The organism is Pseudarthrobacter sp. KH_020_B, from assembly GCF_057840185.1.
Window position 1 is genome coordinate 4,279,009 of sequence record NZ_CM174506.1, and the last position, 57,671, is coordinate 4,336,679.

Consider the following 57,671-nt stretch of genomic DNA (forward strand, 5'->3'; position numbering starts at 1 on the left):
CTGTTCGTTGTGCTTCTACGACTAAACATAGTGCTCTCCTTCTTGTCAGTCGTGGACGGATATGCGTAGCCGTCGGGATTTACGAGTTCGCTGTCGGGAAACAGGCTCCAGCCTTCGCCTTTCCACGTCCGACTGCTGAGTGTCGGGAGCTGGTTATTCGTCCGGGGTGGGCGGAACGTAAAGGCCATCGACGGCCGCCCTGGACCTTTTTTGCAGATTGTTGGTAATGAGGACCCTAGGCGGCCGGCGAAGATGTTGTGATGGTTGCCTGAAAGGCCGGTGGACTTGGCGTTGCCAGACCCCGGGTGTTCGCAGTTAGTCCTCGAGTGAGGGGTAATCGATGTAACCGTGATCGGTTCGGCCGTAGAAGGTTTCCGGATCGGCTTCGTTCAGCGGGGCATCCTCGGCGAGACGGCGAGGCAGATCCGGGTTGGAGATGAAGTCGCGGCCGAAGGCAATAGCGTCCGCATGGTCGGCCGCAATCGTGCTGGTTGCCGTTTCCTTGGTGTATCCACCTGCCGCGATCAAGGGGCCGCTATAGCGTTGGCGGACCCATTCGCTGGTGATGGCGTCTGCCGGACGGATGCTGCTTAGGTAGCCGGAGATCCCGGGTTCGATGAGGTGTACGTATGCGAGGCCCAAGGGTTCCAATGCGCGTAGTACGAAATCGAAAGTCTCTTCGGGGTTCGAGTCCGCCATGTCCTGGAATGGGCTGCTTGGCGAAAGCCTCACCCCGACGCGGTCAGCACCGATACGGCGGATCAGTTCCTCGGTAACTTCCAGGAGAAGCCGCGCACGGTTAGCAATGGACCCGCCGTAGCCGTCGGTTCGGTGGTTGGCGTTGTCCTGGAGGAACTGATCGATTAGGTAGCCGTTGGCGGCGTGAAGTTCAACTCCGTCAAAGCCCGCGCGTACTGCGTTCTCGGCGGCAACGCCGTAGTCGGTGATGATCCCGGGGATCTCGTCCAGTTCAAGCGCGCGGGGAGTTACGAAGGGGACCCAGCCATCTCGGGCGTAGCCCAGGCCATCGATGGCGATCGCCGAAGGGCCAACGGGGGTTTCACCGTCGGGCTGGACCGTGGGATGGGAAGCCCGGCCAGTGTGCCAAAGCTGCGCGACAAAGACAGCTCCTCCAGTGTGGACCGCATCCGTGATGGGCTTCCAAGCCTCGACCTGTTCGTCTGTCCACAGACCCGGCACGCCGGGGTTGCCGACGCCCTGACGGGATATGCAGGTTCCTTCGGAGATGATCAGGCCAGCGCTTGAGCGCTGGGAATAGTAGAGCTCCGCTTTCGGACCGGGTCGTCCGTCAGGGTGGGAGCGCGTCCGGGTGAGCGGGGCCATAACCAGGCGGTTGGGCAGCTTAAGGGCGCCGAGCGCGATGGGGTCGAACAGGGAAGCGTGGGAAGACATGGAACTCCTCGGAATCTGTGTGTCGTTAGTGAAGACGATGTTTACCGGTCTTGGTGTAGGACAAGGTCCTGGACCGTACCGGTATGGCACGACGGCGGTCATCGGCTACACGTCCGCAAGATGGTCTGGCCAAGGCTGGTGCGCGGTGGTGCCGGGCCGGAATCCTGCTGGGAAACAAGGTGGCAACCCACTGTGCCATCCTTACCAACCAAAGCCCGTGCGCCGTTGCACATGCTCATCAGTAGCCCTTGCCAGTCCTCCTTTTCGACTTTCTGTAGCGTCAGTAATCACCATCAACCAGTGCCTGTATTGAGTATGTGCCCCACATCACCCCCGCCGCGATGGGCTTCAAAATACATCTCCATCCACTTGAGTGTGTACAGGAACACTGCTGATTCACTGGGAATGCGCAAGTCGCTGTTCCACAAATCAACGCCCTGGGGCCAGGACCGCAGGATACCCATCACGATCAGGTCTTTGGACCCGTGGTGGCTGAACTGATCCGGCATGGCCGCATGATGACGGGGCAGGATGAACTTCAAAGCTGCAAGGCCCAGTTCGCTGCTGCGGAGGCAGACCTCAAGGCCAAGGCGTCCCCTTTGGGGCTCAAGATCGGTGTCGCGCTGGGCGTGTGGTTCGACGGACGCTTCGAGGAGTGGTTAGGCAACAATGCCAACCGATTCGTCAACGCCAGCGAGCAGCAATTCGCGGAGTTGAAGACGTTCGTAAACTCGCGAAAGGCTGTTTGGCCCGGTGAGACAAGTAATAAGGCCCTAGACTCCGGCAAGTTCTCTCTCGTCTTCACCGCGAACGGAGGTGATCCTCCGAATCCGGCGCTCGTGGTGACTCCGATTCGTTCATTCGGATCCACAACGTCTCAGAATTTGACCTACACGGAGGGTGGACTTGCCTCCGAACTCTTGTCGAGGCTCGATGCTGGCGAGGAATTCTCAAAACCTCGGCGTACGCTAGTGCTGCATCTGGGCGGATTGTTCGTTCCAGGGCTCTCGATTTGCCGATGCAGAATGCAGTGCGTTCTGGCCACCGACATTGAGTTGTATGGCAATCGGGACTAAGCATCACATGGGCGAGTACAGGGCATCTGTTACACAACATCCTCCGTGCTGTCAGGGTTTCGCAAGCCATTCCGATTTGTCTCATAAACCATCGTTACCGGACACCGCGAATCCTTAGCCGTCGGATCTGCGACTTTTTACAAACCAACTTTGCATATTTGCATGTTGGTCCGGCAGCGGAGTCAGCTTCCAGGCAGCCTGCCGTAGGAACAGGGCCAAATGTGTTAACGATAACCACCGGACGCGTATATACCGCACGTATACCCGCACGGCACAGGAGTGAGTCCGCGACTCCGAAGAAGCGTACTTGGTGCCGCCCTCGTTGAAATTGATTCCTTCGTTTGAAATTCATTCCCCGGACATTCGACGATTTGAAATCCGCTGACGACATGGTGCTGGAGAACGTCATCGTTCGGCTCTTGCCTGCCTTGAAGTCGACGACGGTTTGCCCGCGCGCCGTCAAAGGAACCCGTAAGATTCGGGATGTGGCTCCCTATGTCATCCACAGTGAGCACAGGCACGAGGACATCTTCACTCGCTAGGTTGATCGCAGAACCTGTGACGACAACCCTTATCTGGTCGCCGGCTGCGGTGGCTGTTAGTTCGATGAGGCCGATGACAAAGGTTCCGGTTGGACACAAGTAGACATCCGCGCCTCGAATCCGGCTGCAGCCCTTGACCTATGCGCCCTTGGTTCCCGGCCAGATTGAACTACACCCCAACCTGACGTCAGGCAGCTATTCAAAAACCGTCAGAATAGGGTCCAGAAGCTGTTTCCCGCACGACCCCTGTGGACACTCTTGAATCCCAATCTGACACAGGGCGGCGGAAACGCCTGCCTATCTGGCTGGAACTTGCCCGTTTTAAGTTCGATGATCACGTAGCGAGTCAACCGGATGTGAACGAACAGCAGACCGACGCAGAAGCGGTCGGGACGCTCAATTGCACGATACCTAAGCATCCGCCACCGGAGCCGCGAACTGCGCCTCGTACAAGCGCGCGTAGCCCCGCCCGCGGCCAGCAACGAGGCATGCGTCCCCTGCTCCACGATCTGCCCGGCCTCCATCACCAGGACGAGGTCGGCGTCGCGGATGGTGGACAGACGGTGCGCGATCACAAGCTCGTCCGGTCGCTCCTCAAAGCACGCATCGCCTTCTGCACCAGCACCTCGGTCCGGGTGTCCACCGAGCTCGTCGCCTCATCCAGGATAAAAACGGACGGCCGGGCCAGGAACGCCCGCGCAATCGTCAGCAGCTGCTTCTCACCGGCGGACACATTGGAGCCCTCGTCCTCCAAAACGGTGTCGTACCCCTCCGGCAGCGAGTGCACGAACCGGTCCACATACGTCGCCCGCGCTGCCTCCAGAATCTCGTCCTCCGTAGCACTCGGCCGGCCGTACGCGATCCTGCAGCACCATGCCCAGCCGCGAGCGCAGCTCGCGCCGGGAGACTGAGGTGACGTCCACGCCGTCGAGCGTTATCCGCCCCGGCATCCAGCTCGTAGAAGCGCATCATCAGGTTCACCAGCGTGGTCTTCCCGCCACCGGTGGGAGCAAGACAGAGGCGGACGACGAAGGGACCTCCAGCCGTCGTCCGCCTCCGTCTTCTCAGGCGACGGCGAGGTTGCCGGAAAGTCCGCGGTGGGCGTCGGGCAAGGCCGTGGCCTCCGTTCAGGCCTGGTCGGTGGGGAAGATCCAGAGCTCTCCGATGGAGGCGTGCCGGGGCCGAGTGACCATGTAGGCAACGCCGTCGGCGATGTCCTCCGGAGCGAGGACCTCTGTCTGCTCGCAGAAGGGGTCGATCATTTCGCCGCGGACCTCGGCGCTGTTGTGTGAGCCCAGTTCGGTGTCAACGCCGCCGGGTTCCAGGACGCCGACGCGGACGTGGCGCTGGGTGACTTCCTGGCGGAGGGATTCGGTGAAGCCGTTGACGCCGAACTTGGTGAGGTTGTAGACGCCGTACCCGTTCCAGGCAACGCGGCCGGCGATCGAGCTGATGTTGACGATGTCCGCGACCCGGCGGGGACTGTCCTCGGCGGCTTTGAGCAGGTGCGGCAGGGCGGCGTGGGTGGTGTGCAGCAGGCCCTGGACGTTGACGGCGATCATGCGGTCCCAGTCCTCGGGGTCGGCGCCGACCACTGGGCCGAGGAGCATCAGGCCGGCGTTGTTAACCAGGATGTCCAGTTGCCCGAAGCGCTCCACGGTCTGGTCGACGGCGGCCTGGGCGCGGTTGGTGATGTCTGCTTCGATGACCAGGGCTGTGCCGCCGGCTTGTTCGATTTCGGCGGCGAGGGCTTCCAGACGGTCACGGCGCCGGGCGGCGAGTGCCACGGAGGCGCCGAGTGCGGCGAGCTGCCGTGCGGTCGCGGCTCCGATGCCGCTGCTGGCGCCGGTCACGAGGGCGGTGGTTCCGGTCAGTTTCGATGTCATGGGGTGTTCTCCTCCGGGGTTGATGCCGGTTTTTGGGCAGCCGGAAGCTGCTGGCGTCCGGCTGGACTGTGGTGGTTCCGGCTGGACCTTGGACCCGCCGACCAAGCCGTCACGCGCCGATCTCTGGACCGGAACAGGTTGATTAAGTTGCGACGTCCATCAGCGTCAGCCTGATCATGCGCAGCTCGTCCTCCACGGCCCGCGACGGCCAGTGATTCTTCACCAGCTCATTCGCCCGGTTCTGGTCTACTTCCGGGAAGAGCCTGTGGAGCAGGCCTGCTGCCTGGAGCAGTGCGATCAGCGCCATGATCCTGGCATCCGGTGCGCCGCCGGCTGTTGCTTTGGCTTCAGGCGGCGCGGACGCTGGTGGCCTGGCGTCGGGTGACGCCGCCGTGGAGGGCGGTGCCTCCGCGGGCTTAAGACCGACGGCGGTCCGGATCTCCTGCAGGAGCGCCGCTTCCGGACCGTGGTCCTTCTCCGGGTAGCGCACGGTCCTGAACAGGCCAAGGTGCTTCTCGCCGACAGGCTCCACGATGCCCCGCGAGGCCATCCCTTCGTACACGGGGCGCGCTTCGCGGCGCCCCTCCAGCATGGAAACCCAGCGTTTGGGAGTGTGGGGCCGTGACTTTTCACGGATGTGTTCCAGTTCGGGCTGCAAGTCAGTTTCCGGCGTCGTTCCGGTTGCCCTGACGTGTTTGCCATGCAGTTCGATTGCGCCGAGCAGCTCCAGCTCGGCCAGTATCGCCCCTGCCAGCGTGGTCCTGAGGACGTACGCCGGCAGTTCGGGTTCGCCGTCCGTGTCGTTCGTCGCCAGCAGGAGGAATGCCTGGGGCAGGCTCAGCTCCCCGGTCTTGGATGTTTCTGCGTTCATACCTTTATGGTGGCCCCGTCCGGGTCCTACTACAACGGCACTTTCAGGGGCCGACGACGGCGGGACGTACCGCCGTCGTCCGCTTGCTTCCATACAGGGCACGGTGCGGGCCACCTGGATCAGTGGTATGACTCGGGGAGCCATGCGCCCAACACGGCCAGCGCACTAACCCAGGTTGTTCTCCGCCGTTTCCGGCCCGCACCGCAGCACTGTTAATACTAAATCGGGGCCGAAAAGCACGGGCAAATGTGGGTCCAGTGGATCATACTGGCGGCATGGGCGATGCAGCGAGAAAACCGGACAGGATCCTCATCGTTCTGCTGGGTGCCATCGGTGTGCTGGTGGTTGTTGCCCTGGCCGTCGTGTTCATGCGGGGTGAACCCGAGCCGCTGGATGAGGCCAGTGCGGCCGGGGTGGTTCAGCGGTACAGCGCGGCGGTGATCGACGGCGACACCGCTGCCGCCGGTTCCTACCTCACCGAAGGGGCCAAGACGCAGTGCGCCGGCAAATTCGACGGTATGCCCCAGCCCTCCCGGGTGGTCCTGGTTGCCACCACCGAGCGGGCGGAATCTGCCACGGTCACGGTTTCGATCGTCCAGTCGGCCGGCGGCGGCCCCTTTGGCCCGTCCGAGTTTGAGTCGGAGGACATCTTCTCGCTCCTGAAGGTCGACGGCACGTGGAAGGTGGACTCGGCGCCATACACGCTCCTCTCCTGCACCGGAACGCCGGCGAGACCATGAGTTCCCGGCTGCAGCCAGCGGCAACGGGGCTGTCCCGCGCCCAGGTGACACTGCGCCGCCTGATCCAGTACGCCCTCCTGTTTGCCTTGGTGGTGATCGCGGCCTCCGGCCTCAGCGGACTGCTGGAGCGCCTGTTCACATCCGGGGCAGTGCTCGCGGCCACGGATGTCTCCGGGCTCGCGAGCGGGCTTGCGTTCACCCTGATCGGCGGGCCGCTCGCCCTGCTCCTGTGGTGGTTTCTGTGGCGCAGGATCGACGAGACGGAGCGGACAGCAACCGGCTGGGCCCTCTACTTGGCGGCGATGTACGCCGTCTCGCTGATCATCGCCACCACGTCACTGCTGGGACTAATGTCGTCCCTCATCGGCGGACCGCGCGGCCCCTGGGCGTCTCCGCTGTCCAACGGACTGGTCTGGGCCGTCGTCTTTGTGTGGCACCGCTGGATGTGGAGGCACCCGGGCAAAGGCGCTGCCCATCTGGCGGACATCCGAAGCACCATCGGGACAATTTTTGGCCTGCTCGTCGGCACGATTGCAGGAATCATCGCCCTGAGCGGACTGCTCGACGTCGCCATCCGCGGCCACAGCCTCCTGGCCGCGGCCATGGATCCCTGGTGGCAATCCGTGCTCCGGTCACTGGTGTGGGCCGCCGGCGGAGCCGCGGTGTGGTGGTGGCACTGGATCCACGAAGACGGCCGCCGCCTGCGGACGGGCCTCGCCGACGTAAGCATGATCGTCGTCGGAATCTTCGCGGCCGGCATCACCGCGCTCGGCGGGAGCGGAGTGGTGCTGTTTGTGCTGCTGCGGCTGGCTTTTGACCGGACTGACCCGATGAACGCGCTCCTGCAGCCCCTGGCCCCGGCCCTGGCTGCCGCCCTGATCGGCGCGGCGGTGTGGCGCTACCACCGTGCGGTGTCGGTCCACCGCTCCAGGGAAACCCGGCGGGCAAGCCTCCTGGTGACGTCGGCGGTGGCCCTCGCCGCGGCAGCCTCCGGCATTGGTGTGATTGTCAGTTCGTTGCTGGCCGCGGCGGTATCGCCCCTCGCCGGAGGCGCGGAGCGGACCCTGCTCCTGGGTGGCATCAGTTCCCTGGTGGTGGGTGGCCCGGTCTGGTGGCTGGCCTGGAAACCGGCGAAGCAGCCGCACAGCGCCGATGCCATCCCGCACGGGAGAAGGATCTATCTCATTGCGTTCTTCGGGGTCAGTGCTGTGGTGGCGCTGATTGCCCTGCTGGTGATCGCGTACCGGAGCTTTGAATTCCTGCTGGGCGAGGTGTCCGGCGGCAGCGCGATTGACCGCGTCCGCGGACCGCTCGGACTCCTGGTGGCCGCCGGGCTGGTGGCAGGCTACCACTTCGCGCTGTGGCGGCATGACCGGGCCCTTCCTGCCGCCGCCGGGCCCGCCCGGAGGCGGACCATCGACCACGTCACCTTGGTGGCCGGGTCCGGCGCGGAGGCGCTCGCACGGGGTATTGCCGAGGTCACCGGCGGTGCGAAAGTCACCGTCTGGCTGCGGGCGGACGACGGCGCCGCGGCCCCGCCGGAACCGGTCGCCTCTCCGGCATCCGGGGAGAGCGCGGGGCAGGTAGCGAAGGCACTCGAGGGCATCACGGCCCGGCACGTCCTGGTGGTGATGGGCCCGGCTGCCCGCGTGGACGTGATTCCGGTGGAGGTGACAGGACACTGATGCGAGGGTGGCTGCGCCTATCGGGCTAAGGCAGCATCACAAGTTCGCGGCTTCCTACTCCGTCAGCCTGTCCTCCACTTGGCCACGCCAGGCGCCGGTTTCGGTACCGCGCGATTCGATGAAGTCCTTGAACTTCCGCATGTCGGCCTTGACCTGCATCTCGTCGATCTTCAGTGCTGCGCCTGCCTTTTCAGTGGCGGTTTCCGGCGCCCATTCGAAATGGACTCTGACCTTCGTGTGATTGGCATCCAGCGGTGTAAACCTGATGATGCCGGCATGGGACTTGCCGTCGGTGCTGCGCCAGGCGATCCGGTCGTCAGGCTCCTGGTCAACTATTTCGGTATCGAACTCCCGCTGAACGCCACCCACCTTGGTAACCCAGTGGTTGGTGGTGTCGGTCAGTTGGGTTACAGACTCCACACCGGACATGAACTGCGGAAAGGATTCGAACTGGGTCCACTGGTTGTACGCGGTCCGCACCGGAACTGCGACTTCAACGGTCTCTTCAACGTGTTCCATCTGCTTCCTCCTCATGACGGACGGCCGCAACAGCGGACCGGCAGAGCTTGCCATCCTGCCAGTCAGGCAGCCGCCACCCCTGCACGATAAGTCCGGCAGCTACCCGTGTCCAGACCTTCGGAATCCCCAGGACGTCGGCGTCGCCACTGGCCCCATTTGCAGGGGCAATCCGGGCCCTGGCGACGTCAGCATGTTGGTCAGAGATACGGCCGACGACGGCGGGCGGCACCCGCCGTCGTCCAACCCGATGACATTGATCACCACAGTCGTAGGCTATTGAGTAGGCCGGACGCTTAGTGACCGGCCTCGGGTCCCGAAGGGAACGTCGAGTGAGCAGTAGTCCTGATTACTGGTTCTTGAGTGGCGCGGAGCGGGGGAATGTCGCCACCGGCGTGCACGCCGGCGGTGCGGGATCGCCGTCCTGGTCGGAGGGCAACCTCGTGCGGCCGCTGATTCATGGGGTGACTTACTTCGCCCGACTGCATGAGGAGCTGTCGGCTCTTCATGCGGGAGACCGTGTGTGGTTCACCGATTGGCGTGGCGATGTCGACGAGCGGCTTACGCCGGGCGGGCCGACGATCGGCGAGTTGCTGGCAAGGTTAGCCCGAGCGGGAGTGGAAGTGCGCGGCCTGATCTGGAGGTCCCACGGAGAGCGCGTGTCGGCCCCCATGAGTAACCGGTCCAATGAGCTCCTCAGCCGGCAGATTAACGACGCCGGCGGCGAGGTGCTGTTGGATCAGCGGGTGCGCCTCTTCGGCTGCCACCACCAGAAACTGTTCGTCATCCGCAGTCGTGACGACCCCTCGCGGGACGTCGCGTTCGTTGGCGGGATCGACCTCGCCCACAGCCGCCGGGACGACGCCGATCACGCGGGAGACCCACAGGCGGTGGCGATGGATTCCCGGTACGGGAAACAACCGCCGTGGCACGATGCCGCCGTCGAACTTCGTGGCCCGGTTGTGGCAGATGTGCTGGAGTTGTTCGCGGAAAGATGGAATGACCCTCATCCCCTGGACCGGCGCACACCCTACCGGATGCTGCTGCAACGTTTGGCGGATATGCCCCGGCACCCAGAACCCCTGCCGGAGACTGCGCCGCCACCGCCGCCGGCCGGCCCTCACGCCGTGCAACTGCTACGCACCTACGGTGTCAAGCATCCGCCGTTCCCGTTCGCACCCGGCGGTGAGCGGAGCGTTGCCCGGGCCTACACGAAGGCTTTCGCCCTGGCCCGCTCGCTGATTTACATCGAGGACCAGTACCTGTGGTCGGCAGAGGTCGCAGCCGGAATCGCAGCTGCCCTCGAACAGAACCCCGGGTTGAACGTGATCACCGTGGTACCCCGCTACCCGGACTCCGACGGTCCGCTCGCAGGGCCACCCAAGCGGCTCGGGCAACTGCGCGCCATCGAAAGGATGCGCCGCGTTGCACCCGGCAGATTCGGCGTGTTCAATCTGGAGAACACGGCCGGGACTCCGATCTACGTCCATGCCAAGATCTGCATCATCGACGACACCTGGTTCACTTGCGGATCGGACAACTTCAACCGTCGATCCTGGACCACGGACAGCGAGCTTACCTGCGCGGTAATCGACACCACTGCTGGTCACCGGGAAGCACCCGGCGCAGACACTGGTCCCGGGGCGTCCCGTCCGTTGGCCCAGGGGCTCCGGCTCCAACTCTGGGCCGAACACTTGGGCCTGGACCAGAGTGACCCTCAGCTGCACGCCCCGGCGGACGGCCTCGGCCTTTGGAATGCCGCCGCCGACGCCCTGGACCATTGGCACAAAACCGGCCGCTCCTCGCCCCGCCCCAAGGGACATGTGCGACACCACAGTTCAGCACCGGTGCCGCCCCTTCAGCGTCTATGGGCGGATCCGGTAAACCGCCTTCTAGTGGACCCGGACGGCCGCCCTCGGAAGATGCGCGGCACTACCCAGTTCTAGGCAGGCAAGTCCGCTGCCTAGAACTGGGTAGTGCCGCCTCGGCACGCGTAACCGCCTGGAACGCTGACGTCACACAAGGAGACGGCATCCCGCGTCCCCTGGCCTGGATGGAGCTTCTCCCGCGCTAACTCCAGCAGCAGTTCCAACTCGGCGTCTGTGTGGGCCGAGCCCACATGGTCGATATCAACGACCTGACCATGGTCCTTCGCCACGACCTGGACCGCGACGGCGCCCGAAGCCGTCCTAATCTTGCGCACGAACTGTGAAACCATCCTCCGAGGCTACTTCCCAGAGGTTCTTAGTAACCAAAAAAACTCCGCCCCAGCGAGAAACAGCAGGTCAGACGCCTATCAACCTGAAATCGCGGCCCCAGTGGCACGAGTCAGGTCAGGAACTCACGGCCTCTTCTTTTCTGTCCACGAGCTCCACGGTACGCAGGCTGATTGGCTGGCGGCAGTGTCTGTCAGACACCCCACGCGGAATGCCTTGACGCACGACACAGCTCTACAAGTGTTTACGCAATTCCTAGAACTAACCTAGTTGCTCCATCACTCTCGCCCAGGCGGATAGATGCGAGTATGAGTCCGCTACGCGGTGCACCAGCTTAGCGGGCGCATTGAGAGACCCCACCGCGTTCCTGTAGGCATTATGATCCCCCTTGAGACGAGCAATAACTTCGTCGGTGGGCAGGTCAAGCCAATCGGATATTTCTGCGGATCTCACACGTACCGAGTGCCGCATCAGTGCATGATAGTCAAGGGTCGCTGGGGATTGCCCCGAGCACTCATCGCAGTCACACGACACGAGTTCAGGAAACTGTCGCCACACCGTCGTCGCAACATCAACGCCAACGTACCTGTGAAGCCTAGGAACGTAGTAGCGGGCGGGCGGAGCACCAGAACTCGGCAGTTCGATCCAGTCGCGGTGCTCGCCGAAACCAATCCCGTGTGAAGAACCAGTCAGTCCGTATCGGGCTAAGAGAACGGAGAAGAAACCTCCGTAGAGGGCGAATACGCGTTGGCCTCTACGCTGTGCCGCCTTCAGCGCTTCTCCGTACGCCAATAGTTCGTTTTCGGAGGATGCTTTGAATTCGTCCAGATCGCTTACCCAAGCGACGATCTCCTCGTCCGCGACGTTCGCCGCAAGCTGGGTCCAGACCGACGCGCTATCGGCTGCTAAGACGCGGCGTAGCTTTCCTGCGACATTCTTTGATTTGGCATAATCCACAGACCTGTCCCATATGAGACGCGAGACGTCCTCCCACCCATCCGCAAGGCTTCTGACCATTGTGTAAGGTGGCAAAACAAATGCCGGATCCTGGCGGTTCTCAGGAAGGACGCTTTCACCTAAGCGAGCCGCGTACTTGTCGAAAGTCTTCGTTTTGACGTTTTCGAATCCAACGTTGAAATCGATCCAATTGGCCGATATACGTTCTACCACGCCGAGATCGAAATCGCTGGGCACAGGCGCGGAATAGCGATTCACAAGGGAAGGCACACCAAGTATATCGGCGAGCATCTGATGAGACTTCTTGGGTTGCGCGAGGCGATTTTGGAACAGCGGAAACCTGGAATCGATGACGTAGGGATCTGCTGACCTTGCGGACAATGAGAGGACAAACCCCTTAGTGCCTTCGGCTTGGAATGCAGCAATGGTGCCAGGAACGAGTAGACCGTTGAAATACGGAGACAACTCACGGACTGTCTGCTGATCGGTAGAACCGTAACTCAGATAATGTTGAAACTTTTCAAACACGCGTTACCCCAATCTCCGCCAACTTCGACCCCACCCTATTTCTTGCTTCTATATCAAAATCAGAGCGACCAGGGCGAACAAGAACCCTGGGGCGGTCCTCCGATACGACAATAACCCCAATACCAAACCGCGATGCCTCTCGAACATTCTCATTACGTGGCAAACTGCCCACCACCACCCAAGAGCGGTCCACACTATGTCTGTTATACACGGCTTGTTCAAGAACACGTCCGAAGCCACCGAGCTTCAGTTCATACGAGGAGATGACACCTGAACGTGTCATAGTTATGAGGTCGGCTCTACGGCCATTTATTGGGAATTCTCGAACGGCCAGTGAGTCTTCCCTAAGCCAACGTGCCCGGCGCAACCAGTCCACAAGATGGGGCATCATCTTTGATTCCCCCTCCGTCTGGAAAGCGACGTCGTTATCTCTAAAAACCATCATGAGGAGAACTGGTCTTTCTCTACAACCGGATCGGCATGCTCTATGGAGCTTTGAATGCGAGTTTCGAACACGCCGTAAAGAATAACTAGCACTATAGCTACAATAGCCAAACCGGCGGTGATCCATGACCAGGTTTGCCATAACGCAATTACTGAGTTTGCAAAAAAATAGAGGAGGGTGGACGTCAATACCATCAACGTAAATGCAAAAGCAACGTATTTGAGGATACTGCAAATGGCTAATATCGTACGAAACTGGCGATATATTCGGTGCCGCTCCTTTAGCGAACGGATGCCCCGTTTCGCTGACTTTTCCACCGAGGAAGGGTCGACGACTACATCCGAAGGGTTGAAGGGCAAACTGGGATCTGGAAGCACCTCATTCAGATGACTCTGAAGCACCTGAAGCGTATCGACGGCGCGCTCGGTTAACCCCGCATATGCTATGTCTACGGGTTTCTTCAAGCGTCCATGTGTTTTTCCACGTAGATGCAAACTGGCCCAGGCCGCTGGCACGCTCAAAACAAAAGTAGTGCCTCCAAAGCCGAAACCCCAAGCGGGATCTGGAACGGTTGCGAGAGCGGATACAATTTCAAACACGGAAGTCACGTGGCCGGTCCCAGGATGTCATCACGAATTACGGACTTCGTGGTGAAATCTTCGTATCGAGAGTAGACGTACCTGATGAGTTGCCTCAGTGGTAGGAATCCAAACTGACGCTTAAATTGCTGCAGTTCGTTGATGGATCCACCGGGGAGCTCCTTAGTCAGCGCCTCAAAGTATCTCCATCCCCGCTCCGTCAGTTTGAAGTCTCGCGTTCGATACGGGTCGCTCGTCTGACCTGCCGACCCTGCATCCAGCCCAATGCCCTCTCGCTGTTCCCATGTATCAGTCACGTCCGCGGACGGCGAGGATGAGTCTTCAATGAGCTGGGCAGCCGCAAGCATGTCGACGGCTTGGTAAACCTTTTGTGAAAAAGGTCCAAAATTATACGGTTCAAAATTCGCGTCCTCCCCTAGCCAATTCTTACTGGAAGTCTCGCGTTCAAGTAAAAATACAAGCTTCTCGAGCCTGGTTATTCCTTGAATCTCACCGGGCTTTGTTCCTGGAACGCGTGCCCCGAGCAGAAGGACGATTGCATCGTCGATCTCAATTGGGTTCCCCACTGGTTGCCTCCGGATATTCCTGATTGGGTTTGTGGACAGCATCTCCCCGAGCACCGACATCTAGGCCCAGTCCTACAGTCATCCCCCAAGGGCTGTCCATTCCGAGCATATCCCGTGATTGCACTTGGATTTGCGCTGTCCAGTGGAACTGACTCTGTTTGGACCATCCATACTCAAAGCCTCGTTAAACCTCCGCCACAGGAGCCGCGAACTGCGCCTCGTACAGCCGCGCATACGCCCCGCCCGCCGCCAGCAATGAAGCGTGCGTCCCCTGCTCCACGATCTGGCCGGCCTCCATCACCAGGATGAGGTCGGCGTCGCGGATCGTGGACAGGCGATGCGCAATCACAAAAGAAGTCCGGTCGGACCGCAGCGCACGCATGGCCTTCTGCACCAGCACCTCGGTCCGCGTGTCCACTGAAGACGTCGCCTCATCCAGAATCAAAACAGACGGCCGAGCCAGAAACGCCCGCGCAATCGTCAGCAACTGCTTCTCACCGGCGGACACGTTGGACCCCTCGTCCTCCAGCACGGTGTCGTACCCTTCCGGCAGCGAGTGCACGAACCGGTCCACGTACGTCGCCCGGGCGGCTTCCAAAATCTCGTCCTCGGTAGCCGAAGGCCGGCCGTACGCGATGTTGTCCCGGATGGTCCCGCCGAACAGCCACGTATCCTGCAGCACCATGCCCAGCCGCGAGCGGAGCTCGCGCCGGGGCACCGAGGTGACGTCCACGCCGTCGAGCGTTATCCGCCCGGCGTCCAGCTCGTAGAACCGCATCATCAGGTTCACCAGAGTGGTCTTCCCCGCCCCGGTGGGCCCCACAATCGCCACCGTCTGCCCCGGCTCCGCCACAAGAGACAAAGAAGAGATCAGCGGCTTGTCCGGCGAATACGAGAAGGACACATCCTCAAAAACCAGCCGGCCACGCCCAAAAACAGGACCAGACGAAGAGGGAGGCTCAGCAGACTCCTCATCCTCATCCAACAACGAGAACACCCGCTCCGCCGACGCCACCCCGGACTGCAGCAGGTTGGCCATGGACCCCAGCTGCGCCAGCGGCATGGTGAACTGCCGCGAGTACTGGATGAACGCCTGCACGTCGCCCAGCTGCATGGCCCCGGACGCCACCTGCAGGCCGCCCACCACCGCGATCCCCACGTACACCAGGTTCCCGATGAACGTCATGGCCGGCATGATCAGCCCGGAAATGAACTGCGCGCCGAAACTCGCGTCGTACAGCTCCACGTTCTTCTGCCGGAACCGCTCCTCCACCTCGCGCTGCCGGCCGAACACCTTCACCAGCGCATGCCCGGTGTACGTCTCCTCGATCTGCCCGTTCAGCTCCCCCGTGTGCTTCCACTGCGCCACAAACAGCTTCTGCGAGCGCTTGGCGATCAGCGCCGTGATCCCCAGCGTCAGCGGCACGGTCACCAGCGCGATCAGCGCCAGCGTGGGCGAAAGGATCACCATCATCACCAGCACACCCACCACGGTCAGCACCGACGTGACCGCCTGGCTGATGGACTGCTGCAGGCTCTGCGAGATGTTGTCCACGTCGTTGGTCACCCTGCTCAGCAGCTCGCCGCGCTGGATCGAATCGAAATACCGCAGCGGCAGCCGGTGGATCTTCGCCTCGATCTCCTCGCGCAGCCCGAACACCGTCCGCTGCACCACCCCGTTCAGCACATACGCCTGCACCCACATAAACGCCGACGCCAGCACATACAGCACCAGCGCCCACAGCAGCACACCGGACAGCGCCGCGAAGTCGATCCCCTGCCCCGGCGTCAGCGCCATCGGCGTGAGCATGTCCGCCCGCTGGTTCTCCCCGGCGGCCCGCAGCTGCGCGATCAGCTCCGCCTTGCCCACCCCGGCGGGCAGCTCCCGCGACACCACCCCGGCGAAAATCAGGTTGGTGCCCTCCCCCAGCAGCCGCGGCCCGATCACCGAGAGCGCCACACTCGCGATCCCCATCACCAGCACCAGCAGCAGCCACGCCCGCTCCGGCCGCAGCGTGCCCAGCAGCCGCCTGGCCGACGGCCAGAAATTCATCGCCTTCTCCGCCGGGACGTTCATCCCCGCGAACGGCCCGCCGCGCCCCGGTCCGCCTGCCGGACGGGGAATGCGTACGACGTCGGCAGTCCCGGTTTTCGAGGCGGGTGCGGTTCCGCCGGGGGCGGCAGGGTTGGATCCAGCAGTGTGGGGAGCGCCCGACGTCGGCCGGTGCGGCGAGCTCATACCGTCTCCTCCGCTGCCAGCTGGGAGGAGACGATCTCCCGGTACGTCTCCGATGTCTCCAGCAGCTCATGGTGCGTTCCGCGCCCCACAATCCTGCCGTCGTCGAGCACCAATATCTGGTCCGCGTCCACGATGCTGGACACGCGTTGGGCGATGATCACCAGCGTGGCGCCGGCGGTGCTGCGCCTGAGGGCCTGGCGCAGCCGGGCGTCGGTGCCGGTGTCCAGCGAGGAGAACGAGTCGTCAAAGATGTACAGCTCGGGCCGTTTCACCAGCGCCCGGGCGATGGCCAGCCGCTGCCGCTGCCCGCCCGAGACGTTGGTGCCGCCCTGGGAGATGGGCGCGTCCAGCCCGCCCTCCATCTCCTCCACGAAGTCCCGGGCCTGGGCAATCTCCAGCGCGGACCAGAGCTCCTCCTCGGTGGCGTCCGGCTTGCCGTACTGCAGGTTGCTGCGGACGGTGCCGCTGAACAGGTAGGGCCGCTGCGGCACCAGGCCGATGTGCCCCCAGAGCAGGTCCGGGTGCAGCTCGCGGACGTCCACGCCATCGATCCGGACCGAGCCGGTGGTGGCGTCGAACAGCCGCGGCATGAGGTTCACCAGGGTGGTCTTGCCCGCGCCGGTGCTGCCGATGATCGCCGTCGTCTGCCCTGCCCTGGCGGTGAAGCTGATGCCCGAGAGGACGGGCTGGTCGGCACCCGGGTAGGCGAATCCGACGTCGCGCATTTCCAGCTGCCCGCGGCGGTGCCCGTCGGAGGAGACCGAGCTGCTCACGGGCTTTAACGGTGGCCGCACGCTGGATTCGGTCCCCAGCACCTCGCCGATCCGGTCCGCCGAGACCGCGGCGCGCGGGATCATCACCGCCATGAACGTGGCCATCATGACGGACATCAGAATCTGCAGCAGGTAACTGAGGAAGGCGATGAGAGTGCCCACCTGCATGGAGCCGTCCTCGATCCGGAACGAGCCGAACCAGATCACGGCCACGCTGGAGACGTTCAGCACCAGCATCACCACGGGGAACGCGAGCGCCATCAGCCGGCCGGCACGCAGCGCGGTGTCCGTGACGTCCTCGTTGGCCTGGGCGAAGCGGGCGGTCTCGATGTCCTCGCGGACGAACGCGCGCACCACGCGGATGCCGGTGAGCTGCTCGCGGAGCACCCGGTTCACCGTGTCGATCCGCTTCTGCATCTTCCGGAACAGCGGCACCATCCGGGTGATGATCAGCCCTACGCCGATCATGAGCACGGGCACGGCGACGGCGATCAGCCAGGACAGCTGCACGTCCTGCCGGACGGCCATGATCACCCCGCCGATGGCGAGCATGGGCGCGGCCACCATCATGGTGGCGGCCATCAGCACCAGCTGCTGGACCTGTTGGACGTCGTTCGTGGACCGGGTGATCAGGCTGGGCGCGCCGAACTTCGTGACCTCCTGCTCGGAGAACTCCCCCACTCTTTGGAAGATGGCCCCGCGGAGGTCCCTTCCGGTGCCCATCGCCGCTTTGGCCCCGAAGTACACGGCAATCACGGCGCACACGATCTGGAGCAGCGTGATTCCCAGCATCAGGCCGCCCAGGCTGAGGATGACGCCGGTGTCGCCTTTAGCCACACCCTCGTCGATGATGTCCGCGTTCAGCGTGGGCAGGTACAGCGACGCGATGGACTGCGCCAGCTGGAAAATCACGACGGCGATCAGCAGCTGCCGGTGCGGCCGCAGGTATTCAACAAGCAGTTTCCAGAGCATCCGCGGCTCCAAAGGTTTCTGTCCCGCGATTTATGGTGCGGAGGTCAGTTTACGTCCGGAGGCTGGGAAGCGGGGCTGTTTTGTGGAGGATAGTGCTGAGGAACCGAGGACAGTTACATGACGAGTCGTCCACTCATCAGAACAGGAGAGGCGACAGTCTAGACGTCAATTCACGGGCCTCTTCCGCGTGTTCGGAGATGGTGGCGAACCGTTCCGCGGGACCGGTGAGACACAGGGCCGCGCCGACTGACCCGTCGGGCAGCCGCACGGGAAGTGCCAGGCTGGCGGATCCTGATTCGAATTCGTTGATTTCCGAGGCCTGGCCATTGAGCCTTATTTCCGCCAACTGCTCCTCCAGCCGGCCACTGTCGGTAATGGTGTCCGCTGTCAGCTTCACCAGCTGACCGCCCGGAAGTGGGAAGACCGAATCGCCAAGTTCAGCGAGCATCAGCTTCCCCGCGGCGGAGGTGTGTGGATACCGCAGCAGCTCGAATACCGAGTGGAGCGGATAATCAGGATCTTCATCGGCGATCCGGAGGGAAGCGCTCCTGAACATGAAGAGGTGCACTGCAAACCGGTTTCCCTGCCGGAACTCTTCTATGACGGTGCGGGCCGCGGTGGGAACGGTTGGTGGGGTCGCAGCCGTCACCAGGCCTGAAATCGCGTGTCCGAGGGCGAATCCGCGGAGATCAGAAGTACGGGCCAGATATTCGTCCCCCACGAGGGCGTTCAATATCCGGTAGGCGGTTGCCGGAGGCATGCGCAGGGCATCGGTGATCTCTTTCGCCGTTGTCCCGGTGCCGAACCTTGCCACGATCTCCAGGATCCTGAGCGAGTTTGACGCTGGGCCGGAACCGGAGTGTGTAGGTCTGTAGTTCATTTGATCGGCCCGCCATGAAACAGGTCCGATTCGCGGGTCTCGTCGTAGATGCCCACTGACGCCAGACGCAGGGGTAACCGGCGGTGAAGGTACATGGCGTAAATGACGCTGGCGAGGAGGACGCCGCCGTAGATGAGGGTCTGCAGATTGCCTGATCCAATCGAAGTTGCTGCCGCCGTCCAGAGCACCGCACCGAGGACCAGCGAAGTTACTGCTCCCAGTACCCAGCTGGCGTACGTGTTCTCCCCGATCCTGCGCAAGAAGAAGGGCAAGGACGCACTGGCAAGGATGTAGGACCCCAGGTATCCGTAGGCGCCAAGCGTGAAGAGGTCGGCGAGGCCCTGCTCAGGACTGGCTCCGGAGATGATGATCGCGATGGGGACTATGGCCACAACCGGCATAACGGCCAGGATCGCCGTCGAAGGTGTCCGAAAGGCCGGATGTGTCCGGCCGGCGGCCCGGGGGGCGACGCCTTCCCTTCCCATGCAGAAAAATATCCGGGCCAGGGCGTTCACAGATGCGATGGCGCACGCAAACCAGGATGCGGCGATTCCGAGGTCAAGGACTGCGGCGAACACCGGGGAAGTCTGGGAAAACAGGTCAGACAACGGTGTGGAGCTGGCTGTGATGTCTGACGGTGCATCCCTGAGGGCTACGTCCTGGGCGGTCGCGGCGAGGAGATAGAGCACGCCCGCCAGGATGGGGGTCCACGTAATGGCCCGCGGCACGCTGACGAAGGGTTTCTGTGCCTCCCCTCCAAGCGTGGTTGGGCTTTCGAAGCCGACAAAGGCACTGACGGCCACCACGATTGCGATCGATAACGAATCAATCTGTCCGTTCCAGGCAAACACGCTCCCGAGGCTGACCGGCGGTTTATTTAGGGCGAAGTAGACCACCATGAGGACGGCGAGTATCGCAATTGAGATGGTTTCCATTAACAGCGTGGACCACGCAGATAACTGGATCCCCCTGACCATGAGGAAACTGGCGGCGCCCGCGGCGGCAAGAATGACCAGCACCGTGACAACCTCAGGATCGGCGACGCGGATGCCAAGGTTGACGAACAGCTCAACGATATATGTGCCAACAGCCAGCAGACTGGCCATGGCCACAAGGCCGTACCCGAAGATGGCCGACCAGCCGGCGGTAATTGCCGTCCGCTGGCCAAGACCCTTGGCCGTGTAGCTGTAGAGCCCGCTGACGGCAGCCATGCGCTTTGCCATCGGCCTCAGAGAGAAGGCAACCAGGACCATGACGGCCATGGCTGCGCCGAAGGTCAGCACAAGGTTCGGTCCGGCGGACCCAAAGACAAGGCCCGGAAAGATCAGGGCCGGGATGACTGTCATGGCACCCGCGGGCGCCACGTTGGCTACTGACTGCGCGAAGACCGGCAGGAAGGAAAGCTTCCGGCGCCTCAGGCCCTCCACCGGAGAGCGGGGAGTGATGAAGCGATCACCGCGGGCAGACACTGGGACCAACTTTCCCTCCGGCGTGCAGGCTCGTCTTTGATTTCGCGTGACACATGTCACCGGCCAGAGGTGCAAAACATTAGCATTCCCCGCCGTCGATGACGGCTGCGAACGCGTTTGTGAATGTTTCCAACATGTTAACTGCGGTGGGAAAATGCCGCGGTGAATTTCTCACGTAAATATCCAGAAAGGGCTCGCCTGGCCGAGTTGAATGACGTAGTTTTCTTACACAGACGGAATACAAGTGATCCGCATCACGCCAGCAGGGCCCGAAGTTGAGCCCGGCTGACACTCTCGAAATAGAGGATGCCGATTGCAAGCGATCCCTTTCTCCAGCCTCAACCGGGCCCGGGGAGGGTCTTTTAGCGCAGCATCGTATGCACGAAAGAATTAGCAGTTCTGGAAAATCAATTGATTAACCGTTCTGATATTCCGTGGATGTTTTGTCCTTTATCCCGCGATGGCAATAAAACCATGCTGGCTGCCAGCTATAAGAGCCGTCATTTTGAATAGAAACCAAGGAGAAAACCATGACTCTCAACACTGAAATCCACACCGGGGTAGGGGTTGCGCACCCTCTCGATCCGCTCTCCCGCGCCGAGATTTCCCGTGCGGCCGCGATCCTGAAGGATGGCCCGGCCGCGGCCGAGTCGTTCCGCTTCATCAGTATTGAGCTGCGCGAGCCGGAGAAGGAACTGCTCCGGACCGGCGCCGCAACCATCCGCGAGGCCGACGCGGTCCTCGTCAACCGTGCCGAGGGACGCTCCTACGAAGCGATCGTGGACCTGGAAACGGGCATCGTCTCGAAATGGACCCAGCTGGCCGCGCACATCCACCCCCCGTTCATGCTCGACGAATTCGCCGAAGGTGAAGAGAGCTGCCGGCAGAACCCCGAGGTCCAGGCCGCCCTGGCCAAGCGCGGCATCACCGACATGTCCCTGGTCTGCTTCGAACCCTGGTCCGTGGGCTACTTCGGCGAAGACGACCAGGGCCGGCGCCTGATGCGCGCCCTCGTCTTCGTCCGCGAGGAAGCCGACGACAGCCCCTACGCCCACCCGATCGAGAACTTCATCGTCATCGTGGACCTGAACTCCGGCGAAGTCGTCAAGGTCGAGGACGACCAGGCCATCCCCGTCCCGTCCGCCAGCGGCAACTACCTGCCCAAATACGTCGGCGAGGCCCGCACCGACCTCAAGCCCATCTCCATCACCCAACCCGAAGGCGCGTCCTTCACCGTCACCGGAAACCACGTCCAGTGGGCCGACTGGTCCTTCCGCGTCGGCTTCACCCCCCGCGAAGGCCTGGTCCTGCACCAGCTCCGCTTCCGCAACAAGGGTGTCGAACGCCCCGTCATCAACCGCGCCTCACTCTCCGAAATGGTGGTCCCCTACGGCGACACCGCCCCCGTCCAGGCCAAGAAAAACGCCTTCGACTCCGGCGAATACAACATCGGCAACATGGCCAACTCCCTCACCCTGGGCTGCGACTGCCTCGGCGAAATCAAATACTTCGACGGCATCACCGCCGACAGCCACGGCAACCCCCTGACCATCGAAAACGCCATCTGCATGCACGAGGAAGACGACTCCATCCTCTGGAAGCACTTCGACTTCCGCGAAGGCACCACCGAAACCCGCCGCAGCCGCAAACTCGTCATCTCCTTCATCGCCACCGTCGCCAACTACGAATACGCCTTCTACTGGCACCTCTTCCTCGACGGCAGCATCGAATTCCTCGTCAAGGCCACCGGCATCCTCTCCACCGCCGGCCAGAAACCCGGCGAGAAAAGCCCCTACGGCCAGACCCTGAACAACGACGGACTCTACGCCCCCATCCACCAGCACATGTTCAACGTCCGCATGGACTTCGAAATCGACGGACCCACCAACGCCGTCTACGAAGTCGACATGGAAATCCCCAAACACAACCCCACCCACACCGCGTTCATGGCAGTGGACCGGCTCCTGGAAACCGAACAGGCCGCCATCCGCAAAACCGACACCTCCAAACACCGCTTCTGGAAAATCGCCAACCGCGACAGCCGCAACATCGTCAACGAACCCGTCGCCTACCGCCTCATCCCCACCGACGGCATCCAGCTCGCCGCCGGCGACGAATCCTACGTCAGCAAACGCGCCCAGTTCGCCCGCAACAACCTCTGGGTCACCGCCTACGACCGCACCGAACGCTTCGCCGCCGGCGAATTCCCCAACCAGGCCACCGGCGCCGACGACGGCCTGCACATCTGGACCCAAAAAGACCGGAACATCGTCGACCAGGACCTCGTGGTCTGGTACACCTTCGGCATGCACCACGTCGTCCGCCTCGAAGACTGGCCCATCATGCCCCGCCAAAACATCGGCTTCATGCTCGAACCCCACGGCTTCTTCGACCAAAACCCCACCCTCAACCTCCCCAGCAACGAAAACCGAACCGAAACCACCACCAACACAGAAAAGTGCTGCAGCACGGACTAACAATCCCTAACTAAGGTCGCGGGAGCGCGGTGATTTGTCACGGCGCTCCCGCGTCCGCGCCACCAGGGCGAAACCTCTCGGACCTTCCTACGTGCATGGACGTTCGCGCATCGGGGTCCGTCCCACACTTGCCGGCCGCCAGAGGCGGCCAGGCAGTAAAGATCACACGACGTTCAATTCATCAAAGGAGATGTCATGAGTGAAAAGCGTTCCGATGGCGGCGATGACCTAAAAAGGTCGATCGACTGGAAACAGGGCATGGCCATTGCACTGGGTGTTCCCATGCTGATCCTGCCTTCGCTGGGTTACCTTCCGATGTACGTGGCTGCCGCAGCAATCCTTATCTGGGGAATATCGGTCCTGCAGGGTGCCATGCAGAGCACCGCCTACGCTGAAATGGCCACCACGTTTCCCAAGGCCTCCGGTCTACCAGGCTTCGCGCAGCACGTGTTCCGCACAGAGAACTACAAGGGCAAGTACGACAAGGGCAAGCTGATCGGCGGCTTCACCGCCTGGAGCTACTGGTTTGGCTGGAACCCGATCCTGGCGATCTTCGCCATCACGGCCGGCGGATACCTGCATGGGCTGTTTCCGGCGCTGGGCGAGACCTTTACCGAGTATCAGCTCGCATTGATCTCCGGTCTGGTGATCTTCGGCGGGTTGTTCATAGTGAACTGGTTCGGCCTCAAAGATGGCGCCCTCCTGGGCTACATCCTGGCAGCCATCTCCCTGATCCCGCTGGTCATCCTGGCGGTGGCGCCCTTTGCCACCGGACACGTTGACCTGGCCAACATCACCGGCAACTGGTGGCCCACTGACTGGGTCTGGGACATGCACCATATCCTGATGCTCTTCGGCATCTTTGCGATCGCACAGTGGAGTGCCTGCGCCTGGGAAACGGCAGCCATCTACGGCCCCGAATACAAAAACCCCTCAAAGGATGTCCCCAAGGCGCTACTCGCCTGCGGGATCATCTGCCTCGTCCTGTATGTACTACTGCAGGCGGCAGTCATCGGCGTGCTCGGTGTCGAGGGTGTTCAGGAACAGTCTGTATCGCCCCTGATTCCGGTAGCCCAGGCCGCCTTTGGCCAAGCCGGATCAATAGTCACCATCATCATGCTGATCGCCGCCATGGTGCTGATCATCCAAACGGCTTACCTGGGTTCCTCCCGCGCCATGCACTCCATGGCGGTGGAAGGCAACCTCCCCAGGGTTTTCGGCAAAACCAACCGCCACGGAACCCCCTTTGTTGCCCTGCTGGTGATCGGAGCCTTCAACCTGGTGCTAATTTCCATGGGAAACGCCGCGGCAATTCTTGCCGCCTCGGCGATTGGCTACACCTGCGCCAACGGCATCAGCCTCTTCGCCTACGTCAAAGCAAAGAGGCACCCCGCCTTCGCGAACCTGGAAAGGCCCTTCAACGCACCCAAGGGTTGGACAAACGTCTCCATGATCTTTGGCCTGTTCAATGTGCCGCTGTGCCTGATCGGCGTGGTCTACCTGAACAGCCTGGAAATCGGCTGGACCTCAACCTGGGTCGGCTTCCTCGTACTGGCGCTCTACCTGCCCATCTGGCTGTATTCCCAGCATGAATCGCGACGCACGAAGTCCGAAGCAGACACTGCTCCCCCTGCAGTTCACGACGCCGACGATCGGGAAAAGGTCCTCGACCTTACCTAAGGGAATCTGCACCTACCCCGGTCCCCGGCGCTGGCGGCAGTCGCGCCGGGGACCGTTCCACCTGACCCAGATCGTTCGAAGGGCGTGATCCGCGTGTTCAATATCCCAGCAATTACCTGGACTCTCACGGCCGTCCTGCTGCTTGGCGGAAGCTACTACCTACTTCAGGCGGCAAGGTCACGCCATCTCACGGACCGCGTGAACAACAGCCTGCATGCCCTCATGAACGTCATCATGGCCGCCATGCTGTGGAACCTCGTACCGTCCACCATGCTGGCTCAGATCGCAGTCCTTGCCGGTGCTGCCCTGTGGTTTGCCATCCAGGCGGTCGCCCGGCCGGAATTCAAAATACTCTGCGCCGGCAGCCAGGGCCGGCTGAAATGCGTTTATCACAGCCTCACCATGGCCGGTGCGGCACTCATGATCGCCATGATGGGTTACATGACCACCGCCGGCCATGACATCGCTCCGGCAACTGCGATGCCGGCGTCGAACGCCCATCACGGAACAGCTTCTGCAGCCCACAGCACGGCAGCACCAGCATTGGCTAACTCCTCTGACCTGGCGATCCCGGTGACGGTAGTCTTCGCAGCTGCGGCGGTGGTTTTCATTGTCCTTCTACTGCGTGCCCGGGCCGCCGAAACCGCTATCCGCGGCCAGGCGACTCCGCGACGCTCCGTCCGCACCGCACACGGACTCGAAGCCCTCGGCGCCGCCGTCATGGCCCTGATGTTTGCCACAATGTCGGCTTAAGCGGCCGCGATCCTGTCACAGGAAAGAGACCATGAACCCGCTAGCCTTGAGCCTCATTGAACTGGGGGCAGTGGTGTTCTCCCTCGGCCTGTTGGCCAGATTGGCCGGACGGATCGGAATGTCGCCCATCCCGCTCTATCTCCTGGGCGGCCTCGCCTTTGGCACAGGCGGGATTGTGGAGCTTGAAGGCATGAAGCAATCCGCGCACCTCTTCGGGGAGATCGGCGTCATTCTGCTGCTGCTTATGCTCGGTCTGGAATATACGGCGTCCGAGCTTTTCACCGGACTGCGAAGATCGTGGCAGGCCGGTCTCCTTGACCTCGTCCTGAACTTCCTGCCGGGTGCAGCACTTGCCCTGTTCCTGAACTGGGGGTTCGTGGGTGCCATGGTGATGGGCGGCGCAACCTACATCTCGTCGTCGGGCATCGCGGCGAAGGTGATCACTGATTTGGGCTGGCTGGGCAACCGCGAAACCCGGGTGGTGATCTCCATCCTGGTGTTTGAAGACCTGACCATGGTCCTCTACCTTCCTGTTCTCACCAGCATTCTTGCCGGCGTCAGTTTCGTCAGCGGGCTCACCACGGTGGGGATTGCGCTGGCTGTGGTGAGCGTGGTCCTCCTGGTGGCGCTGCGCCACGGGCACCGGGTCTCCAAGGCTGTCCACAGCGAGAACTCAGAGGTGTTCCTCTTGAACGTCCTGGGCGCGGCCCTGCTCGTAGCCGGCGTGGCGTCAGCCATGCTGGTGTCGGCGGCAGTGGGAGCCTTTTTGCTCGGCATCGCGATATCCGGTACCACGTCGCACAGTGCCACGCGTATTCTGGCCCCGCTGCGAGACCTTTTTGCCTCGATCTTCTTTGTGGCGTTCGGGCTGAACACTGATCCAGCCTCCATTCCGCCGGTGCTTGGCTGGGCGCTTGTCCTCGCCCTTGTCACTACCGCCACCAAAATGGCCACCGGCATCTGGGCCGCGAAGCGTGAGGGCATTGCCCGCCCCGGCCGGCTCCGTGCCGGAGCGGCGCTTGTGGCCCGCGGGGAATTCTCGATCGTTATCGCAGGACTGGCAGTTGCATCCGGAGCCGTCACCCAGGAACTGGCGGCCATGGCTACGGCCTATGTACTGATCATGGCCGTGGTGGGCCCGTTGGCCGCGCGCTACGTCGAACCGCTGGCGGAAATCGTGCTGCCCGCAAAAGGCGGAGTAGCGAAAGCCTAGATGGTTCTGCCGCGCAGCGACTTTGTTCGCCGCCGCCACACAGGATTCATCAACCGGCGGCTGAATGACCCCGGACCGGCGGAGGATGGAAGCTGACCTGTCAGGCCCGGGCTAGTACCCCGGGCCTGACAGGACAGCACTCCCGCGGTCAGGCAGCGAAAATGACAAAGAATTTCCTGATCCGCTCCTGGATCTCCCATGTCCCCTGCCACCCGATCGGGAAGACGGCGGCGGTTCCGGCCTCCAGGGTGATCGGCTCAGCGCCATCCTGGGTGACCACCATGCGGCCTTCCAGGACGTGAATCGCCTCACCGCGCTCAAGGAACTCCCACCGGGAGAGGCCTGGATCGGCTTCCCAGACTCCGGAGAGGATGCGGGAATCGTCGCTGGTAAAGGGAATGGAAATTCGCGTGGGGATCTCGTCGCCGAGCACCTCGGCCAACGGAGGGCCGAGCGGGGATTCGTCTAGTTTCCCCTTGAAGAGTTCGGTGGGCTGGAAAGTTACGCTCATTGGTTTTGCCTTTCTGCTTCTACTCGCCGGCAAGGTCTCCGGCGGGCTGGTGGATAACCAGTTAGAGGCACTGTAGCCCAGCCCGTTCGGGTGGGGAAGCGACCGCGCGCCGCCACGGCGCGCCGCCCAGACTACCCAATGGGGTAGTTAAAACCATCCCGAAATAGCGTTTCCCCTATCCGCAAATGACAGGACCATGGAGGCTAAGCAAAGCTCCAACCGAACCGCCCATTGCGAAAGGACGCCCCATGCTACAACCCTCAGATTCGTGCCTTGTGACGTGGATGGGCCGGGAGGCCCTTGCCGAGGCAATGATTCCGGTGATTGGCCGGCTGTACCGCGAAAACAATGTGGTCACCAGCATCCATGGGCGCAGCTTGGTCAACAAGTCCACTATGAACATCCTGAAGGCCCACCGCTTCGCGCGCCGGATCAGCAAAGACGAACTGCTCCTGGAGGAAACCGCCCCGCTCCTGAACACCCTCGCCGGCTTGGAGTTGGGCGCTGCTGCGATCGATATTGCCCGCCTCAACCAGAAATTCAAGGAAGAGGGCGGCGGGGCAACCGTGGAAGAGTTCCTCCGCACGGAACTCGCCGACGTCGTCGGCAAGCGCGGCACTGATGACCGCGCCAGCACGGACGTTGTGCTCTACGGCTTTGGCCGGATCGGCCGCCTGCTGGCCCGCCTCCTGATCGAAAAGGCAGGCGGCGGCCACGGCCTGCGCCTGCGTGCCATCGTGGTGCGCCGCGGCTCGGACCAGGACCTCACCAAGCGCGCCAGCCTGCTGCGCCGCGACTCGGTCCACGGCCCTTTCGAGGGCACCATCCGCGTTGACGAGGAAGCCAACACCATCACCGCGAACGGTGTCCGGGTCCAGGTCATCTACTCGGACAACCCCGCCACGATCGACTACACCGCCTACGGCATCAAGAACGCCCTCGTCGTGGACAACACCGGCCGCTGGCGTGACGCTGAAGGCCTGTCGCAGCACCTGCAGAGCAAGGGCGTGGCGCGTGTGCTCCTCACTGCCCCGGGCAAGGGTGCGATGAAGAACATCGTGCACGGCATCAACCACGGAACCATCCTGGACTCGGACCAGATCGTTTCCGCGGCGTCCTGCACCACCAACGCCATCACGCCGGTCCTGAAGGCCATCAACGACAGGTTCGGCGTGATCCACGGCCACGTGGAAACCGTCCACTCCTTCACCAACGACCAGAACCTGATCGACAACTTCCACAAGGGCGACCGCCGCGGCCGCTCCGCCGCGCTGAACATGGTCATCACCGAAACCGGTGCAGCCACCGCCGTGGCCAAGGCGCTCCCCGAGCTGCAGGGCAAGCTCACCGGAAGTTCCATCCGCGTCCCCACTCCGGACGTTTCGCTGGCCATCCTGAATCTCAGCCTGGAGAACGGCACCACCAAGGAGGAGGTCAACAGCTTCCTCCGCGACATGTCGCTGCATTCGGACCTGCGCAAGCAGATCGACTTCATGGATTCACCTGAAGTTGTTTCCACGGACTTCGTTGGTTCCCGTCATGCCGGCATTGTGGATGGCCTGGCCACCATCTCCAATGGCAAGAACCTCGTCCTGTACGTCTGGTACGACAACGAGTTCGGCTACAGCTGCCAGGTGGTCCGGGTCATGGAGGAAATGGCAGGCGTCAACCGGCCGTCGTTCCCCGCCAGGGATGTGGTTCAGGAGGCCATGTCAGTGCTCGCCGCGTTGAAATCGGCCTAGCTGAAGGAGACTCAATGCTCTTTATTGATTCCTCTGCGGGTAAGGAGCCGCCTCGCACGCCGCCGTCTACAGAGCGGCCCCCCGTTCCCACTCCTTTCAGGAAACCTGTTCCCCTCTCCCAGGTCCGGCCCGTCCGAGGCCGCGACCGGGAGATGCAACAGCTCATCCACGATCTCGCCGTCCTGGCGGCCAAGCATGATCAGCAGGTCAATGGCGGGCAGTCCCCAACAGGAGTCTCGCCTTGAAACGGCACGTGCAGCTCAGGCTTGTGCGGCGTGGCGCTTTGCCTGTAAACCTTCTCCCAGAATTTGAGCCGACACATGAAAATTGGAATTCTCACCAGCGGCGGCGACTGCCCCGGCCTGAACGCTGTCATCCGCGGGGCCGTGCTTAAGGGCATTACCGTCCACGGCCACGAGTTCGTCGGGTTTCTCGACGGCTGGCGCGGCGTCGTCGAGGGCGACATCATCGACATCCCCCGCAGCATGGTCCGCGGCATCGCCAAACAGGGCGGGACCATCCTAGGCACCTCCCGCACCAACCCCTTCGAAAACGGCGGCGGCCCTGAAGTGATCAAGGCCCACATGGACCGCTTGGGCATCGACGCCATCATCGCGATCGGCGGCGAGGGAACCCTGGCGGCGGCAAAGCGGCTGACCGACGCCGGGCTGAAGATCGTGGGTGTTCCCAAGACGGTGGACAACGACCTCGACGCCACCGACTACACCTTCGGCTTCGACACCGCCGTGCAGATTGCCACCGAAGCCATTGACCGGCTGCGAACCACCGCGGAATCCCACCACCGCTGCATGATCGCCGAAGTCATGGGCCGGCATGTGGGCTGGATCGCCCTGCACGCGGGCATGGCCGCCGGCGCCCACGCCATCCTGATCCCGGAACAGAAGATCAGCATCGAACAGATCGCGCAGTGGGTGAAGGAAGCCCATGCCCGCGGACGCGCACCCCTGGTGGTGGTGGCCGAAGGGTTTGTTCCGGAGCACATGGAATCCGCGCACTCAGAGCGCGGCCTGGACACCTTCGGCCGCCCCCGCCTGGGCGGCATCGCGGACCAGCTGGTCCCGGAACTGGAAGCCCGGACCGGCATCGAAACCCGGGCCACTATCCTGGGCCACATCCAGCGCGGGGGCGTCCCGTCGGCCTTCGACCGCGTCTTGGCCACGCGTTTGGGCATGGCGGCGATCGACTCAGTGGTGGAGGGCTGCTGGGGCACCATGGTGGCCCTCAAGGGCACCGATATCCGGCACGTGAACTTCCAGGAAGCCCTGGGCCAGCTGAAGACAGTCCCGCAGGACCGCTACGACGAGGCTGCGGTCCTGTTCGGCTAAGCCTGATCAGCGCGAACGGACACTTGAGGCCCCGCAGCGGAGGGGCCTCAAGTGTCCGTTCGCGCTTCCCTGTGCCCGACCATGGCTGGAAAAAACGCGGGCCACGTCATAGCCCCGCCGCATGGGACGGGGCTATGACGCAGCCGGGTTTTACTCGGCCACCTCGCCGGTGGTTTCGTAGGTGGCGATCTTGCCGATGCGGCGTTCATGGCGCTCCGCGTTGCTGAACGGTTCTGCCAGGAACGCTTCGATCAGTTCGGTGGCCTCCTGCACGCTGTGCTGCCGCCCGCCTACTGCCACCACGTTGGCGTTGTTGTGTTCGCGGGCCAGTTTTGCCGTGTCGAGGTTCCAGGCCAAGGCTGCGCGGACGCCCTTGACCTTGTTCGCGGCGATCTGCTCGCCGTTGCCGGAGCCGCCCAGCACAATTCCGAGGGCGTCCACCCCCGCTGCCTGGTCAACCACGACGGCGGCCGCGGCGTTGATGCAGAAGGCCGGGTAGTCGTCCTCGGCATCATAGGCGGCCGGCCCGTGGTCCACCATCTCGTAGCCCCTGGCAGACAGCGCAGTAATAAGGTGGGAGCTTAGCTCCATCCCGGCGTGGTCGGTTGCGATGTGAACGCGCATGTGTGCTCCTTCAGGCTGGTTGGGGTGCGGTGTTGTGGAGGTCGAGGGCCCGTGGGCCGAAAGCGAGCTGCCCGTTCGTGCGCAGTGACTCGATGGCATCCGCAGGAGAGGGCTTGCCGTACACGGCCGATCCGGCCACAAAGACGTTGGCACCGGCCTCCGCGGCGCGGGTGATGGTTTCCTCAGTGATGCCGCCGTCCACCTGGATGGCCACGTTCACCCCTGAACCTTCAACCGCGGCGCGGGCACGGCGGATCTTCGGCAGCATAACGTCCAGGAACGCCTGGCCGCCAAAGCCCGGCTCCACGGTCATGATCAACAGCATGTCCAGTTCGGGGAGCATGTCCAGGTACGGTTCCACCGGGGTGGCCGGACGCAGTGCCATGCCCGCTTTGGCCCCGCGGGCGCGAAGTTCGCGGGCGAGTTTGATGGGGGCATCCGATGCCTCCACGTGGAACGTCACCGAGCTCAGGCCGGCGTCGGCGTACTGCGGCGCCCAGCGGTCCACATTGGCAATCATCAGGTGGGCGTCCAACGGGACGGGGCTGACCTTCTGCAGCCGTTCAACAACTGGCAGTCCGATGGTCAGGTTTGGCACAAAGTGGTTGTCCATAACATCCACGTGCACGGCATCGGCGTTGCTGATGCGGGCAAGCTCGGCCTCGAGATTGACGAAGTCGGCCGAGAGGATGCTGGGGTTGATGCAGCAGTTCAGAGGTGATGCGGACATGATGTCTGCCTTTCGGTAGCGGTCAGGGCTCGGGTCAGGATGCCTTCCGTGCGGTGGCGAGGGCGCCTTCGACGTCGGCCAGCAGTTCCTTCCAGCTGGCCACGAACTTGTCCAGGCCCTCGGATTCGAGGAGCGCGACAACCTCGTTGTAGGAGATGCCCAGGGCGTCCAGCGCGTACAGCACGGCCTTGGACTCGGCGTAGGCGCCGGAGATCGTGTCACCGGTGACCACGCCGTGATCGAACGTCGCGTCCAGCGTCTTCTCCGGCATCGTGTTGACGACGCCGGGGGCTGCCAGTTCGGTGACGTACAGGGTGTCGGGGTAGGCGGGGTCCTTGACGCCGGTGGAGGCCCACAGCGGACGCTGCGGGAGGGCGCCGGCTTCAGCCAGGACCGCCCAGCGCTCGGTGGCGAACAGCTCTTCGTAGACCTGGTAGGCCAGGCGGGCGTTGGCCACGCCGGCCTTGCCCTTGAGGGCCTTGGCCTGGTCCGTGCCGAGGGCGTCGAGGCGCTTGTCGATTTCGGAGTCCACGCGGGAGACGAAGAACGAGGCCACGGAGTGGATCCTGGCGAGGTCATGGCCGTTGTCCCTGGCCTGCTCCAGGCCGGACTGGAAGGCGTTGATGACGGCGCGGTAGCGCTCGAGGGAGAAGATCAGGGTCACGTTGACGCTGATGCCCTCGGCGAGGGTAGCCGTGATGGCCGCGAGGCCTTCACGGGTTGCCGGGATCTTGATGTGGACGTTGTCCTTGTCCACCTTCTTGTAGAGGTTCTTGGCCTCGGCGATGGTGCCGGCCGTGTCCCAGGCCAGCCGGGGGTCAACCTCGATGGACACACGGCCGTCAACACCTTTGGTCGCTGCGGCGATCGGCGCGAACAGGTCGCAGGCGTCAGCGACGTCGGCCGTGGTGATCTCGAAGATGGTCTCCTCAACACCGGCGCCCTGCGCGGCAAGTTCGGCGATCTTTGCGTCGTAGTCCGAGCCGGAGGTGATCGCGGCCTGGAAGATGGACGGGTTGGTGGTCACGCCCACCACGTTCTTTTCGTCGATGAGCTTCTGCAGGCTGCCGCTGGCGAGACGCTCACGCGAGAGGTCGTCGAGCCAGATGGACACACCGGCGTCGGAGAGCTGGGCGGTAGGGGTTGCGTTGGTCATGGCTTCTGCTTCTTCCTTCAAGAAATTATGGACTGGTGACAGTGCGCGGCCGCGCCGCGGGACGTCCCCATGAGGCCGTCCCGCGGCACCAGCCGCAGTGCAGGTAAAAGGTCAGTTGCGGGCAGCGGCCAGGGAATCCTTGGCGGCGGCGGCGACAGCCTCCGCGGTGATGCCGAACTCCTGGAACAGGCGCTTGTAGTCGGCGGAAGCGCCGTAGTGCTCGAGCGAGATGGAACGGCCGGCGTCGCCGACGAATTCCCTCCAGCCCAGGGCCAGCCCGGCCTCCACGGAGACGCGGGCCTTGACGGCAGCGGGGAGCACGGACTCGCGGTAAGCGGCGTCCTGCTTGTTGAACCACTCAACGCACGGCATGGAGACAACGCGGGCAGCGATGCCTTCGGCCTGGAGGTCTTCGCGGGCCTGAACGGCCAGCTGGACCTCGGAGCCTGTCGCGATCAGCAGCACGTCGGCCGGAACGGTGGCGCCGTCCTTGGAAGCTTCGGCCAGCACGTAGCCGCCCTTGGCCACACCCGCCGGGGAAGCAAAGGTGTCACCCTGTGCCGCGCCATTACCGCGGGAGAACGTGGGAACATTCTGACGGGTCAGGACGATACCGGCCGGGTTCGCGTGGTTCTCCAGCATGGTCTTCCACGCTATGCCCACCTCGTTCGCGTCACCGGGGCGGACAACGTCCAGGCCCACAATGGCACGCAGGGTGGAGAGCTGCTCCACCGGCTGGTGGGTGGGGCCGTCCTCGCCCAGGCCAATGGAGTCATGGGACCAGACATAGATGGACGGGACACCCATCAGGGCGGAGAGGCGGATGGCCGGGCGCTGGTAGTCACTGAAGATCAGGAACGTACCCGAGAACGCACGGGTCCGGCCATGCAGCGAAATGCCGTTCACGATCGAGGCCGCAGCGTGCTCACGGATGCCGAAGTGCAGGACCCGGCCATACGGGTTGCCCTTCCAGGCATCAGTGGAGCGGGAGACCGGGATGAACGACGGTGAGCCTTCGATGGTGGTGTTGTTCGACTCCGCCAGGTCGGCCGAACCGCCCCACAGCTCCGGCATGACCGGGCCCAGCGCGTTGAGCACCTTGCCCGACGCGGCGCGCGTGGAAACATCCTTGCCGGCTTCGAAGACCGGCAGGACTGCATCGAGTCCGGCGGGAAGCTTCTTGGCTTCGATCCGCTCCAACAAGGCGGCGCCCTCAGGGTTGGCTGACTGCCATGCCTCGAATGAGGAATCCCATTCGCTGCGGGCGGCAGCGCCGCGGTCGACGACGGCACGGGCGTGGGCCAGGACGTCCTGGTCCACCTCGAAAGACTTGGCCGGATCGAAGCCCAGCACGGACTTCAGGCCTGCCACCTCATCAGCACCGAGGGCGGAACCGTGGATCTTGCCGGTGTTCTGCTTCTTCGGCGCCGGGTAGCCGATGATGGTCCGCAGCGAGATGATGGACGGCTTGGACGTCTCGGCCTTGGCCGCGAGCAGCGCCGAGTATAGCTCCTGGACGTCTTCGACGTATTCGCCGGTCTCGGTCCAGTCCACGCGCTGGGTGTGCCAGCCGTAGGCCTCGTAGCGCTTGAGGACATCCTCGGTGAAGGAGATGTCGGTATCGTCCTCGATGGAGATGTGGTTCTCGTCGTACACCACCACGAGGTTGCCCAGCTCCTGGTGGCCGGCCAGCGAAGAAGCCTCGGAGGTCACGCCTTCCTGGATGTCGCCGTCGGACGCGATGACCCAGATGGTGTGGTCAAACGGGGACGTGCCCTCGGCAGCGTCGGCGTCGAACAGGCCGCGCATCCGGCGCTGGGAGTAGGCGAAACCCACCGAGGAGGCCAGGCCCTGGCCCAGCGGGCCGGTGGTGATCTCCACGCCGGCCGTGTGCTTGTACTCCGGGTGGCCCGGTGTGAGGGAGTCCCAGGTGCGGAGCGCCTTGAGGTCATCCAATTCCAGGCCGTAGCCGGAGAGGAACAGCTGGATGTAGAGGGTCAGCGAGGAGTGGCCGGGTGACAGGATGAACCGGTCACGTCCCAGCCAGTCCGGGTCACGGGGATCGTGGCGCATCAGCTTCTGGAAAAGAAGGTAGGCGGCCGGGGCAAGGCTCATGGCCGTGCCGGGGTGGCCGTTGCCAACCTTCTCGACGGCGTCCGCGGCCAAAACTCGGGCGGTGTCCACTGCGCGGTCGTCTGCGGGCGTCCAGTTGAGTGTTGCTGCAGTTGCAGCACCGGGGAGCGTCACATTTGTTGTCGGGTTCACGGTTTTGTCCTTTTGGATCTGGTCGGCCTGGAGCGGCCGGACGGATGCTTTCTGGTTGATATCCATGATTGCGAACCAAATGGGCAGGGGTAACACTGTTTTCTGACGGTTCTTACTACCCTTTTGGGTTGGAAGGACGTTTCCGCCCGGGTAGGCTGTCCGGATGAGCACCGTCGCCCATCAGCCCGTGAAGGAATTCACCATGCCTCTTCCAGACCTGCCGTGGCCGCTTTTACAGAGCGTGGCAGCCTTGGCCGATGCCCCCCTCGCCCAGATAGCGGAGCGCCTGCGTGATGCCACGCTGCCCTACATGGAAAGCAGCGCGCTGGTGATCTTTACGGAAGACTGCACAGGCCGCCCGCAGAAGAAGGCTGGCGATGAGGACATCATTTCCCGGGTCTCCATCACCGAGCTGGACACGCTCCGCGCCGTCCTTAAGGATGAGGGGCCTTGGTTCGGGGAAGCCGAGCTCGCCGGCCAGACCCGCCCCGTGCTCGCCCTGAAACACGCTTCCAGCAACGCCCTCCTCGTGCTCACGGATCCCAGTGCCGATTCGGGGCGCAGCGCCGGGCTGGACCTGGTGACGTATCTGTGGGCCCTGACTGCGCGGCGGATCCGGGAGAAGGTGGCTGATGCGCCGCCGTCGTACCTGCTCGAATCGCGGGCGGCATCCGCTGAACGCCTCCGCGTGACGGCGGAACTGACCGACCTGCACTCCACCACCTTGGAGACCCTCCTGGCAGCGCTTCGTTCAACATCCCTGGACGATGCGGCAGCCCGCACAACCGTCACCGACCTCACCGCCAAGGCTTTGATCGGGCTCCGGACCCACAGCGACCGCACAACAGACCTGGTGAAAGAGCCCGTCGCCAAGGCCTTCGAACGTCTGCGGGAGGACCTGCGGCCGCTCACACGCTACAGCGGCATCGAGATCGAATTCATTGAACCGCCGCTCAACGGAAGGGCCCTGCCCGGCGAAGTTGCCCACGCGGCCCGGGCGATCGTCCGTGGACTTGTGCTGGCCATGACGGAACAACCGGATGTCAGCAGGGTACGGACGCAGTGGGACTGCGATGGCGAAAACCTGCTGATCAACGTCCGCGACGACGGCCGGGGTGCGCTCAAAGCCGACGCGCCGAGCATCGCCCGCCTGGACCGCCGGGTCCAGGCGCTCACCGGAACACTGCGGATCGATGTTATGCCGGGTTGGGGTGCGGACGTTTTTGTCACCCTCCCCCTGGACCTGCAGAAGACGAGCCCGGCCGGGGATGTCGCCGGCTGGGATCTTGCCGCCCGGGAACTCGAGGTGCTCCAGCACCTTGTCGCCGGGCACCGCAACCGGACCATCGCCTCCACGCTGGGCATCAGCGAGAACACGGTCAAGTTCCACGTGCGGAACCTGTTCAAAAAGCTCGACGTCGGCTCCCGCACCGAGGCGATCGCCCTCGCGCACAGCCACGGGCTCCGGTGACCCGGTCCCCCGGTGGTTGAGCTTGTCGAAACAGGGGTTTCGACAAGCTCAACCACCGGCGGGACTTACCGCTCGGCCATGTGCGGCACAAACCGGACGAACATTGCCTTGAACCCCGGGGTGTTGGACTCCCGGGCCACGTTTTCCTTGTGGACCAGGGCGTTCGCTTCGGGGAAGTAAGCCGCGGCGCAGCCCTTCGCCGTCGGGTAGGCCACCAGGCGGAACTTGTCTGCCTGCCGGTCGTGCCCACGGAAGGTGCTGACCACGTCCACCAGGTCCCGGTCCTGGAAACCGAGTTCCGCCAGGTCCTCAGGGTGCACCAGGATCACCCGGCGGCCACCCGAGATGCCGCGGTAGCGGTCATCCAGGCCGTAGAACGTGGTGTTGTACTGGTCGTGGCTGCGGATGGTCTGGAGCACCAGGTGCCCGTCCGGCGGGGTCAGGTATTCCAGCGGGCTGACGGTGAAGCGGCCCCGGCCGATGTCCGTCTTGAACGACCGGGTATCGCGCGGCGGGTTGGGCAGCACAAAACCGTTCTTGGTCCTGACCCGGGTGTTGAAGTCCTCGAACCCGGGCAGGACGCGCGAGATGTGGTCACGGACCACGTCATAGTCCTCGGCCATGGCCTTCCAGTCCACGGAGTGGTCCGGCCCGAAGGTTGCTTCTGCCATCCGCGCGACGATCACCGGTTCGGCGAGCAGGTGCTCGGACACGGGCTGCAGCCTGCCCTGGGTGGAGTGGACCACGGACATGGAGTCCTCCACGGACAGGAACTGAGCGCCCTTGGGGTGCTTGGCGTCCTTGTCGGTCCGGCCGAGCGTGGGCAGGATGAGCGAGGTGCGGCCGTGCACCACGTGGGACCGGTTCGGCTTGGTGGAGATGTGCACCGTCAGGCCGATCCGCTGCATGCCCGCTTCCAGGGTTTCCGTGTCGGAGCAGGCGAGCGAGAAGTTGCCGCCCATGGACACAAAAACGTCCACCTCGTCACGCTCGAAGGCTTCCATGGACTCGACGGCGTCATAGCCGTGGTGCCGGGGGGACGCGATCCCGAACTCCGCATCCAGGGCTTCGAGGAGCCACTCCTTAGGCTTTTCCCAGATGCCCATGGTCCGGTCGCCCTGGACGTTGGAGTGCCCGCGGACCGGGCAGGCGCCGGCGCCGGGCTTGCCGAAGTTCCCCTGCAGGAGCAGGACGTTGACCATCTCCTTGATGGTGTCCACCGAGTGCGGCTGCTGCGTCACGCCGAGGGCCCAGCAGAAGATCGTGGCCTTGGAGCGGATCAGCATTCCGGCCACGGTCTCGATCTGCTCGCGGGACAGGCCGGTGGCCTTCTCGGTCTCGGCCCAGTCCAGCTCTCGACGGGCGTCACTGTAGGCATCGAACCCGTCGGTTTGGGCGTCGATGAAGGAGCGGTCGACGACGGTGCCCGGGTTGCGTTCTTCCTCCGCCAGGAGCAGGTGGCCCAGTGCCTGGAACAGGGCCAGGTCACCGCCCACCTTGATCTGAAGGTACTCGTCGGCGAGCGGCGTGCCGCCGCCCACGACACCCGAGACGGTCTGGGGGTCCTTGAAGTTGAACAGCCCGGCCTCCGGCAGCGGGTTGACCGCCACCACCTTGCCGCCCTTGTCCTTGCACTCCTTCAGGGCTGACAGCATCCGGGGATGGTTCGTCCCGGGGTTCTGCCCCACCACAAAGATCAGTTCGGAGTCGTGGATGTCCTCCAGGGACACGGTGCCCTTGCCGATGCCGATGGTCGGGTTCAGCGCCGAGCCCGAGGACTCGTGGCACATGTTGGAACAGTCCGGCAGGTTGTTGGTGCCCAGGGCGCGGGCGAACAGCTGGTACATAAACGCCGTCTCGTTCGCGGTGCGGCCGGAGGTGTAGAAGATGCACCGGTCCGGCGTGGAGGCCCGGACGTGTTCGCCGATCAGCTCGAAGGCTTCGGCCCAGGAAATCGGCGAGTAGTGCGTGTCGCCTTCGCGGATCACCACAGGTTCACTCAGCCGCCCCTGGTTGCCCAGCCAGTACTCGGTCTTCTCCGCCAGCTCGGCGATCGGGTGCTTCGCCCAGAACTCCGCGCCCACGGTCCGGAGGGTGTTCTCCTCGGCCACCGCTTTGGCCCCGTTCTCGCAGAACTCGGCCGCCTTGCGCTTCGTGGCCGATTCCGGCCAGGCACAGCCGGGGCAGTCGAACCCGCCCTGCTGGTTCAGCCGCAGCAGGGACTGCGCCGTCCTGGTCACCCCGGCCTGGGCCACGGCGCGTTCGAGGGCCACCATGACGGCCTTGACTCCGGCCGCTTCCGTTTTGGGCTTGTGGACTTCGAGGTTGTCCTCGTTGATGTCCGCGACGGGGGCGGGCTGCTTGCCGAACTTCATTGTTCCAACTTCCTTTGCGACGGGATCCTGCTGTTAAGGACCCTGCTCTATTGGGAAACCTTAGCCAGCGTTTCCCGTTCCGCACCAATGGAGGTGTTGTCGCCGTGGCCGGTGCGGACCACGGTTTCGGTCGGCAGCGTCAGCAGCCGTTCCCGGATAGAGGTCAGGATGGTGGGGTAGTCGCTGTAGGAGCGTCCCGTCGCTCCCGGTCCACCGTTAAAGAGGGTGTCGCCGGTGAAGACCGTTCCCTCACTTTCGAGGTAGAAGCAGGTGGAGCCCGGTGAATGGCCCGGCGTGTGGATGGCCAACAGCGCGGTGCCGCCCACCTCAAACACGTCGCCGTCACCGTGGTACCGGTCCGGGTCCGTATCCGGGTAAACCTGCTTCCAGAGGACCAGGTCCTCCGGGTTCAGGATGATCGGGGCGCCCACGGCGGCCGCAACCTCCCGCGCCGCGCCGATGTGGTCATTGTGCGCGTGCGTCAGCAGGATGGCCAGGACCTTCCGGCCACGGACCCCGTTGATGATCGCTGCCGCATCGTGCGGGGAATCGATGATCACGCACTCATCGTCGTTGCCCACGATCCAGACGTTGTTGTCCACGTCCCAGGTACCGCCGTCGAGCGAAAAAGTGCCCGAGGTGACCAGGTTTGCGATGGTGACTGTCATTTAGTGCTCCTTCTGGGAGTGTACTTCTACGACCGAGCGCAGGACCTTGCCGTCATGCATTTTGGCGAAAGCTTCCTCCACCTGGTTTATGGTGATGCGCTCGGTGACGAAGGCGTCCAGATCAAGGTTGCCCTGCTTGTAATGCGCCACGAGCATGGGGAAATCACGGGAGGGCAGGCAGTCGCCGTACCAGGAGGACTTCAGGGAACCGCCGCGGCCGAAGACATCCAGGAGTGGCAGCTCGAGCCTCATGTCCGGCGTCGGGACACCCACCAGCACCATGCGGCCGGCGAGGTCGCGGGCGTAAAACGCCTGCTTGTACGTTTCGGGACGTCCGACGGCGTCAATCACCACGTCCGCGCCGTCGCCGTTCGTGAGGGCCCGGATAGCTTCGATGGGGTCTTCCTTGCTGGAATCCACGCCGTGCGTTGCGCCCAGGGACTTGGCCATCTCCACCTTGTTGGCGTCGATGTCCACCGCAATGATGGTGGTGGCACCCGCCAGCTTTGCACCGGCGATCGCGGCGATACCCACGCCGCCGCAGCCGATCACGGCCACGGATTCGCCGCGCTTGACCTCGCCCGTGTTGATGGCGGCACCGATGCCGGCCATCACCCCGCAGCCGAGCAGCCCGACGGCGGCGGGATCGGCGTCGTCGTCAATCCTGGTGCACTGCCCGGCGGCAACGAGCGTCTTCTCCGCGAAGGCGCCAATGCCCAGCGCGGGAGAGAGCTCCGTACCGTCCTCGAGGGTCATCTTCTGCGTCGCGGTGTGCGTGTTGAAGCAGTACTGTGGCTGTCCCTTGGCACAGGCGCGGCATTCCCCACAGACAGCGCGCCAGTTCAGGATTACCCGGTCACCCGGCGCCACCTGCGTGACATCGGGACCCACCGCGCTGACCACACCCGTGGCCTCATGGCCCAGCAGGTATGGGAAGTCGTCGCCGATGCCGCCCTGCTTGTAGTGCAGGTCCGTATGGCAGACCCCGCAGGTGAGAATGTCCACCAGGGCCTCCCCCGGCCCTGGATCCGGGACCAGGATGGTCTCCAGCGAAACCGGGGCGTTCTTCTCCCTGGCGATGACTGCCTGTACTTTGTGGACCATTATTCTTGTGTTCCTTTCCTGGATCCGGGCGGAGTCAAACGGCGATCAGTGACTGACGGTCGTTATGACGTCCCGGCTCCCCGCTGCACGTGAACGTCATCGGTGTTTCTTGCTGCATTGCGGCGGTGCCAAGGCTGCGGACTGTTTCGCCGAACACTTCGTCGGGGTCGAGGCGGCGGAGCTCTTCGGCGAGGCAGTCTTTGAGGCTGCGGCGTGGCAGCGAGATGCGTTGGGCGGGCTGTCCGGGCTGGGTCAGTTCCGCGACTGAGAGTCCGGGGCGGAAGAGCTGCACGTCGCCGGTGTGGCGGGTGAGGCGGACCCTCCGGATGCCGGTCCCGGCAGGGTCCGCGACGATGGTCACGGGCGCGTCCAGGGCCAGCGTCAGCCACGCCGCGAGCAGGATCGTGGACGGTGAGTCGGAGGCGCCTTCGACGGCGACGGCGGTGACGGGTGAGCCGTCCACCTGGTCCAGGACGGCCGCGAGCTGGATCCGCCAGTTCGTCAGCCGGGTCCAGGCGAGGTCGGTGTCCCCGGCCTTGTACGTGGCCCGGATGTTCGCCAGCGCCATTTGGGGATCAGGTTCGTTCGCGGAGTCGGTGATCCGGCGGTGCGCGATCCGGCCCACGGAGGTTTCGCAGGCGTTCTCCGGTGCCCCGTGCGGCCACCAGGCCACGATCGGGGCGTCCGGCAGGAGCAGGGCCGCGACCAGGGATTCGCTTTCGTGGGCGAGCTCGCCGTAGCCGCGGAGCACGATGACCTCGGACGCGCCGGCGTCACCGCCGACCCGGATCTGCGCGTCGAGCCGGTCCGGGGCTTCACGCCCGGCGTCGGCGAGGACGATGATCCGGCAGGGGTGTTCGCGGCTGGCCTCGTTCGCGGCCTCGATCGCTTCTTCCTCGAGCCCGGACCGGGTGACGACCACCAGGGTCAGGACCCGGCCCAGCGCGATCACCCCGCCCTGCTCACGCAGGGAGGTGATCTTCTTGGAGATCTTCGAGGTGGTGGTGTCCGGCAAATCTACAATCATGGCCTTCTCCAGGTTCGTCCGTCACGGGCCAGCAGTTCATCCGCCGAGGCCGGGCCCCAGGACCCCGGGGCGTAGGGTTCGGGCTGTTCGGCCAACCCGGCCCAGTAGTCTTCAAAGGGGTCCAGGATCTTCCAGGACAGCTCCACCTCGGCGTGCCGCGGGAACAGCGGCGGCTCCCCGAGCAGCACGTCCAGGATCAGCCGTTCGTACGCCTCCGGGGAGGACTCGGTGAACGAGTGCCCGTAGCCGAAGTCCATGGTCACGTCCCGGACTTCCATCTGGGTGCCCGGGACCTTGGACCCGAACCGGATGGTCGCGCCCTCATCGGGCTGGACCCGGATCACCACGGCGTTCTGCCCGAAGTCGTCCTCGCCATGGTCCCGGAACAGCAGGTTCGGGGCGCGTTTGAACACCACCGCGATCTCGGTCACCCGCCGGCCCAGGCGCTTGCCCGCCCGCAGGTAGAACGGCACCCCGGCCCAGCGCCGGGTATGGATGTCGACCCGGACCGCCGCGAACGTCTCGGTCTTCGAATCGGCCGGGATGCCCTCTTCCTCCAGATAGCCCTGGACCTGTTCCCCGCCCTGCCAGCCGCCCGCGAACTGCCCTCGCGCCGAATGCGTGGACAGGTCCGCCGGGAGTTTGACCGCGGCGAGGACCTTTTCCTTCTCCGCCCGCAAATCGTCCGCGTTGAAGGAAATCGGCTCCTCCATCGCCGTCAACGCCAGCAGCTGCAGCAGGTGGTTCTGGATCACGTCCCGCGCGGCGCCCACGCCGTCGTAGTACCCGGCCCGGCCGCCCGTGCCGATGTCCTCGGCCATGGTGATCTGGACGTGGTCCACGTAGTTCGCGTTCCACAACGGCTCAAACAGCTGGTTCGCGAACCGCAGCGCCAGGATGTTCTGCACCGTTTCCTTGCCCAGGTAATGGTCGATCCGGAACACAGCATCCGGCGGGAACACCGATTCCACAATGTCGTTCAGCGCCCTAGCCGAGTCCAGGTCATGCCCGAACGGCTTCTCGATCACCACCCGCCGCCATTTATCCCCCTCGGCCTGCGCGAGGCCGTGCTTGGACAGCTGCCGGCAGACCTGCTCAAACGCCTTCGGCGGGATGGACAGGTAGAACGCGTGATTGCCCCGCGTTCCGCGCTGCCCATCGAGTTCATCGATGACTTCACCGAGCCGCTCAAACGCATCATCGTCGTCGAACTCGCCCTGGACAAAGCGGATACCCTCCGCGAGCTGGTTCCACACCGCCTCATCAAACGAAGTCCGCGAATACGCCTGCACCGAGGCCTTCACCTCGGCGGCGAAGTCCTCGTGCTTCCACGGACGGCGGCCAAAACCCACCAACGCGAAACTCGGCGGCAACAGCCCCCGGTTCGCGAGGTCATACACGGCCGGCATGAGCTTCTTACGGGCAAGGTCACCGGTCACTCCAAAGAGCACCAACGAGGACGGACCGGCAATCCGGTTCAGGCGGCGGTCACGCGGATCCCGGAGCGGATTACGCCCTGACTTGCACCCGGGCTTCACACTTGAATCAACGTAGGTAAGTGACATTGTTGCTCTAACTTTCGACAGGGAAGTGCGGCCGCGGACCGGCGGTTACGAGAGTATCTGCTCGCGGGTCTCCCCGTAGGGAACGGTGTCGCTGAGGGCGAGGGTGTACCGGCTGGGAGTATGGCGGGTGACCAGAATGCCGGAATAGCAGTGCGGCCTGGCTACCTGGCGGAGGGTGGCCTCGGCATCGTCGAGCAACTCGTAAAGACGGCTAGGCTCGGTAACAACTACTTCTAAATTGTGTGTGGCCTGACTACGCATGATGAACAGTTCCTTCCCATGGGTTTAGTGTGCCCATGTGCCAACCCCTCATCCTTGGGGTGTTGTGTTCTTGGATCGGATTCAGCACCGAACCGTACTGCCCGCGGTGACGTATCGCCGCGGGCAGTACAGGAAAGACAATCCGGGCTGCAGGCCCCCAATCACAAGGTCCTGCAGCCCGGAGGCGGCGTCCCGCGGCCGTTGGGGTGCGGGACGCCTCCGTCAACCGGCTGGCTAGTTGATGGCAGCGCGGAGCTGCTTGGCTGCCAGTGCCGGGTCGGCTGCACCGTAGATGGCGCCGCCGGCGACGGCGACATCGGCGCCGGCCTTCTGGACGTCTGCGATGGTGGCGAGCTTCACGCCGCCTGCCACGGAGAACGGAACGCGGGCTTCGGTGCCGGCGCGGAGCAGACCGTTCAGGTCGAAGCCGGGCTTTGCCTGCTCGTCCAGGCCAGCGTGCATCTCAACGAACTTCGCACCCAATGCGCGGACTTCCTTGGCACGGGTAACCTTGTCTGCCACGCCGATGAGGTCAACGACAACGCCCTTGTTGTGGGCCTTGGCGGCCTTGACGGCGCCGGCAATGGTGGAGTCGTCGGCTGCACCGAGCACGGTGACCAGGTCAGCGCCGGCCTTGAAGGCGATGTCGGCTTCAAGTTCGCCGGCGTCCATGGTCTTGAGGTCAGCGAAAACAACCTTGTCCGGGTGGGCGTTCTTGATCGCGGTGATGACGGAAAGCCCTTCAGCCTTGATCAGCGGGGTACCGAGCTCGATGATGTCCACGTATTCGGCAACCTGGCCAGCCAGTTCGAGGGCGGCTTCGGTGGTCAGGAGGTCGATAGCAACTTGGAGTTTCATGATGTTGTTTTCTTTCTGTTGGGAACTGCGGTGGGTGTGGAAAATTGAGTGGATACTGCGGTGGGTGAAAATCAGGCCTCGGTTATTCGAGGTTGGCGTGCCTGAGCCAGAGCTCTTCAGCCGGTACATCGGTGTTGTCCCACAGGGACTGGAAGAGGGCTTCGGTGGCGAGGAAAAGTACCTGCTCGAAGAGGGAACCTGAATACTGGCGGGAAACGCTGGAGCCGTGGTCGGTCTTCTGGGCTGCGGGAACGATCACCAGCGCGTCGGCGAGGCCGGCAAGCGGTGAACTCGCGTTGGTGGTGAACGCGGCAATCCGTGCTCCCGCCTTAGCCGCTGTTTCGGCTGACTTGACTACCCCCGAGGTCGTTCCCGATCCAGAGGCCACCAGGAGCAGGTCGCCGGAAGCGATTGCCGGAGTAGTGGTGTCACCGGCGATGTGGACGTTCAGGCCCAGGTGCATCAGCCTCATGGCGGCCATCCGCAGGACCAGGCCGCTCCGGCCGGCTCCGGCGACGAACACCCGGCCAGGGTGGCTGAGGTGGCGGGCCAGGTCGGCGATCTGCTGTTCGTCAATCTTGGCCGCTGTGTCCGCGATCTCGTCCCGTACAAGGGCGAGATTCCGGACAATGTCATCTGTGCTGCTGTACCCGGTACGAACTGCACTTGCTGTCGTAGTCACGATGTTTTCCCCTTCTATTCGGTCGTTGGCCTGTAGCAGCCAAACGACGCTTTCTGGTTGATATCCATCCTCCCGAAGCGAATGGGCAGGGGTAACACTGTTTTCTGACGGTTCTGACTACACTTTGGGATGGTGCCACTGCCGGAGGTCGGGTGGGAGTGCTGGAAAGCCGCAGTCTTGAAGGATTTATTGAATAGACTCTCTACAACGACCTGAGTCCTTGTCGCTGCTGACCGGACTTGCTTGTTATTGACCCACCCCGTAGCCCATTTCCCGGAGCGCAGACTTTTGGCCTCGCCGTCCTCATTCCAGTCCCAGATTTATCGGTCCCTGCCCGAAATCGAGAGGGCAGATGCGATCGTGGACAGGATTACCAAGGCCATCGGCCTCGGGCTGCTCAAAGTAGGTGAACGCCTGCCCCCAGAAGCGGCACTCTCGGAAATGTTTGGGGTTGGCGGCGCGACTCTTCGCGAAGCTTTGGGGGAACTGCGCGAGCGGGGAATCGTCGAGACTCGCAGAGGCCGGAGCGGGGGGACCTTCGTGGTCAACCAGCCTCGAACCCAGACCGACACGATCCGGGATTGGTTCCTGTCGACGTCCATTTCGGAAATACGCGACATCGGAGACGAGCATTCCGCCATAGCAGCCACCACCGTCCGCCTGGCCTGTGAGCGCGCGGAAGCACACGACGTCGACCGTCTTCAGGAATTTGCGCGAGCATTGGTTCTGGCCACGACCCCCGAATTGCGTGCACCTGCTGACAGCCGCTTCCACATCGAGATGGCAGTAGCCGCGCAATCACCGAGGCTTGCTAATGCCGAAATCCGGCTTCAGGAAGAAACAGTTCAACAGCTATGGACCCCACTCATGGTTGCATTTGACCCGGAACAGGCAACCGCTGAACACTTGGAACTGGTCCGGGCAGTCGCCCAGGATCAACCCGAGAAGGCCCAGAAACTAGTACTTGAGCACATCAGGCGAAACATTTTCCACCTGATTGACAAGAAACTCAGCCTCGGCTATGCCCAATCAATCCAGGATAGTCAATGACGCCCACCACCGAAGTCGTACAAGCTGCCACAGCCCTCACCTCGTGGATTAGCGGCGTATCCACCGAGACTGAGAAACTCTCCAGCTCCGTGGCCTCGCTGCTTGAACGAAATCTCGGCGGCAAGCCCAAGATCGACAAGGCTGCTCTGGCCGGATTGGACGAACTCTCGCGGCAGTTCCTGACGAAGAACACTTTTGCTGTCGGCGCCGGAACCTTCTTCGCCGCGGAATCAGTTGAGGAGGGCGGCCGATCTTGGGAATGGTGGACCCGCAAGGAGTCCGGCGCCATCGGGAGGCTTGATTTTGACCTGACGCCAGGCAGCAATCGATATTACGACTATGAGAAGCTACCGTTCTTTTCGACCGCCGCTTCCACAGGTGAGCAGACCTTTTGGGGACCGTATGTCGACTATCTCGGCTTCGAGGAATACATCCTTACGTTCACCGCACCATTTTCCGTCCACGGGAACTTTGCCGGCGTAGCCGGATGCGACATTCGGATCAAGGACCTGGAACCCCTCATCATGCCAAACCTGCGTGTCATCCCAGGCGACGCCGCCCTCATCAACGCCAGCAACCGCGTCATTCTCGGCAACTCGGGCAGGTACTTGGTTGGCGAGCGGATCAAATCCGGATCTCCGGACCAACATCGACTGGCTCTGGATGTTCCCCACCTCGGGCTCTCCCTGATCTACACGATCTAGCCTCAGGCCTCCCGCATGTCCTGGGCACAGATCGAGATCCCAAGCCTGGGCGGGGAACGCGGCTGGTGAGAAGTGTGCAACCGACGCAGCAAAATTGGCGTCCGCAAAAGCTATCGCAATAGAGCTTTTACGCTGTAACCTCTGGAAGTGATCTATTTCACACGAGATGCCGCGGGGCAGCCCCGGCCCTTCGTCTCGTGTTCTCGCCGGCCCGCCGTTGGAGATTCATGCAGCTGCAAGATCGCTGCTGACTGACGCGGTGGTACCACTCGCTCGGCTGGCCAGTTTTGTTTCACCACCACTTTAGATATCCACAAACTAAGTTGCATAACCAACAAAGTCAAAGACGACTTTAAGCAGTTTAAGGGAGATTTTTATGAGTGAAAATCGTTTGGATGAAGTCGATCACCTGAAAAGGTCGATCAACTGGAAGCAGGGCATGGCCATAGCACTGGGTGTGCCCATGCTGATTCTGCCATCGCTGGGCTACCTTCCGATGTATGTGTCTGCCGCAGCAATCCTTATCTGGGGACTATCGGTCCTTCAGGGTTTCATGCAGAGCACCGCGTACGCCGAAATGGCTACCACCTTTCCCAAGGCCTCCGGTCTGCCAGGTTTTGCGCAGCATGTGTTTCGCACCGAGAACTACAAGGGCAAGTACGACAAGGGCAAGCTGATCGGCGGCTTCTCCGCCTGGAGCTACTGGTTTGGCTGGAACCCGATCCTGGCGATCTTCGCCATCCTGGTCGGCGGTTACCTGCATGGGCTGTTTCCGGCACTGGGCGAGACCTTTACCGAGTATCAGCTCGCATTGATCTCCGGTCTGGTGATCTTTACCGGATTGTTCGTAGTTAACTGGTTCGGCCTCAAGGATGGCGCCATCCTGGGCTACATTCTGGCGGCCGTGTCCCTGATACCGCTGGTTATCCTGGCGGTGGCGCCTTTTGCTACAGGACACGTTGAGCTGGCCAATATCACCGGCAACTGGTGGCCCACTGACTGGGCTTGGGATATGCACCATATCCTGATGCTCTTTGGCATCTTTGCGATTGCACAGTGGAGTGCCTGCGCGTGGGAAACGGCAGCCATCTACGGCCCCGAATACAAGAACCCTTCCAAGGATGTCCCCAAGGCGCTGCTTGCCTGCGGCATCATCTGCTTCGTTTTGTATGTACTACTGCAAACTGCAGTGATCGGCGTGCTTGGTGTTGAGGGTGTACAGGCCGAGCCTGTATCGCCGCTGATTCCAGTGGCCCAGGCTGTCTTTGGCGAAGCCGGGTCAATAGTCACCATCATCATGTTGATCGCCGCCATGATCCTCATCATCCAGACGGCTTACCTGGGTTCCTCTCGCGCTATGCACTCCATGTCGAGCGAAGGCAACCTTCCACGGGTTTTCGGTAAAACGAATCGTCAGGGAACTCCGTTTGTTGCCATGCTGGTCATCGGAGCCTTCAACTTGGTGCTGATCTCCATGGGAAATGCCGCGGCAATTCTTGCGGCCTCGGCGATTGGTTACACCTGTGCCAACGGCATCAGCCTGTTCGCCTATGTCCGAGCCAAGAAGCACCCGGCCTTTGCCAACCTGGAAAGGCCATTCAAGGCGCCCAAGGGCTGGAAAAATGTCGCCATGATCTTTGGCCTGTTCAATGTGCCGCTGTGCGTGGTGGGCGTGGTTTACCTGAACAGCCTGGAAATCGGCTGGACCTCAACCTGGGTTGGCTTCCTCGTATTGGCGCTCTATGTACCCATCTGGCTGTATTCCCAACATGAATCGCGACGTGCGAAATCCAAGGCAGCCACTGCTTTCTCTTCGGATCACGAAGCCGCAGAACCGGAAAAGGTTCTCGATCTCAGGTAACGGAAGCTGCGCTTAGACCGTCCCGGCCAGAAGCGTCCCGCGTGCAACGGTCCTGATCTACCGCGCGTGTCGCGGACGGCGCAGTGGAGGCAGTGGTTACCAAGCCCGCCGGCTGGACAGGCGTGCGGCTTGTTTCACGGCGGATACCGGGCCCTGGCGGGGGCCCGGTATCCGCCGTGAGTTCGTTCCCGAGGGGTTCCCTGCCTGTCGAGCATGCAGGGAAAGTAAACCCATAAATCTTCGGCTTAATATCTAAAAAAGACTGGACTAGATGAATTATGTCCCGTAGCTTTGCAGATGGGACGAGGAACGTGACTCGCATCACACCAATCGAACTCGGGGCAGAGCTCGGCTGGCCATTCAGAACGCGTCCCTCCCCAAGCCCCCAGTCGGCGCCTGGGTTGACCTTCAGCCCCGTCTCACATGCACCAAAAGATCAACGGCCCTGACAACTCGTTCACATCACTATTCATAGGAGATACACCATGGAAACCACTCTCGTAGGCACACTGAGCAAGGCCGGATCCATCCACAAGGTAGAAAACGGCTTCATCGGACTGCCGTCGATGAACGAGCCTGGCACGGTCGCTGCGATCGGCGACTCCCTCCACAACCCGGCCGGGTCGGTCATGTGCGCCGGCTTCTTCGAGCTGAAGGCGTCCGAGCCGTTGGTGTACACCTACACCTACGACGAAATGAAGGTCGTCATCAAGGGTGAATTCATCCTCACGGACCAGACCACGGGCGAAGTGACGCACGCGAAGGAACGCGACGTGCTGTTCTTCCCCAAGGGCACCACCGTCAAGTTCGAAACCCCTGAGTACGGCCTGGGGTTCTTCGCCGGCGACCGCACCTTCGCACCCTAAGGACCGACCATGCGTTCCGCGTCCATGCCGCCAGCAGCCGGCAACGGCCTGGAACCTGGTTTCCGCGGTGTCATCTGTGTATCTTTCGGATCCACAGGTGACACCGCAGTTCCAGACACCGATGGCCAGCCCCGCTACGATCTCCATTTCGAAGCAGCAACCGCCGACACCCTCTCGGAACTCAAGTCCGTGTTCGGCAGTTCCCGTGTAGGCGTCCGTCTTGTACTCGCAGGCCCCCCGACAGATATCCGTGCAGCCGCCGCAGTCGCCGCGGACTGCGGACTTCTGGGCGAGGAGGTAACACTCCTGTCCCAGGAAACCGGACCCCGGTTTGTTTATTGCCCGCATTGCCTTACCACCACCATTGATAGGGCAGCCGGCACCGAGGTGAAGTGTCAAGGATGCGCCACCACCTTGACCATCACTGATCACTTTTCCCGACGAAGAGGCGCATACCTGGGCTACTCAGCCCATGCCGAGGAGGCAGCATGACCGCCATAGCGCTCCAGCCCCGTGTCCACCCGGCGGTGGAAGGAGGCCTCCAGCTGGAGGTGACTAACGTCAGCCGTCAGACGGAATCGATTGTCAGCATTACGCTGGCTGCTCCGGAAGGTGAAAGGTTGCCCTCCTATGTCCCGGGGAGCCACCTGGTGGTCCAATACGGGAGCGGCGTCAATGCATACTCGCTGACAGGTTCGGGCAACGCGCCATCCGAATACAGCATCTCTGTTCTGAGGGTCGAAGAAGGCGCCGGCGGCTCCGTGGCCATGCACCGGCTCTCCGTCGGTGACCGTGTTAACGTTTCGCGCCCCCGGAGTGCGTTTGCTCCCGCATCAACAGCGACGCATCATCTGCTTGTTGCTGCAGGAATCGGGATCACGCCGATTCTTTCGCATGCCAGGGCCGCGGTGGAACGGGGCAACACAGCATCAATGATCTACGTGCACCGGCCAGACGCCGGCGCCCACGTGGCGGAAGCGCGGGAACTGCTGGGGCCGGGATTGACCGCTTTGGTCGAGTGCACTGACCGGGGCAGCTTCCAAAACGTTCTGGCGGAAGCGCTCACAACGCAGCCCCTCGGAACCCACCTCTACGTGTGCGGTCCGGTTGTCTTCATGGATGCGGTCCTGGAAGAGGCCCGGAGCCAAGGCTGGTCATCCGCCCGGCTCCATTCAGAAGCCTTTGGCGCAGCCGAACTGGACGAGGGCGAACCCTTTACGGTGCATCTGGCACGCAGCGGCGTTCGCTTGGAAGTTCCGGCCGGCGTTTCCCTGCTGGAGACGCTCGAAACAGCAGGAAAAAGCATCCCCAATATGTGCCGCAAAGGCATCTGCGGCGAATGCGTCCTGCCGGTACTTCGCGGCGCACCCCAGCACCGGGACCTCTACCTATCCGACCAGGAAAAAGCCGCGAACACCACAATGATGTGCTGCGTCTCGCGTAGCAACGACCCAGAATTGGAGTTGGACCTTTGAGTAGCACGATCATCGAAACCGATCCGGACGCCGCCCTCCTCCCGGAACGGATCAGACGCTTTCCCTTTCCTTTTGCCTCCGACACCTACCGCTACAGCGCGAACGTCGAACCGGCAACCAAAACAGCACCGACAGAAGCCGGCTCCTGGGGAGCCCACCTGGTGGACATCGACGAACACTATCTGGAGGAACTGGCCGAGCGCGCCAACGTGCTGAGCCGCGACCCTTCCCGCGTGAATGTCCTCCCCCACATGCGGCCGGCAGTGTGGGACACCCTCACTACCCTGCTGTCCTCCATGGCGGAAGATTACCCGGACACGATGTCTTTCCACCGGGAAGGAAACATCTGCCGTTGGCGTAACGGTCTGCAGAATCTCGAGGTGGAATTCACCGTCGGCGACGACAGTTCACTGCCTGAGGGGCCACTGCGGTTCCTTGGCAGCCAGATCCAGGACGACATCATTCTTCTTGACGTCCGGGAAGATACCCTGTGGCTCGATGCCGGCCTGGTGACCTTCGCCGCCGACTGGTCATTCGGTTTCGATGTCGGCATGAACTTTATCGAAATCCACCATCCCGTCCCGCGGGTAAAGGAAGAACGCATCATCAGCCGGGCCGAGCAGTTCCTGCTGCGCCTGCAGCCCGGGGAACAGTTTCGGCGGACCAACTGGACCATGACCATAGGCCGGCGTCTGGACACCTCCACGGAAACCTACCCTGAATGGGGCCCGGACCGCAGCACCATAGCCGACGACCCTTCCATGCCGGAGAAGCTCCACCTGCGGGTGGAAGTGCAGCACCTGATCCGTCTCCCGCACTCCGGTGCCCTGCTGTTCCTGGTCCGGACCCACCTCCTGCCGCTCACCGACATTGCCCGGGTACCTGCGTGGCGGGAAAAGATGGGCCATGTGCTGGCCGAACTACCTGACGACATGGCCGAATACAAGGGCATCATCCGCTACCGCAAAGCCGCATCTGATTGGCTGCTGGCCCGCTAAACCCCGGTAGCGCGCCATAAATAGAGTAATAAGAGAATATCCCTAAAAAAAGCTAGACTAAATGATTTATTTCACGTAGCTTGGCTGCAAGAGGAACACGTGACCGGCATCACGCCAGCGGAGTTCAGTGTAGAGCTCCGCTGGCAAGTCCAGGCCCGGCATCCTCCAGGCAGGTTTCAAGCATATGAGTGGTCTGCCAAGTATTCGCAAAACACCACTTATGTCACGGGGCAACTCGCCTATCAGGCCATAGGGATCTCATCCTCAAGAAAGAACCAAGGAGAAAACCATGACTCTCAACACTGAAATCCACACCGGGGTAGGGGTTGCGCACCCTCTCGATCCGCTCTCCCGCGCCGAGATTTCCCGGGCGGCCGCGATCCTGAAGGATGGCCCGGCCGCGGCCGAGTCGTTCCGCTTCATCAGTATTGAGCTGCGCGAGCCGGAGAAGGAACTGCTCCGGACCGGCGCCGCAACCATCCGCGAGGCCGACGCGGTCCTCGTCAACCGTGCCGAGGCACGCTCCTACGAAGCGATCGTGGACCTGGAATCGGGCATCGTCTCCAAATGGACCCAGCTGGCCGCGCACATCCAGCCCCCGTTCATGCTCGACGAATTCGCCGAAGGTGAAGAGAGCTGCCGGCAGAACCCCGAGGTCCAGGCCGCCCTGGCCAAGCGCGGCATCACCGACATGTCCCTGGTCTGCTTCGAACCCTGGTCCGTGGGCTACTTCGGCGAAGACGACCAGGGCCGGCGCCTGATGCGCGCCCTCGTCTTCGTCCGCGAGGAAGCCGACGACAGCCCCTACGCGCACCCGATCGAGAACTTCATCGTCATCGTGGACCTGAACTCCGGCGAAGTCGTCAAAGTCGAGGACGACCAGGCCATCCCCGTCCCGTCCGCCAGCGGCAACTACCTGCCCAAATACGTCGGACCGGCCCGCACCGACCTCAAGCCCATCTCCATCACCCAGCCCGAAGGCGCGTCCTTCACCGTCACCGGAAACCACGTCCAGTGGGCCGACTGGTCCTTCCGCGTCGGCTTCACCCCCCGCGAAGGCCTGGTCCTGCACCAGCTCCGCTTCCGCAACAAGGGTGTCGAACGCCCCGTCATCAACCGGGCCTCACTCTCGGAAATGGTGGTCCCCTACGGTGACACCGCCCCCGTCCAGGCCAAGAAAAACGCCTTCGACTCCGGCGAATACAACATCGGCAACATGGCCAACTCCCTCACCCTGGGCTGCGACTGCCTCGGCGAAATCAAATACTTCGACGGCATCACCGCCGACAGCCACGGCAACCCCCTGACCATCGAAAACGCCATCTGCATGCACGAGGAAGACGACTCCATCCTCTGGAAGCACTTCGACTTCCGCGAAGGCACCACCGAAACCCGCCGCAGCCGCAAACTCGTCATCTCCTTCATCGCCACCGTCGCGAACTACGAATACGCCTTCTACTGGCACCTCTTCCTCGACGGCAGCATCGAATTCCTCGTCAAGGCCACCGGCATCCTCTCCACCGCCGGCCAGAAACCCGGCGAGAAGAGCCCCTACGGCCAGACCCTGAACAACGACGGACTCTACGCCCCCATCCACCAGCACATGTTCAACGTCCGCATGGACTTCGAAATCGACGGACCCACCAACGCCGTCTACGAAGTCGACATGGAAATCCCCAAACACAACCCCACCCACACCGCGTTCATGGCAGTGGACCGGCTCCTGGAAACCGAACAGGCCGCCATCCGCAAGACCGACTCGTCCAAGCACCGCTTCTGGAAAATCGCCAACCGCGACAGCCGCAACATCGTCAACGAACCCGTCGCCTACCGCCTCATCCCCACCGACGGCATCCAGCTCGCCGCCGGCGACGAATCCTACGTCAGCAAACGCGCCCAGTTCGCCCGCAACAACCTCTGGGTCACCGCCTACGACCGCACCGAACGCTTCGCCGCCGGCGAGTTCCCCAACCAGGCCACCGGCGCCGACGACGGCCTGCACATCTGGACCCAAAAAGACCGGAACATCGTCGACCAGGACCTCGTGGTCTGGTACACCTTCGGCATGCACCACGTCGTCCGCCTCGAAGACTGGCCCATCATGCCCCGCCAAAACATCGGCTTCATGCTCGAACCCCACGGCTTCTTCGACCAAAACCCCACCCTCAACCTCCCCAGCAACGAAAACCGAACCGAAGCAACCGACACCGGAACATGCTGCACCACTGATAAATAAACCCGGCCCAGCTTCAGGGAAAGCCTAGAACCACGCACATGAACTAAAGCTGGGAAACGAACAACCCTCAAACAGGCGGTCCCCGGTGCTGTAACAAAAGCACCGGGGACCGCCTGCACCTAACCCAACCCTGTAGCGAGAGTGTGATCCGCGTGTTCAATATCCCCGCAATTACCTGGACCCTCACAGCTGTCCTGCTGCTCAGTGGAAGCTACCACCTCCTGCAGGCCACCAAGCCACACCGATTCACCGACCGGGTCAACAACACCCTCCACGCCCTCATGAACATCCTGATGGCCGCCATGCTCTGGAACCTCGCGCCCTCCACCATGCTCGCCCAGATCGCCGTCCTCACCGGCGCAGCCCTCTGGTTCATCATCCAGGCCGTCGCCCGGTCCGAATTCAAAATACTCTGCGCAGGCAGCCAGGGCCGCCTTAAGTGCCTGTACCACAGCTTCAGCATGGGCGGCGCCGCCCTCATGATCACCATGATGACCAGCCATCTCACCACCGGCCCCGGAGCTGGCCCCGCAGGCGCCAGGCCACTGCCCAACGCTCACCACCCAATGCCCCATCCAACCCCCGCCACGGCCACCGCAACCCTCGATCAACTACCCAACCTCGCCACCCCACTGACAATCCTCTTCGCGACCGCGGCACTGGTCTTTATCGTTCTCCTGCTGCGCAACCGGAAACAGGCAACCACAGCCCCCAACAAAACAGCCCCAAAACACTCCCCCCGAAAACAACACAGCCTCGAAGCCCTCGGCGCCGCCACCATGGCCCTCATGTTCGCCGCCATGGCATAAGTGCTGATCCCCAATGCAATGGATACACGAACCGTGAGCGTCGCGCTGAACGATGCCGGCGAGCACCTCATCGAAAAGACTTGCGACTCAAACCTCGAGCCCGGGGAGTGCTTCTTCTGCACCGGACCTGAGACGGATTAAGTGCGCAACACAGCCCCGGGGCCTTCCGTTTTGCATTGCGGGAGGCCCTGGTACCAACCATCTGGGAGGCAAATCTTGAGATCGGGCACCCACCCGGCCACCCGCCGTCGGGCCCTACAAGCGCGGCCAAAGGATCTGTCATGTCGTGGTTAATCCTCATCTCCTCCGGAGCGCTGGAAGCCGTCTGGGCCGCCGCACTGCACCGGACCTTCCAGGCCTCCGGCCGGCGCCGGCTCGCGCCCGCACTCCTCTTCCTGGTCTCCGTCCTCGCCAGCATGGCCGGCCTCGCCATCGCCATGCAGTCCATCCCCACCGGCACCGCCTACGCCGTCTGGGTAGGCGTCGGCGTGATACTGACCTCGGCCTACGCGATCATCACCAAGGCGGAACGCCCGACGACGGCGCGCCTCCTGCTGCTGACCGGCATCGCCGCGTGCGTGGTTGGCCTGAAGGTGGTGGCGTAATGAGCAAGCGTTCCGTTGCGTGGCTGCTTCTGCTTGGCTCCGCCGTGCTGGAAGCCGTCTGGGCCACCGCCCTGGGCCTATCCAACGGCCTCACAGTTCCCCTCCCCACCGCGGTTTTCGCCGTGACGACCACCCTGAGCATGATCGGCCTGGGCGCCGCCATCCGCAGCATCCCGCTGGGCACCGCCTACGCCGTATGGGTGGGAATAGGCGCTGCCCTGACCGTCGGCTGGGCCATGGCCACCGGCGTCGAACCCTTCAGCCTGTTGAAGGTGCTGTTCATCGCCGGGATCGTAGGCTGCGCAGCGGGGTTGAAGGCCCTGCCGGCGGACGCCACGTCCCATACCGAGGGTTCCGATGCCGACCGCTCCGACGCCAGAATCCCCGCCTGAGGCTCACGCTAATTCTCCGAGTAGCTCAGACGCCGGCTTTGAGGAGAAGTGCGTCAACCATCATGAAGAATTGGGCGCGGTGATCGGTGGCCTTCGGGTCGGTCATGTATTGGATGGCCGCGCCGTCGTAGATCATTAGAAAGAGCCTCACCAGCGTGGGGAAGTCTACGAGGCAGTGGTCACCGCTGCTTTGGGCGGCGGCGGAGAACATGTTTCCCAGTTCCACTTCATAGGCGGGATAAATTTTCGCGGCCAGCGGGCTGACTGCGGCATTGCGTGTTGCCCACAGAATGAGTTCGATCTCGGAAAGGATGCTTGCGGGCTCTTCCTCCAGCGCGCGCCAGTAGCCTTCGGCCACCTGTTCCACGGCCTTACGAAGTCCCAAATGGACCGGGACGTCACGGGAAAAGCGGCTCAGGTTCTTAAACCAAGCCTCGGCTGCCGCGTCCATGAGTTCTTCTTTATTGCTGAAGCAATAATGAGCCGTAGCCAAGGGAGCGTTAGCCTCCTTGGCAATAGCCCGAATGGTCACCGACTGAACACCCTCACGACGCATAAGTTCAACCGTCGCTGCAATCAGCTGTTCTTTTCGTTCTTCAGCGGGTACGCGCATAGCTCACTCTCCAGCCTCCCGGTTTCGGCCCGGCAGGGACACTCCCCTAAGACTATTGCTTGAGTGCAGAAAAAAGGTTCAAGAGCTCTGTCTAGAACGATTGACTTGAACATCCGTCCATGTAAAAGTAAACACACCATAGTGACCTGCATCACGATGATGCGATGTCACTCAGATTCATCACAGCACGTCGTAATGCAGACTCCCCCACTGAAGAAACGGTGAAAGATAATGGTCACAGCCACCCCTCAGCCCCCGACACTGACGACGGGGGAAGCTATAGAGTTCTGGCCGGCGCAGTCCATGGCTCCCATGAAGGACCAATGGCAGGGCCTGCGCTGCAGGTTCATCAACTCTCATCCCGTAGGCCCATGGGACGATTTCATCCTCTCGGAGTGGGAGCTGGAGGCCTGCGCCTGGGAGGACTTCCACCCCCACACTGAGACGAACTTCGTGCTGGAAGGCGAACTCCATATCGAGAGCGGAGGCGAGACTGTCATCCTGAAACCGGGCGATTCGGCACGCGTAAATCCCGGACGAATCGGCCGATACTGGGCACCCGTCTACGCACGGATGGTTACCATTTACGGCCCGAACCCCGAAGGGGTGGAATCACACTCCTTCCGATACTTCGAGCTTTGAGCCCCGACCATAACTCACAGCCCGCAGGAGTAACGGTCATCCCGGCAGCGGTAAATGACAACAAAACCAAAACCTCTATCGGCATTACCGATCGATAGCATTGACGAAAGGCCCATCAAATGACACGACAGACAGCCTCCATCTCCGCGACCCTCATCCGCGATGCGACGAGTGTTACGGAGCTGGACGATTGGGGCCCTTGCCCTGAAGCGACCGGAAAGCAGATGGACACTCGCGGTAGCTACCTGTGGAAGGACGAGAACGGTGCCGAAGCCGGCATCTGGGAATGCACGGAAGGACCCTCCCGCTGGGTACTTGAAACAAACGAATTTGTGCATGTTCTTTCAGGCTCGATGACAATTACCGCCGACGACGGCGAACCCCAGTTCGTTGGTCCCGGCGACACAATCTTCATCCCCCGGGGCTGGAGCGGTAACTGGGAGCTTCACGAGACTCTGCGCAAGCTCTATGTGATCTTCTGACCGCCGCAGGATTCGCTGAAACAAACCGGGACTGCAGACTGCAGTCAGGGATCCGTC

At 62.8% G+C, this 57,671-nt stretch carries 50 protein-coding genes and 2 pseudogenes; 24 read left to right on the top strand and 28 right to left on the bottom strand.

Annotated elements, in window-relative coordinates; genetic code table 11:
* Positions 1-315: 315 nt before the first annotated feature.
* Together AC3IT0_RS20030 and AC3IT0_RS20035 are read right to left on the bottom strand one after the other, a co-directional pair.
* Positions 316-1,413, bottom strand: coding sequence for an alkene reductase (locus AC3IT0_RS20030; RefSeq protein WP_489321398.1), 1,098 nt, complete (start codon positions 1,411-1,413; stop codon positions 316-318).
* A 293-nt stretch (positions 1,414-1,706) separates the two neighbouring features.
* Positions 1,707-1,922, bottom strand: coding sequence for a hypothetical protein (locus tag AC3IT0_RS20035; RefSeq protein ID WP_489321399.1), 216 nt, complete (start codon positions 1,920-1,922; stop codon positions 1,707-1,709).
* On the opposite strand from AC3IT0_RS20035, the gene AC3IT0_RS20040 reads away from it, so the two are divergent.
* Entirely contained in the window at positions 1,902-2,489 is a 588-nt protein-coding gene (locus AC3IT0_RS20040; protein WP_489321400.1) for a hypothetical protein, read from the top strand. The genes AC3IT0_RS20035 and AC3IT0_RS20040 overlap by 21 nt on opposite strands.
* 953 nt (positions 2,490-3,442) lie before the next feature.
* Here AC3IT0_RS20040 and AC3IT0_RS20045 read toward each other — a convergent pair.
* The 3 genes and pseudogenes from AC3IT0_RS20045 to AC3IT0_RS20055 form a co-directional block, all read right to left on the bottom strand.
* Positions 3,443-4,045 (bottom strand): annotated as a pseudogene (locus tag AC3IT0_RS20045) (ABC transporter ATP-binding protein); the annotation flags it as partial.
* Positions 4,046-4,158: 113 nt separating this feature from the next.
* Complete coding sequence (locus tag AC3IT0_RS20050; protein WP_489321401.1) at positions 4,159-4,917, bottom strand: SDR family NAD(P)-dependent oxidoreductase; 759 nt, start codon at positions 4,915-4,917, stop codon at positions 4,159-4,161.
* A gap of 142 nt (positions 4,918-5,059) precedes the next feature.
* Positions 5,060-5,788 (bottom strand): GOLPH3/VPS74 family protein, encoded by a 729-nt coding sequence (locus AC3IT0_RS20055; RefSeq protein WP_489321402.1) that lies wholly within the window; start codon positions 5,786-5,788, stop codon positions 5,060-5,062.
* Between the two features lie 275 nt (positions 5,789-6,063).
* Between AC3IT0_RS20055 and AC3IT0_RS20060 the strand changes: the two genes are divergently transcribed.
* Positions 6,064-6,528, top strand: a complete 465-nt coding sequence (locus AC3IT0_RS20060; protein WP_489321403.1) for an LpqB family beta-propeller domain-containing protein — start codon at positions 6,064-6,066, stop codon at positions 6,526-6,528.
* Complete coding sequence (locus tag AC3IT0_RS20065) at positions 6,525-8,213, top strand: DUF5671 domain-containing protein (RefSeq protein ID WP_489321404.1); 1,689 nt, start codon at positions 6,525-6,527, stop codon at positions 8,211-8,213. Before AC3IT0_RS20060 ends, AC3IT0_RS20065 begins: the two co-directional genes overlap by 4 nt.
* 54 nt (positions 8,214-8,267) lie before the next feature.
* Here AC3IT0_RS20065 and AC3IT0_RS20070 read toward each other — a convergent pair whose 3' ends face one another.
* A complete protein-coding gene (locus AC3IT0_RS20070) occupies positions 8,268-8,732 on the bottom strand; it encodes an SRPBCC family protein (protein ID WP_489321405.1) in 465 nt (154 codons plus the stop codon).
* Between the two features lie 620 nt (positions 8,733-9,352).
* On the opposite strand from AC3IT0_RS20070, the gene AC3IT0_RS20075 reads away from it, so the two are divergent.
* Entirely contained in the window at positions 9,353-10,675 is a 1,323-nt protein-coding gene (locus AC3IT0_RS20075) for a phospholipase D family protein (protein ID WP_489321406.1), read from the top strand.
* Positions 10,676-10,737: 62 nt separating this feature from the next.
* On the opposite strand, the pseudogene AC3IT0_RS20080 reads toward AC3IT0_RS20075, so the two are convergent.
* The 8 genes and pseudogenes from AC3IT0_RS20080 to AC3IT0_RS20115 form a co-directional block, all read right to left on the bottom strand.
* Positions 10,738-10,947 (bottom strand): annotated as a pseudogene (locus AC3IT0_RS20080) (IS1634 family transposase); the annotation flags it as partial.
* Between the two features lie 259 nt (positions 10,948-11,206).
* Complete coding sequence (locus AC3IT0_RS20085) at positions 11,207-12,430, bottom strand: hypothetical protein (protein ID WP_489321407.1); 1,224 nt, start codon at positions 12,428-12,430, stop codon at positions 11,207-11,209.
* Positions 12,431-12,871: 441 nt separating this feature from the next.
* The gene (locus tag AC3IT0_RS20090) at positions 12,872-13,483 is read right to left on the bottom strand and encodes a hypothetical protein (protein WP_489321408.1); all 612 of its coding nucleotides are present in this window, start codon (positions 13,481-13,483) and stop codon (positions 12,872-12,874) included.
* Positions 13,480-14,100, bottom strand: a complete 621-nt coding sequence (locus AC3IT0_RS20095; protein WP_489321409.1) for a hypothetical protein — start codon at positions 14,098-14,100, stop codon at positions 13,480-13,482. Before AC3IT0_RS20095 ends, AC3IT0_RS20090 begins: the two co-directional genes overlap by 4 nt.
* Positions 14,101-14,224: 124 nt before the next feature.
* Positions 14,225-16,279, bottom strand: coding sequence for an ABC transporter ATP-binding protein (locus tag AC3IT0_RS20100; RefSeq protein WP_489321410.1), 2,055 nt, complete (start codon positions 16,277-16,279; stop codon positions 14,225-14,227).
* Positions 16,276-18,024, bottom strand: a complete 1,749-nt coding sequence (locus AC3IT0_RS20105) for an ABC transporter ATP-binding protein (protein ID WP_489321411.1) — start codon at positions 18,022-18,024, stop codon at positions 16,276-16,278. The genes AC3IT0_RS20100 and AC3IT0_RS20105 overlap by 4 nt, the downstream gene beginning before the upstream one ends.
* A 136-nt stretch (positions 18,025-18,160) precedes the next feature.
* Positions 18,161-18,904: an IclR family transcriptional regulator gene (locus AC3IT0_RS20110; RefSeq protein WP_489321412.1), complete on the bottom strand. Its 744-nt coding sequence runs from the start codon at positions 18,902-18,904 to the stop codon at positions 18,161-18,163.
* Positions 18,901-20,373: an APC family permease gene (locus AC3IT0_RS20115; protein ID WP_489321413.1), complete on the bottom strand. Its 1,473-nt coding sequence runs from the start codon at positions 20,371-20,373 to the stop codon at positions 18,901-18,903. The genes AC3IT0_RS20110 and AC3IT0_RS20115 overlap by 4 nt, the downstream gene beginning before the upstream one ends.
* A 530-nt stretch (positions 20,374-20,903) precedes the next feature.
* On the opposite strand from AC3IT0_RS20115, the gene AC3IT0_RS20120 reads away from it, so the two are divergent.
* The 4 genes from AC3IT0_RS20120 to AC3IT0_RS20135 all read left to right on the top strand — a co-directional run bounded on the left by AC3IT0_RS20120 (position 20,904) and on the right by AC3IT0_RS20135 (position 26,496).
* Positions 20,904-22,850 carry a primary-amine oxidase gene (locus tag AC3IT0_RS20120; protein ID WP_489321414.1) on the top strand — a complete coding sequence of 649 codons (1,947 nt, stop codon included), beginning with the start codon at positions 20,904-20,906 and terminating at the stop codon, positions 22,848-22,850.
* A gap of 195 nt (positions 22,851-23,045) precedes the next feature.
* The gene (locus tag AC3IT0_RS20125) at positions 23,046-24,530 is read left to right on the top strand and encodes an APC family permease (RefSeq protein WP_489321415.1); all 1,485 of its coding nucleotides are present in this window, start codon (positions 23,046-23,048) and stop codon (positions 24,528-24,530) included.
* A 93-nt stretch (positions 24,531-24,623) separates the two neighbouring features.
* Entirely contained in the window at positions 24,624-25,283 is a 660-nt protein-coding gene (locus tag AC3IT0_RS20130) for a DUF5134 domain-containing protein (RefSeq protein ID WP_489321416.1), read from the top strand.
* Positions 25,284-25,314: 31 nt separating this feature from the next.
* The gene (locus AC3IT0_RS20135; RefSeq protein WP_489321417.1) at positions 25,315-26,496 is read left to right on the top strand and encodes a cation:proton antiporter; all 1,182 of its coding nucleotides are present in this window, start codon (positions 25,315-25,317) and stop codon (positions 26,494-26,496) included.
* Between the two features lie 148 nt (positions 26,497-26,644).
* On the opposite strand, the gene AC3IT0_RS20140 is transcribed toward AC3IT0_RS20135, so the two are convergent.
* Positions 26,645-27,007 carry a cupin domain-containing protein gene (locus AC3IT0_RS20140; protein ID WP_489321418.1) on the bottom strand — a complete coding sequence of 121 codons (363 nt, stop codon included), beginning with the start codon at positions 27,005-27,007 and terminating at the stop codon, positions 26,645-26,647.
* 284 nt (positions 27,008-27,291) lie between these two features.
* Here AC3IT0_RS20140 and AC3IT0_RS20145 point away from each other — a divergent pair, with 284 nt between their 5' ends.
* Positions 27,292-28,749 carry a glyceraldehyde-3-phosphate dehydrogenase gene (locus AC3IT0_RS20145; protein ID WP_489323853.1) on the top strand — a complete coding sequence of 486 codons (1,458 nt, stop codon included), beginning with the start codon at positions 27,292-27,294 and terminating at the stop codon, positions 28,747-28,749.
* A gap of 320 nt (positions 28,750-29,069) precedes the next feature.
* Positions 29,070-30,095 (top strand): ATP-dependent 6-phosphofructokinase, encoded by a 1,026-nt coding sequence (locus tag AC3IT0_RS20150; protein ID WP_489321419.1) that lies wholly within the window; start codon positions 29,070-29,072, stop codon positions 30,093-30,095.
* A gap of 150 nt (positions 30,096-30,245) precedes the next feature.
* Here AC3IT0_RS20150 and AC3IT0_RS20155 read toward each other — a convergent pair whose 3' ends face one another.
* From AC3IT0_RS20155 to tkt, 4 genes are all read right to left on the bottom strand, one after another.
* A complete protein-coding gene (locus tag AC3IT0_RS20155; RefSeq protein WP_489321420.1) occupies positions 30,246-30,719 on the bottom strand; it encodes a ribose-5-phosphate isomerase in 474 nt (157 codons plus the stop codon).
* A gap of 10 nt (positions 30,720-30,729) precedes the next feature.
* Positions 30,730-31,449 (bottom strand): ribulose-phosphate 3-epimerase, encoded by a 720-nt coding sequence (gene rpe / locus AC3IT0_RS20160; protein WP_489321421.1) that lies wholly within the window; start codon positions 31,447-31,449, stop codon positions 30,730-30,732.
* A gap of 34 nt (positions 31,450-31,483) precedes the next feature.
* Positions 31,484-32,605: a transaldolase gene (gene tal / locus AC3IT0_RS20165; RefSeq protein WP_489321422.1), complete on the bottom strand. Its 1,122-nt coding sequence runs from the start codon at positions 32,603-32,605 to the stop codon at positions 31,484-31,486.
* Between the two features lie 111 nt (positions 32,606-32,716).
* Positions 32,717-34,936, bottom strand: coding sequence for a transketolase (tkt, locus tag AC3IT0_RS20170; RefSeq protein WP_489321423.1), 2,220 nt, complete (start codon positions 34,934-34,936; stop codon positions 32,717-32,719).
* 136 nt (positions 34,937-35,072) lie between these two features.
* Here tkt and AC3IT0_RS20175 point away from each other — a divergent pair, with 136 nt between their 5' ends.
* The gene (locus AC3IT0_RS20175; protein WP_489323854.1) at positions 35,073-36,341 is read left to right on the top strand and encodes a helix-turn-helix transcriptional regulator; all 1,269 of its coding nucleotides are present in this window, start codon (positions 35,073-35,075) and stop codon (positions 36,339-36,341) included.
* A gap of 65 nt (positions 36,342-36,406) precedes the next feature.
* Here the strand turns inward: AC3IT0_RS20175 and AC3IT0_RS20180 are convergent, their stop codons facing one another.
* The 8 genes from AC3IT0_RS20180 to hxlB all read right to left on the bottom strand — a co-directional run bounded on the left by AC3IT0_RS20180 (position 36,407) and on the right by hxlB (position 44,881).
* Positions 36,407-38,716, bottom strand: a complete 2,310-nt coding sequence (locus tag AC3IT0_RS20180) for an FdhF/YdeP family oxidoreductase (RefSeq protein ID WP_489321424.1) — start codon at positions 38,714-38,716, stop codon at positions 36,407-36,409.
* A 47-nt stretch (positions 38,717-38,763) separates the two neighbouring features.
* Positions 38,764-39,384, bottom strand: a complete 621-nt coding sequence (locus tag AC3IT0_RS20185) for an MBL fold metallo-hydrolase (protein WP_489321425.1) — start codon at positions 39,382-39,384, stop codon at positions 38,764-38,766.
* Positions 39,385-40,488, bottom strand: coding sequence for an S-(hydroxymethyl)mycothiol dehydrogenase (locus AC3IT0_RS20190; RefSeq protein WP_489321426.1), 1,104 nt, complete (start codon positions 40,486-40,488; stop codon positions 39,385-39,387).
* Positions 40,489-40,522: 34 nt separating this feature from the next.
* Positions 40,523-41,515 carry a glucose-6-phosphate dehydrogenase assembly protein OpcA gene (locus AC3IT0_RS20195; RefSeq protein ID WP_489321427.1) on the bottom strand — a complete coding sequence of 331 codons (993 nt, stop codon included), beginning with the start codon at positions 41,513-41,515 and terminating at the stop codon, positions 40,523-40,525.
* Entirely contained in the window at positions 41,512-43,080 is a 1,569-nt protein-coding gene (gene zwf / locus AC3IT0_RS20200; RefSeq protein ID WP_489321428.1) for a glucose-6-phosphate dehydrogenase, read from the bottom strand. Before zwf ends, AC3IT0_RS20195 begins: the two co-directional genes overlap by 4 nt.
* Positions 43,081-43,125: 45 nt before the next feature.
* A complete protein-coding gene (locus tag AC3IT0_RS20205; RefSeq protein WP_489321429.1) occupies positions 43,126-43,278 on the bottom strand; it encodes a hypothetical protein in 153 nt (50 codons plus the stop codon).
* Between the two features lie 297 nt (positions 43,279-43,575).
* Positions 43,576-44,199 (bottom strand): 3-hexulose-6-phosphate synthase, encoded by a 624-nt coding sequence (gene hxlA / locus AC3IT0_RS20210; protein ID WP_489321430.1) that lies wholly within the window; start codon positions 44,197-44,199, stop codon positions 43,576-43,578.
* 82 nt (positions 44,200-44,281) lie between these two features.
* Positions 44,282-44,881, bottom strand: coding sequence for a 6-phospho-3-hexuloisomerase (hxlB, locus tag AC3IT0_RS20215; protein ID WP_489321431.1), 600 nt, complete (start codon positions 44,879-44,881; stop codon positions 44,282-44,284).
* A 360-nt stretch (positions 44,882-45,241) separates the two neighbouring features.
* Here hxlB and AC3IT0_RS20220 point away from each other — a divergent pair, with 360 nt between their 5' ends.
* The 11 genes from AC3IT0_RS20220 (at position 45,242) to AC3IT0_RS20270 (ending at position 55,877) form a co-directional block, all read left to right on the top strand.
* A complete protein-coding gene (locus AC3IT0_RS20220) occupies positions 45,242-45,931 on the top strand; it encodes a FadR/GntR family transcriptional regulator (RefSeq protein WP_489321432.1) in 690 nt (229 codons plus the stop codon).
* Positions 45,928-46,635 (top strand): cache domain-containing protein, encoded by a 708-nt coding sequence (locus AC3IT0_RS20225; protein WP_489321433.1) that lies wholly within the window; start codon positions 45,928-45,930, stop codon positions 46,633-46,635. Before AC3IT0_RS20220 ends, AC3IT0_RS20225 begins: the two co-directional genes overlap by 4 nt.
* A gap of 376 nt (positions 46,636-47,011) precedes the next feature.
* Positions 47,012-48,496, top strand: a complete 1,485-nt coding sequence (locus AC3IT0_RS20230; RefSeq protein ID WP_489321434.1) for an APC family permease — start codon at positions 47,012-47,014, stop codon at positions 48,494-48,496.
* A gap of 485 nt (positions 48,497-48,981) precedes the next feature.
* Complete coding sequence (locus AC3IT0_RS20235) at positions 48,982-49,362, top strand: cupin domain-containing protein (protein ID WP_489321435.1); 381 nt, start codon at positions 48,982-48,984, stop codon at positions 49,360-49,362.
* Positions 49,363-49,386: 24 nt separating this feature from the next.
* Entirely contained in the window at positions 49,387-49,854 is a 468-nt protein-coding gene (locus AC3IT0_RS20240; RefSeq protein ID WP_489323855.1) for a dimethylamine monooxygenase subunit DmmA family protein, read from the top strand.
* Positions 49,851-50,837, top strand: a complete 987-nt coding sequence (locus AC3IT0_RS20245) for a PDR/VanB family oxidoreductase (RefSeq protein ID WP_489321436.1) — start codon at positions 49,851-49,853, stop codon at positions 50,835-50,837. The genes AC3IT0_RS20240 and AC3IT0_RS20245 overlap by 4 nt, the downstream gene beginning before the upstream one ends.
* Positions 50,834-51,835, top strand: coding sequence for a heme-dependent oxidative N-demethylase family protein (locus tag AC3IT0_RS20250; protein ID WP_489321437.1), 1,002 nt, complete (start codon positions 50,834-50,836; stop codon positions 51,833-51,835). Before AC3IT0_RS20245 ends, AC3IT0_RS20250 begins: the two co-directional genes overlap by 4 nt.
* A 289-nt stretch (positions 51,836-52,124) precedes the next feature.
* The gene (locus AC3IT0_RS20255) at positions 52,125-54,071 is read left to right on the top strand and encodes a primary-amine oxidase (RefSeq protein ID WP_489321438.1); all 1,947 of its coding nucleotides are present in this window, start codon (positions 52,125-52,127) and stop codon (positions 54,069-54,071) included.
* A gap of 152 nt (positions 54,072-54,223) precedes the next feature.
* On the top strand, positions 54,224-54,880 hold the full coding sequence (locus AC3IT0_RS20260) for a DUF5134 domain-containing protein (protein ID WP_489321439.1): 657 nt from the start codon (positions 54,224-54,226) through the stop codon (positions 54,878-54,880).
* A gap of 281 nt (positions 54,881-55,161) precedes the next feature.
* Positions 55,162-55,485: a DMT family transporter gene (locus tag AC3IT0_RS20265; protein WP_489321440.1), complete on the top strand. Its 324-nt coding sequence runs from the start codon at positions 55,162-55,164 to the stop codon at positions 55,483-55,485.
* Positions 55,485-55,877 (top strand): DMT family transporter, encoded by a 393-nt coding sequence (locus AC3IT0_RS20270; RefSeq protein ID WP_489321441.1) that lies wholly within the window; start codon positions 55,485-55,487, stop codon positions 55,875-55,877. Before AC3IT0_RS20265 ends, AC3IT0_RS20270 begins: the two co-directional genes overlap by 1 nt.
* Positions 55,878-55,902: 25 nt before the next feature.
* Here the strand turns inward: AC3IT0_RS20270 and AC3IT0_RS20275 are convergent, their stop codons facing one another.
* Positions 55,903-56,490 carry a TetR/AcrR family transcriptional regulator gene (locus tag AC3IT0_RS20275; RefSeq protein WP_489321442.1) on the bottom strand — a complete coding sequence of 196 codons (588 nt, stop codon included), beginning with the start codon at positions 56,488-56,490 and terminating at the stop codon, positions 55,903-55,905.
* A gap of 231 nt (positions 56,491-56,721) precedes the next feature.
* On the opposite strand from AC3IT0_RS20275, the gene AC3IT0_RS20280 reads away from it, so the two are divergent.
* Both AC3IT0_RS20280 and AC3IT0_RS20285 read left to right on the top strand, forming a co-directional pair.
* Positions 56,722-57,132 (top strand): cupin domain-containing protein, encoded by a 411-nt coding sequence (locus AC3IT0_RS20280; RefSeq protein ID WP_489321443.1) that lies wholly within the window; start codon positions 56,722-56,724, stop codon positions 57,130-57,132.
* 119 nt (positions 57,133-57,251) lie between these two features.
* The gene (locus AC3IT0_RS20285) at positions 57,252-57,614 is read left to right on the top strand and encodes a cupin domain-containing protein (protein WP_489321444.1); all 363 of its coding nucleotides are present in this window, start codon (positions 57,252-57,254) and stop codon (positions 57,612-57,614) included.
* Positions 57,615-57,671 lie beyond the last annotated feature (57 nt).

Excerpts from the sequence above, each read along its gene's own strand:
- AC3IT0_RS20030 (WP_489321398.1), bottom strand. The coding sequence starts at position 1,413 with ATGTCTTCCCACGCTTCCCTGTTCGACCCCATCGCGCTCGGCGCCCTT.
- AC3IT0_RS20035 (WP_489321399.1), bottom strand. The coding sequence starts at position 1,922 with ATGCCGGATCAGTTCAGCCACCACGGGTCCAAAGACCTGATCGTGATG.
- AC3IT0_RS20050 (WP_489321401.1), bottom strand. The coding sequence starts at position 4,917 with ATGACATCGAAACTGACCGGAACCACCGCCCTCGTGACCGGCGCCAGC.
- AC3IT0_RS20055 (WP_489321402.1), bottom strand. The coding sequence starts at position 5,788 with ATGAACGCAGAAACATCCAAGACCGGGGAGCTGAGCCTGCCCCAGGCA.
- AC3IT0_RS20060 (WP_489321403.1), top strand. The coding sequence starts at position 6,064 with ATGGGCGATGCAGCGAGAAAACCGGACAGGATCCTCATCGTTCTGCTG.
- AC3IT0_RS20065 (WP_489321404.1), top strand. The coding sequence starts at position 6,525 with ATGAGTTCCCGGCTGCAGCCAGCGGCAACGGGGCTGTCCCGCGCCCAG.
- AC3IT0_RS20070 (WP_489321405.1), bottom strand. The coding sequence starts at position 8,732 with ATGGAACACGTTGAAGAGACCGTTGAAGTCGCAGTTCCGGTGCGGACC.
- AC3IT0_RS20095 (WP_489321409.1), bottom strand. The coding sequence starts at position 14,100 with ATGTCGGTGCTCGGGGAGATGCTGTCCACAAACCCAATCAGGAATATC.
- AC3IT0_RS20100 (WP_489321410.1), bottom strand. The coding sequence starts at position 16,279 with ATGAGCTCGCCGCACCGGCCGACGTCGGGCGCTCCCCACACTGCTGGA.
- AC3IT0_RS20105 (WP_489321411.1), bottom strand. The coding sequence starts at position 18,024 with ATGCTCTGGAAACTGCTTGTTGAATACCTGCGGCCGCACCGGCAGCTG.
- AC3IT0_RS20110 (WP_489321412.1), bottom strand. The coding sequence starts at position 18,904 with ATGAACTACAGACCTACACACTCCGGTTCCGGCCCAGCGTCAAACTCG.
- AC3IT0_RS20120 (WP_489321414.1), top strand. The coding sequence starts at position 20,904 with ATGACTCTCAACACTGAAATCCACACCGGGGTAGGGGTTGCGCACCCT.
- AC3IT0_RS20125 (WP_489321415.1), top strand. The coding sequence starts at position 23,046 with ATGAGTGAAAAGCGTTCCGATGGCGGCGATGACCTAAAAAGGTCGATC.
- AC3IT0_RS20135 (WP_489321417.1), top strand. The coding sequence starts at position 25,315 with ATGAACCCGCTAGCCTTGAGCCTCATTGAACTGGGGGCAGTGGTGTTC.
- AC3IT0_RS20140 (WP_489321418.1), bottom strand. The coding sequence starts at position 27,007 with ATGAGCGTAACTTTCCAGCCCACCGAACTCTTCAAGGGGAAACTAGAC.
- AC3IT0_RS20145 (WP_489323853.1), top strand. The coding sequence starts at position 27,292 with ATGGGCCGGGAGGCCCTTGCCGAGGCAATGATTCCGGTGATTGGCCGG.
- AC3IT0_RS20150 (WP_489321419.1), top strand. The coding sequence starts at position 29,070 with ATGAAAATTGGAATTCTCACCAGCGGCGGCGACTGCCCCGGCCTGAAC.
- AC3IT0_RS20155 (WP_489321420.1), bottom strand. The coding sequence starts at position 30,719 with ATGCGCGTTCACATCGCAACCGACCACGCCGGGATGGAGCTAAGCTCC.
- rpe (WP_489321421.1), bottom strand. The coding sequence starts at position 31,449 with ATGTCCGCATCACCTCTGAACTGCTGCATCAACCCCAGCATCCTCTCG.
- tal (WP_489321422.1), bottom strand. The coding sequence starts at position 32,605 with ATGACCAACGCAACCCCTACCGCCCAGCTCTCCGACGCCGGTGTGTCC.
- tkt (WP_489321423.1), bottom strand. The coding sequence starts at position 34,936 with ATGGATATCAACCAGAAAGCATCCGTCCGGCCGCTCCAGGCCGACCAG.
- AC3IT0_RS20175 (WP_489323854.1), top strand. The coding sequence starts at position 35,073 with ATGCCTCTTCCAGACCTGCCGTGGCCGCTTTTACAGAGCGTGGCAGCC.
- AC3IT0_RS20180 (WP_489321424.1), bottom strand. The coding sequence starts at position 38,716 with ATGAAGTTCGGCAAGCAGCCCGCCCCCGTCGCGGACATCAACGAGGAC.
- AC3IT0_RS20185 (WP_489321425.1), bottom strand. The coding sequence starts at position 39,384 with ATGACAGTCACCATCGCAAACCTGGTCACCTCGGGCACTTTTTCGCTC.
- AC3IT0_RS20190 (WP_489321426.1), bottom strand. The coding sequence starts at position 40,488 with ATGGTCCACAAAGTACAGGCAGTCATCGCCAGGGAGAAGAACGCCCCG.
- AC3IT0_RS20195 (WP_489321427.1), bottom strand. The coding sequence starts at position 41,515 with ATGATTGTAGATTTGCCGGACACCACCACCTCGAAGATCTCCAAGAAG.
- zwf (WP_489321428.1), bottom strand. The coding sequence starts at position 43,080 with ATGTCACTTACCTACGTTGATTCAAGTGTGAAGCCCGGGTGCAAGTCA.
- hxlA (WP_489321430.1), bottom strand. The coding sequence starts at position 44,199 with ATGAAACTCCAAGTTGCTATCGACCTCCTGACCACCGAAGCCGCCCTC.
- AC3IT0_RS20225 (WP_489321433.1), top strand. The coding sequence starts at position 45,928 with ATGACGCCCACCACCGAAGTCGTACAAGCTGCCACAGCCCTCACCTCG.
- AC3IT0_RS20230 (WP_489321434.1), top strand. The coding sequence starts at position 47,012 with ATGAGTGAAAATCGTTTGGATGAAGTCGATCACCTGAAAAGGTCGATC.
- AC3IT0_RS20235 (WP_489321435.1), top strand. The coding sequence starts at position 48,982 with ATGGAAACCACTCTCGTAGGCACACTGAGCAAGGCCGGATCCATCCAC.
- AC3IT0_RS20240 (WP_489323855.1), top strand. The coding sequence starts at position 49,387 with ATGCCGCCAGCAGCCGGCAACGGCCTGGAACCTGGTTTCCGCGGTGTC.
- AC3IT0_RS20245 (WP_489321436.1), top strand. The coding sequence starts at position 49,851 with ATGACCGCCATAGCGCTCCAGCCCCGTGTCCACCCGGCGGTGGAAGGA.
- AC3IT0_RS20255 (WP_489321438.1), top strand. The coding sequence starts at position 52,125 with ATGACTCTCAACACTGAAATCCACACCGGGGTAGGGGTTGCGCACCCT.
- AC3IT0_RS20265 (WP_489321440.1), top strand. The coding sequence starts at position 55,162 with ATGTCGTGGTTAATCCTCATCTCCTCCGGAGCGCTGGAAGCCGTCTGG.
- AC3IT0_RS20270 (WP_489321441.1), top strand. The coding sequence starts at position 55,485 with ATGAGCAAGCGTTCCGTTGCGTGGCTGCTTCTGCTTGGCTCCGCCGTG.
- AC3IT0_RS20275 (WP_489321442.1), bottom strand. The coding sequence starts at position 56,490 with ATGCGCGTACCCGCTGAAGAACGAAAAGAACAGCTGATTGCAGCGACG.
- AC3IT0_RS20280 (WP_489321443.1), top strand. The coding sequence starts at position 56,722 with ATGGTCACAGCCACCCCTCAGCCCCCGACACTGACGACGGGGGAAGCT.
- AC3IT0_RS20285 (WP_489321444.1), top strand. The coding sequence starts at position 57,252 with ATGACACGACAGACAGCCTCCATCTCCGCGACCCTCATCCGCGATGCG.